This window comes from Paenalcaligenes sp. DL 463 (assembly GCF_057475185.1).
Window position 1 is genome coordinate 1 of record NZ_JBYBKX010000003.1, and the last position, 55943, is coordinate 55943.

Annotated in this window: 57 protein-coding genes (1 of these 57 running past the window's edge); 27 read left to right on the forward strand and 30 right to left on the reverse strand. The window is 51.5% G+C overall.

The genetic code is table 11. The annotated features are described in order from the left end of the window. Nucleotides 1-182: hypothetical protein (locus AC2UZI_RS11530; protein WP_486944021.1), on the forward strand; the 182-nt coding region annotated here is incomplete at its 5' end. 67 nt (nucleotides 183-249) lie between these two features. Here the strand turns inward: AC2UZI_RS11530 and galE are convergent. Together galE and AC2UZI_RS11540 are read right to left on the reverse strand one after the other, a co-directional pair. Next, the gene (gene galE / locus AC2UZI_RS11535; RefSeq protein WP_486944022.1) at nucleotides 250-1269 is read right to left on the reverse strand and encodes a UDP-glucose 4-epimerase GalE; all 1020 of its coding nucleotides are present in this window, start codon (nucleotides 1267-1269) and stop codon (nucleotides 250-252) included. Beyond that, nucleotides 1266-1787, reverse strand: a complete 522-nt coding sequence (locus AC2UZI_RS11540) for a gamma carbonic anhydrase family protein (protein WP_486944271.1) — start codon at nucleotides 1785-1787, stop codon at nucleotides 1266-1268. Before AC2UZI_RS11540 ends, galE begins: the two co-directional genes overlap by 4 nt. Nucleotides 1788-2024: 237 nt before the next feature. Between AC2UZI_RS11540 and rsmB the strand changes: the two genes are divergently transcribed. From rsmB to AC2UZI_RS11560, 4 genes are all read left to right on the forward strand, one after another. Further along, the gene (rsmB, locus tag AC2UZI_RS11545) at nucleotides 2025-3374 is read left to right on the forward strand and encodes a 16S rRNA (cytosine(967)-C(5))-methyltransferase RsmB (RefSeq protein WP_486944023.1); all 1350 of its coding nucleotides are present in this window, start codon (nucleotides 2025-2027) and stop codon (nucleotides 3372-3374) included. Nucleotides 3375-3388: 14 nt separating this feature from the next. Further along, nucleotides 3389-4093, forward strand: coding sequence for a DUF4390 domain-containing protein (locus AC2UZI_RS11550; RefSeq protein WP_486944024.1), 705 nt, complete (start codon nucleotides 3389-3391; stop codon nucleotides 4091-4093). A gap of 170 nt (nucleotides 4094-4263) precedes the next feature. Continuing rightward, nucleotides 4264-6570 (forward strand): sensor histidine kinase, encoded by a 2307-nt coding sequence (locus tag AC2UZI_RS11555; RefSeq protein WP_486944272.1) that lies wholly within the window; start codon nucleotides 4264-4266, stop codon nucleotides 6568-6570. A gap of 21 nt (nucleotides 6571-6591) precedes the next feature. After that, entirely contained in the window at nucleotides 6592-7317 is a 726-nt protein-coding gene (locus tag AC2UZI_RS11560; protein ID WP_486944025.1) for a response regulator, read from the forward strand. A gap of 69 nt (nucleotides 7318-7386) precedes the next feature. Here AC2UZI_RS11560 and rfbB read toward each other — a convergent pair whose 3' ends face one another. After that, nucleotides 7387-8394: a dTDP-glucose 4,6-dehydratase gene (gene rfbB / locus AC2UZI_RS11565; protein ID WP_486944026.1), complete on the reverse strand. Its 1008-nt coding sequence runs from the start codon at nucleotides 8392-8394 to the stop codon at nucleotides 7387-7389. Nucleotides 8395-8409: 15 nt separating this feature from the next. Then, nucleotides 8410-9321: a methyltransferase domain-containing protein gene (locus tag AC2UZI_RS11570; RefSeq protein WP_486944027.1), complete on the reverse strand. Its 912-nt coding sequence runs from the start codon at nucleotides 9319-9321 to the stop codon at nucleotides 8410-8412. Nucleotides 9322-9384: 63 nt separating this feature from the next. On the opposite strand from AC2UZI_RS11570, the gene AC2UZI_RS11575 reads away from it, so the two are divergent. The 3 genes from AC2UZI_RS11575 to AC2UZI_RS11585 are packed head-to-tail and all read left to right on the forward strand — an operon-like array spanning nucleotide 9385 to nucleotide 11537. Further along, on the forward strand, nucleotides 9385-10161 hold the full coding sequence (locus AC2UZI_RS11575) for a phosphoribosyltransferase family protein (RefSeq protein ID WP_486944028.1): 777 nt from the start codon (nucleotides 9385-9387) through the stop codon (nucleotides 10159-10161). A 9-nt stretch (nucleotides 10162-10170) separates the two neighbouring features. Further along, the gene (locus AC2UZI_RS11580) at nucleotides 10171-10641 is read left to right on the forward strand and encodes a tRNA (cytidine(34)-2'-O)-methyltransferase (RefSeq protein ID WP_486944029.1); all 471 of its coding nucleotides are present in this window, start codon (nucleotides 10171-10173) and stop codon (nucleotides 10639-10641) included. Between the two features lie 20 nt (nucleotides 10642-10661). Further along, nucleotides 10662-11537: an MOSC domain-containing protein gene (locus AC2UZI_RS11585; RefSeq protein WP_486944030.1), complete on the forward strand. Its 876-nt coding sequence runs from the start codon at nucleotides 10662-10664 to the stop codon at nucleotides 11535-11537. Here AC2UZI_RS11585 and AC2UZI_RS11590 read toward each other — a convergent pair. From AC2UZI_RS11590 to AC2UZI_RS11605, 4 genes are read right to left on the reverse strand one after another with little or no spacing between them, the layout of a single operon-like run. Next, nucleotides 11534-12586, reverse strand: a complete 1053-nt coding sequence (locus tag AC2UZI_RS11590; protein ID WP_486944031.1) for an NAD(P)H-dependent glycerol-3-phosphate dehydrogenase — start codon at nucleotides 12584-12586, stop codon at nucleotides 11534-11536. The two genes, AC2UZI_RS11585 and AC2UZI_RS11590, sit on opposite strands and share 4 nt — an antisense overlap. 3 nt (nucleotides 12587-12589) lie before the next feature. Further along, on the reverse strand, nucleotides 12590-13099 hold the full coding sequence (gene secB, locus AC2UZI_RS11595) for a protein-export chaperone SecB (protein WP_486944032.1): 510 nt from the start codon (nucleotides 13097-13099) through the stop codon (nucleotides 12590-12592). A 45-nt stretch (nucleotides 13100-13144) separates the two neighbouring features. Then, the gene (gene grxC, locus AC2UZI_RS11600; protein WP_486944033.1) at nucleotides 13145-13402 is read right to left on the reverse strand and encodes a glutaredoxin 3; all 258 of its coding nucleotides are present in this window, start codon (nucleotides 13400-13402) and stop codon (nucleotides 13145-13147) included. 27 nt (nucleotides 13403-13429) lie between these two features. Beyond that, a complete protein-coding gene (locus tag AC2UZI_RS11605) occupies nucleotides 13430-13840 on the reverse strand; it encodes a rhodanese-like domain-containing protein (protein WP_486944034.1) in 411 nt (136 codons plus the stop codon). 89 nt (nucleotides 13841-13929) lie between these two features. Here AC2UZI_RS11605 and gpmA point away from each other — a divergent pair, with 89 nt between their 5' ends. Together gpmA and AC2UZI_RS11615 are read left to right on the forward strand one after the other, a co-directional pair. Beyond that, on the forward strand, nucleotides 13930-14679 hold the full coding sequence (gpmA, locus tag AC2UZI_RS11610; protein WP_486944035.1) for a 2,3-diphosphoglycerate-dependent phosphoglycerate mutase: 750 nt from the start codon (nucleotides 13930-13932) through the stop codon (nucleotides 14677-14679). Nucleotide 14680: 1 nt separating this feature from the next. Continuing rightward, nucleotides 14681-16186, forward strand: a complete 1506-nt coding sequence (locus AC2UZI_RS11615) for a murein hydrolase activator EnvC family protein (protein ID WP_486944036.1) — start codon at nucleotides 14681-14683, stop codon at nucleotides 16184-16186. Here the strand turns inward: AC2UZI_RS11615 and AC2UZI_RS11620 are convergent. Then, nucleotides 16176-17090, reverse strand: coding sequence for a LysR family transcriptional regulator (locus tag AC2UZI_RS11620; RefSeq protein WP_486944037.1), 915 nt, complete (start codon nucleotides 17088-17090; stop codon nucleotides 16176-16178). The genes AC2UZI_RS11615 and AC2UZI_RS11620 overlap by 11 nt on opposite strands. Before the next feature lie 173 nt (nucleotides 17091-17263). On the opposite strand from AC2UZI_RS11620, the gene AC2UZI_RS11625 reads away from it, so the two are divergent. The 3 genes from AC2UZI_RS11625 (at nucleotide 17264) to AC2UZI_RS11635 (ending at nucleotide 20359) form a co-directional block, all read left to right on the forward strand. Beyond that, entirely contained in the window at nucleotides 17264-17773 is a 510-nt protein-coding gene (locus AC2UZI_RS11625; protein ID WP_486944038.1) for a nucleoside deaminase, read from the forward strand. A gap of 307 nt (nucleotides 17774-18080) precedes the next feature. Further along, on the forward strand, nucleotides 18081-19592 hold the full coding sequence (locus tag AC2UZI_RS11630) for a S41 family peptidase (RefSeq protein WP_486944039.1): 1512 nt from the start codon (nucleotides 18081-18083) through the stop codon (nucleotides 19590-19592). Between the two features lie 14 nt (nucleotides 19593-19606). Next, the gene (locus tag AC2UZI_RS11635) at nucleotides 19607-20359 is read left to right on the forward strand and encodes a HesA/MoeB/ThiF family protein (protein WP_486944040.1); all 753 of its coding nucleotides are present in this window, start codon (nucleotides 19607-19609) and stop codon (nucleotides 20357-20359) included. On the opposite strand, the gene AC2UZI_RS11640 is transcribed toward AC2UZI_RS11635, so the two are convergent. The 6 genes from AC2UZI_RS11640 to AC2UZI_RS11665 all read right to left on the reverse strand — a co-directional run bounded on the left by AC2UZI_RS11640 (nucleotide 20356) and on the right by AC2UZI_RS11665 (nucleotide 24512). Beyond that, nucleotides 20356-21102 carry a pyrimidine 5'-nucleotidase gene (locus tag AC2UZI_RS11640; protein ID WP_486944041.1) on the reverse strand — a complete coding sequence of 249 codons (747 nt, stop codon included), beginning with the start codon at nucleotides 21100-21102 and terminating at the stop codon, nucleotides 20356-20358. The two genes, AC2UZI_RS11635 and AC2UZI_RS11640, sit on opposite strands and share 4 nt — an antisense overlap. Further along, on the reverse strand, nucleotides 21103-22002 hold the full coding sequence (gene argB / locus AC2UZI_RS11645) for an acetylglutamate kinase (RefSeq protein ID WP_486944042.1): 900 nt from the start codon (nucleotides 22000-22002) through the stop codon (nucleotides 21103-21105). Nucleotides 22003-22083: 81 nt separating this feature from the next. Beyond that, nucleotides 22084-22566: a peroxiredoxin family protein gene (locus AC2UZI_RS11650; RefSeq protein WP_486944043.1), complete on the reverse strand. Its 483-nt coding sequence runs from the start codon at nucleotides 22564-22566 to the stop codon at nucleotides 22084-22086. Beyond that, nucleotides 22563-23276, reverse strand: coding sequence for a BON domain-containing protein (locus AC2UZI_RS11655; RefSeq protein WP_486944044.1), 714 nt, complete (start codon nucleotides 23274-23276; stop codon nucleotides 22563-22565). Before AC2UZI_RS11655 ends, AC2UZI_RS11650 begins: the two co-directional genes overlap by 4 nt. Next, complete coding sequence (locus tag AC2UZI_RS11660) at nucleotides 23273-23866, reverse strand: phosphoheptose isomerase (protein WP_486944045.1); 594 nt, start codon at nucleotides 23864-23866, stop codon at nucleotides 23273-23275. The genes AC2UZI_RS11655 and AC2UZI_RS11660 overlap by 4 nt, the downstream gene beginning before the upstream one ends. Before the next feature lie 166 nt (nucleotides 23867-24032). Continuing rightward, the gene (locus AC2UZI_RS11665; RefSeq protein WP_486944046.1) at nucleotides 24033-24512 is read right to left on the reverse strand and encodes a YraN family protein; all 480 of its coding nucleotides are present in this window, start codon (nucleotides 24510-24512) and stop codon (nucleotides 24033-24035) included. A 33-nt stretch (nucleotides 24513-24545) separates the two neighbouring features. Here AC2UZI_RS11665 and rsmI point away from each other — a divergent pair, with 33 nt between their 5' ends. After that, nucleotides 24546-25481: a 16S rRNA (cytidine(1402)-2'-O)-methyltransferase gene (gene rsmI, locus AC2UZI_RS11670; protein WP_486944047.1), complete on the forward strand. Its 936-nt coding sequence runs from the start codon at nucleotides 24546-24548 to the stop codon at nucleotides 25479-25481. 14 nt (nucleotides 25482-25495) lie between these two features. Here rsmI and AC2UZI_RS11675 read toward each other — a convergent pair whose 3' ends face one another. The 10 genes from AC2UZI_RS11675 to AC2UZI_RS11720 all read right to left on the reverse strand — a co-directional run bounded on the left by AC2UZI_RS11675 (nucleotide 25496) and on the right by AC2UZI_RS11720 (nucleotide 33082). Continuing rightward, nucleotides 25496-26521 (reverse strand): septal ring lytic transglycosylase RlpA family protein, encoded by a 1026-nt coding sequence (locus AC2UZI_RS11675; RefSeq protein WP_486944048.1) that lies wholly within the window; start codon nucleotides 26519-26521, stop codon nucleotides 25496-25498. Next, a complete protein-coding gene (gene rapZ / locus AC2UZI_RS11680; RefSeq protein WP_486944049.1) occupies nucleotides 26518-27393 on the reverse strand; it encodes an RNase adapter RapZ in 876 nt (291 codons plus the stop codon). Before rapZ ends, AC2UZI_RS11675 begins: the two co-directional genes overlap by 4 nt. A gap of 23 nt (nucleotides 27394-27416) precedes the next feature. Then, on the reverse strand, nucleotides 27417-28352 hold the full coding sequence (gene hprK / locus AC2UZI_RS11685; RefSeq protein ID WP_486944050.1) for an HPr(Ser) kinase/phosphatase: 936 nt from the start codon (nucleotides 28350-28352) through the stop codon (nucleotides 27417-27419). Then, on the reverse strand, nucleotides 28327-28815 hold the full coding sequence (locus AC2UZI_RS11690) for a PTS sugar transporter subunit IIA (protein ID WP_486944051.1): 489 nt from the start codon (nucleotides 28813-28815) through the stop codon (nucleotides 28327-28329). The genes hprK and AC2UZI_RS11690 overlap by 26 nt, the downstream gene beginning before the upstream one ends. 146 nt (nucleotides 28816-28961) lie before the next feature. Then, nucleotides 28962-29288: a ribosome hibernation-promoting factor, HPF/YfiA family gene (gene hpf / locus AC2UZI_RS11695; RefSeq protein WP_486944052.1), complete on the reverse strand. Its 327-nt coding sequence runs from the start codon at nucleotides 29286-29288 to the stop codon at nucleotides 28962-28964. A gap of 149 nt (nucleotides 29289-29437) precedes the next feature. Beyond that, a complete protein-coding gene (gene lptB / locus AC2UZI_RS11700) occupies nucleotides 29438-30214 on the reverse strand; it encodes an LPS export ABC transporter ATP-binding protein (protein ID WP_486944053.1) in 777 nt (258 codons plus the stop codon). A 36-nt stretch (nucleotides 30215-30250) separates the two neighbouring features. Next, the gene (lptA, locus tag AC2UZI_RS11705) at nucleotides 30251-30868 is read right to left on the reverse strand and encodes a lipopolysaccharide transport periplasmic protein LptA (RefSeq protein WP_486944054.1); all 618 of its coding nucleotides are present in this window, start codon (nucleotides 30866-30868) and stop codon (nucleotides 30251-30253) included. Between the two features lie 10 nt (nucleotides 30869-30878). Continuing rightward, entirely contained in the window at nucleotides 30879-31484 is a 606-nt protein-coding gene (gene lptC / locus AC2UZI_RS11710) for an LPS export ABC transporter periplasmic protein LptC (RefSeq protein WP_486944055.1), read from the reverse strand. A gap of 8 nt (nucleotides 31485-31492) precedes the next feature. After that, a complete protein-coding gene (locus AC2UZI_RS11715; RefSeq protein WP_486944056.1) occupies nucleotides 31493-32095 on the reverse strand; it encodes a KdsC family phosphatase in 603 nt (200 codons plus the stop codon). Next, nucleotides 32096-33082 carry a KpsF/GutQ family sugar-phosphate isomerase gene (locus tag AC2UZI_RS11720; protein ID WP_486944057.1) on the reverse strand — a complete coding sequence of 329 codons (987 nt, stop codon included), beginning with the start codon at nucleotides 33080-33082 and terminating at the stop codon, nucleotides 32096-32098. It lies immediately after the preceding gene. 168 nt (nucleotides 33083-33250) lie between these two features. Between AC2UZI_RS11720 and AC2UZI_RS11725 the strand changes: the two genes are divergently transcribed. From AC2UZI_RS11725 to AC2UZI_RS11755, 7 genes are all read left to right on the forward strand, one after another. Further along, entirely contained in the window at nucleotides 33251-33814 is a 564-nt protein-coding gene (locus AC2UZI_RS11725; RefSeq protein ID WP_486944058.1) for a GbsR/MarR family transcriptional regulator, read from the forward strand. Next, nucleotides 33811-35388, forward strand: a complete 1578-nt coding sequence (locus AC2UZI_RS11730; RefSeq protein ID WP_486944059.1) for a cytochrome ubiquinol oxidase subunit I — start codon at nucleotides 33811-33813, stop codon at nucleotides 35386-35388. The genes AC2UZI_RS11725 and AC2UZI_RS11730 overlap by 4 nt, the downstream gene beginning before the upstream one ends. A gap of 12 nt (nucleotides 35389-35400) precedes the next feature. Continuing rightward, on the forward strand, nucleotides 35401-36555 hold the full coding sequence (cydB, locus tag AC2UZI_RS11735; protein WP_486944060.1) for a cytochrome d ubiquinol oxidase subunit II: 1155 nt from the start codon (nucleotides 35401-35403) through the stop codon (nucleotides 36553-36555). 17 nt (nucleotides 36556-36572) lie between these two features. Further along, nucleotides 36573-36713 (forward strand): cytochrome bd-I oxidase subunit CydX, encoded by a 141-nt coding sequence (gene cydX, locus AC2UZI_RS11740; RefSeq protein WP_486944061.1) that lies wholly within the window; start codon nucleotides 36573-36575, stop codon nucleotides 36711-36713. Beyond that, nucleotides 36706-38502: a thiol reductant ABC exporter subunit CydD gene (cydD, locus tag AC2UZI_RS11745; protein WP_486944062.1), complete on the forward strand. Its 1797-nt coding sequence runs from the start codon at nucleotides 36706-36708 to the stop codon at nucleotides 38500-38502. Before cydX ends, cydD begins: the two co-directional genes overlap by 8 nt. Then, nucleotides 38499-40166 carry a thiol reductant ABC exporter subunit CydC gene (gene cydC / locus AC2UZI_RS11750; protein WP_486944063.1) on the forward strand — a complete coding sequence of 556 codons (1668 nt, stop codon included), beginning with the start codon at nucleotides 38499-38501 and terminating at the stop codon, nucleotides 40164-40166. The genes cydD and cydC overlap by 4 nt, the downstream gene beginning before the upstream one ends. 111 nt (nucleotides 40167-40277) lie before the next feature. Next, nucleotides 40278-40853, forward strand: coding sequence for an adenine phosphoribosyltransferase (locus AC2UZI_RS11755; protein ID WP_486944064.1), 576 nt, complete (start codon nucleotides 40278-40280; stop codon nucleotides 40851-40853). A gap of 80 nt (nucleotides 40854-40933) precedes the next feature. Here the strand turns inward: AC2UZI_RS11755 and pncB are convergent, their stop codons facing one another. The 3 genes from pncB to AC2UZI_RS11770 all read right to left on the reverse strand — a co-directional run bounded on the left by pncB (nucleotide 40934) and on the right by AC2UZI_RS11770 (nucleotide 46938). Continuing rightward, nucleotides 40934-42136, reverse strand: coding sequence for a nicotinate phosphoribosyltransferase (gene pncB, locus AC2UZI_RS11760; protein ID WP_486944065.1), 1203 nt, complete (start codon nucleotides 42134-42136; stop codon nucleotides 40934-40936). 131 nt (nucleotides 42137-42267) lie between these two features. Next, nucleotides 42268-46203: a DUF3683 domain-containing protein gene (locus tag AC2UZI_RS11765; RefSeq protein WP_486944066.1), complete on the reverse strand. Its 3936-nt coding sequence runs from the start codon at nucleotides 46201-46203 to the stop codon at nucleotides 42268-42270. Nucleotides 46204-46398: 195 nt separating this feature from the next. Next, the gene (locus AC2UZI_RS11770; protein WP_486944067.1) at nucleotides 46399-46938 is read right to left on the reverse strand and encodes a YqaA family protein; all 540 of its coding nucleotides are present in this window, start codon (nucleotides 46936-46938) and stop codon (nucleotides 46399-46401) included. 170 nt (nucleotides 46939-47108) lie between these two features. Between AC2UZI_RS11770 and ilvA the strand changes: the two genes are divergently transcribed. Then, nucleotides 47109-48617 carry a threonine ammonia-lyase, biosynthetic gene (gene ilvA, locus AC2UZI_RS11775; protein WP_486944068.1) on the forward strand — a complete coding sequence of 503 codons (1509 nt, stop codon included), beginning with the start codon at nucleotides 47109-47111 and terminating at the stop codon, nucleotides 48615-48617. Between the two features lie 27 nt (nucleotides 48618-48644). Here ilvA and phoR read toward each other — a convergent pair whose 3' ends face one another. Further along, complete coding sequence (gene phoR / locus AC2UZI_RS11780) at nucleotides 48645-49952, reverse strand: phosphate regulon sensor histidine kinase PhoR (RefSeq protein WP_486944069.1); 1308 nt, start codon at nucleotides 49950-49952, stop codon at nucleotides 48645-48647. Between the two features lie 5 nt (nucleotides 49953-49957). Further along, nucleotides 49958-50665, reverse strand: a complete 708-nt coding sequence (gene phoB, locus AC2UZI_RS11785) for a phosphate regulon transcriptional regulator PhoB (protein WP_486944070.1) — start codon at nucleotides 50663-50665, stop codon at nucleotides 49958-49960. 169 nt (nucleotides 50666-50834) lie between these two features. Between phoB and ubiE the strand changes: the two genes are divergently transcribed. The 5 genes from ubiE to AC2UZI_RS11810 all read left to right on the forward strand — a co-directional run. Further along, entirely contained in the window at nucleotides 50835-51608 is a 774-nt protein-coding gene (gene ubiE / locus AC2UZI_RS11790) for a bifunctional demethylmenaquinone methyltransferase/2-methoxy-6-polyprenyl-1,4-benzoquinol methylase UbiE (RefSeq protein WP_486944071.1), read from the forward strand. Between the two features lie 230 nt (nucleotides 51609-51838). After that, nucleotides 51839-52813, forward strand: a complete 975-nt coding sequence (locus tag AC2UZI_RS11795) for a Tim44 domain-containing protein (RefSeq protein ID WP_486944072.1) — start codon at nucleotides 51839-51841, stop codon at nucleotides 52811-52813. A gap of 146 nt (nucleotides 52814-52959) precedes the next feature. Further along, the gene (locus AC2UZI_RS11800; RefSeq protein ID WP_486944073.1) at nucleotides 52960-53616 is read left to right on the forward strand and encodes a ubiquinone biosynthesis accessory factor UbiJ; all 657 of its coding nucleotides are present in this window, start codon (nucleotides 52960-52962) and stop codon (nucleotides 53614-53616) included. Beyond that, nucleotides 53616-55172, forward strand: a complete 1557-nt coding sequence (ubiB, locus tag AC2UZI_RS11805; protein ID WP_486944074.1) for a ubiquinone biosynthesis regulatory protein kinase UbiB — start codon at nucleotides 53616-53618, stop codon at nucleotides 55170-55172. The genes AC2UZI_RS11800 and ubiB overlap by 1 nt, the downstream gene beginning before the upstream one ends. Before the next feature lie 218 nt (nucleotides 55173-55390). Next, on the forward strand, nucleotides 55391-55943 hold the 5' portion of the coding sequence (locus AC2UZI_RS11810; RefSeq protein WP_486944075.1) for a ferritin family protein. The gene runs 299 nt beyond the window's last position; 553 of the gene's 852 nt are visible here — the first part of the coding sequence; its start codon is at nucleotides 55391-55393; its stop codon lies beyond the right edge, outside the window.

A 55943-nucleotide genomic window follows, 5' to 3' on the forward strand; every position in this document is an offset into this window, starting at 1 on the left:
ACGTGTGTGAAAGTAGGTCATCGTCAGGCTCTTATACCGAAAAACCCCCGCTTGTGATCAAGTGGGGGTTTTTTTATGCCCGCTCGATACCGCCCCCTAACTCGGGCTCTGAGGCGTTTTTATCTGTCTTTGGTCTCTACCGTTTGCTTTGCCGTTTAGCTCAAAAAAGCCTGCTTTTATAATAAAGTAGGCCTTCGACTAATCGATAGTACGGGGTGCGCAAGATTAAGGGGGCTCGGTGGTCTTAGCTTAGGTTTCGCGTTTCGCGTGGTTTTGTTGCCAACGCCAGGCGTCATCACACATTTCTTGTATGCCTTTTTGTGCTTTCCAGCCTAAGGTTTGTTCGGCGAGCAGGGTGTCGGCCCAACAGGCGGCAATGTCGCCAGCGCGTCTTGGTGCAATCTTGTAGGCTACGGCCTTGCCGCTGCTGTGCTCGAAGGCTTTGACCATATCCAATACGGAATAGCCTTTACCGGTGCCTAGATTGACGGTAAGTAGCTCTGACGAGCTTTCTAAACAGTGTTTAAGGGCGACCACGTGGCCATCAACGAGATCTTGTACGTGTATGTAGTCTCGGACCCCTGTGCCGTCGGGCGTGTCGTAGTCGCTTCCAAATACCTGTAGAAATTCGCGGCTTCCCGTGGCCACTTGGGCAACATAAGGCATCAGGTTGTTAGGGATGCCTTGGGGGGCTTCGCCGATGAGTCCGCTACGGTGCGCGCCCACTGGATTGAAATAGCGTAACCGCGCGATACGCCAGTTATCTTCGCTTTGGTAGAGGTTGGCTAGAATTTCCTCGACCATGAGTTTGCTATGGCCATAGGGGTTCGTGCTTGATAAGGGGTGGTCTTCGGTTAACGGTAAAAACTGTGGGTCGCCGTAAACCGTGGCTGAGGATGAAAAAATAAACGTTCGCACGTTAGCGGCTTGCATGGCGCTAAGTAGCTCTACCGTACCGTGCACATTGTTGTCATAGTAGCGCAGCGGAAATTGTACCGATTCACCGACGGCTTTTAATCCAGCAAAGTGCATGACGGCGGTAATGGCGTATTCACTGAAAATTTGTTTTAGCAGCGCCGCATCACGAATGTCGCCTTCAATGAATGACGGGCGCTGTGTCGTAATTGAGGTGATGGCATCCAGAACGGTAATCGAACTATTGCTTAGGTTGTCGAGTATCAGTACGTGATAGCCAGCTTCTTGTAAGGCTACCGTAGCGTGGCTGCCGATGTAGCCGGTGCCACCGGTAACAAGTATGTATGGGGTCATAATTTAACTAATTCAGTTTTGTATTGGGTAGCGCGCTGTTGGTAGTTTGTGGCGTTGCGGTGCAAGTTAGCGACTTCGTCGTTGCTAAGGGTGCGTATGGCTTTAGCGGGAGAGCCAATAATTAAAGATCGTTCAGGGAAGGTTTTACCTTCGGTGACTAAAGCTCCTGCACCGACCAGGCTGTTTTTACCAATAACGGCACCATTGAGAATAACGGCTTGTATGCCAATTAACGAGCCTTCTTCGACCGTGCAGCCATGCAGCATAGCCTGATGTCCAATCGTGACATTTTTACCCACATTAAGCGGATAGCCGGGGTCGGTGTGTAAAATAGCCCCTTCTTGGACGTTGGCACCTTCGGCGATGTGGATCAGTTCGTTATCGCCGCGCAGCACGGCACAGGGCCAAACGCTGGTGTGGGCATCCAGTTGTACCTTAGCAATCACGACGGCTTCGTCGGCGATGTAGGCGCTTTCATGGACCGTAGGGCTGATGTTATTAAGTTGATATTGTGTCATGGCGTAAGAAGAAAGTTTATTGGCCTTAAATCGTAGCATCAGAGTGTACAAAATATGTGGTGTCTGGGCCGAACCGATGTTGTGGTGCGGTGTGCCTATTCGGAACATTCTGTTTTATCTCTGGTCTATAGGTCGGTATGCGTTGAGTTAGTAGGCATATTAAGCGTTAATCCGTGCCTGCTGGTTAAAAGGTGCTACAGTTTCCCCCATCGTTGTTAACTTATTTATGACAGTCTCGTGACTTCTTCTTCCCCTACTTTAGCTCCTTCTCTTTCCGATAGCTTATTGGCCAGCTCACGCCATATTCAGGGCGTGTTATCGGGTAAGTCGCTGACTGAGTGCTTGTCGTTTACGCCCGATACGCTACGGGCATCTTCTCAAGCCATTAGTTTCTATGCCTTACGTCGCTTGGGCTTTGCGCGCCAATTGCGCCAGATCATGGTGCCCCGTAAGCCGCAAAGTGCGTGGTTAGAAGCTTTGCTTTTGGTGTCTTTGGTATTGGTGGACAGTGCCGCACAAGCGCAAGACGATCCCGATGCGTTTATAGATCGGCCGGATGTCCCTGTTTATTCCGTCCATACGGTGGTGGACCAAGTGGTGAGTGCGGCGGGCTCTCAACCCGAATTGCGAGCCTACAAAGCCCTGCTAAATGGCACGCTAAGGCGTTTCTTGCGCGAGCGCGAGACTTTGTTGGGGGCTGCTTTGGTCACGCAGGAAGCGCAATGGAATCATCCCCAGTGGTGGATACGTCGTCTAAAAAAAGCGTATCCTAAGCAGTATGAAGAGATTCTTGCCGTATCGAACGAGCCTGGGCCGTTAACGCTTCGCGTCAATGTACGCCGTTGCAGTGTGCAGCGTTTATTAGCGTTGTTAGATCAAGCCGGTGTGCGCGCGTGGTCGCCGGGTGGGGCTGCTGTGATTCTTGAACAAGCTCAGCCAGTAACCCGTTTGCCGGGCTTTGATGAGGGCTGGTGGTCTGTACAAGACTATTCCGCGCAACAAGCGTGTTATTTGCTTCCTATCGCTGATGGTATGCGTGTGTTAGATGCCTGCGCCGCCCCAGGGGGGAAAACGGCTCATTTGCTTGAGCAAGCCGATGTGTCATTGTTGGCGCTGGATTCCGATGCGCAGCGTTTAAGTCGTGTGGGAGATACCCTTGGGCGCTTAGGGCTGCTGTCTGATAATGTGGAATTAAAAGCCGCTGATGCGGCTAAGCTTGATGCCTGGTGGGACGGGAAGCCCTTTGACGCGATTCTTGCTGATGTGCCGTGTACCGCCTCGGGTATTGTGCGTCGTCATCCTGATATCCGTTGGTTACGTCGCGAGTCTGATATCGAGGCGACTGCCGCATTACAGCAAGAAATTACGGATGCGTTGTGGCGTACACTCAAACCGGGTGGGCACTTGTTATATGTGACGTGTTCGATCTTCCCGCAAGAAGGCGTGGTACAGGCCGATGCCTTTCAGTATCGGAATCCCGATGCTAAGCGGTTGGTTGCACCGGGGCAAATTCTTCCCAAAGCCAATCGTTTCGGCCAAGATTCAGGGGACGGGTTCTTTTATGCCTTATTTCGTAAAGCCTCATAAGTCGTTATTCGCTGATGTGTCGTGATTATTTTGTTGGTAAGCAAATCGCTGTTTTACTCCTTTTCTTAGCATCGCTGATGGTAGGGGGGCAGGTGCATGCCCAAGGATTGAGGGTCCAAATTACTGATGAGGGTGGGCTGCTATCAGATACGGCTGCTATTTATGCAGCGGCAGAACCTACTGATTCAGCCATCACCTTCGATGATCCCTCATCGTTTGATGACATTACTGAACGGGTCCAGCATGTCGAGCCTGTGGTGCGCGACGGCAAGCTGTATATTGATGCCGATATTGATTTTGAATTAAGCCCAGAATTAGAAGAGGCGGCCTACAAAGGCGTTCCGCTGCATTTTACGGCTGATGTGGAAATCACACGGGGTCGGTGGTGGTGGTTTGATGAAGTGGTCGTCAAAGAAAGTCAGACGTGGCGCTTAATGTATAACGCGCTAACACGGCAGTGGCGGGTTGGCGTGGGCGAGTTGTTAATACCTGAGTCCAGCCTTAATGATGCCTTAGCTCCTTTGCGACAAGTTCGAGGTTGGGCTGTGGCCTATGCGGCTGATTTTTCCAATAATGAAGACTACTCGGGACGCATCCGTTTGCGATTGAATACCTCACTATTGGCGCGACCTTTTCAAGTGGATGCCATTAATAGCCGTGCTTGGACGTTAGCGACGCCGTGGCGAGATTTTCAGTTTTCGATACAGCGAGAGCCGTAGTCGGGTTGTCATGGCCTTTCAATTACAATATGGCATCTTTTTAGGCTTTCAAGTCAGCGGGTAAGTGTAGGAAGTCGCTGAGCATTTGGGTCTTATCGTCTGCGGAGACACGTTTATAAATAATGAGAAAGACCGGTTTTCTCAACTTTCGTCGCCGTTTACCTGCGTTAATTCGTTGGTCGTTACGCGTGGCTCTTATTATCGCCTCTGTCAGTGCGCTGGCGCTTTTGGGCTTGTTGGTATGGTCCACGGCTAACGCTTCGCGCTATGCGCAGCAGTACGACATCCTGTTATTGCTCAATGGGGTGTTAGCGGTAGCGTTAATGTCGTGGGTGCTGTTGTTAAGTGCTCGCTTAGTGCGCCAGATTCGTCGTCGCCAATTTGGGGCGCGGATGACCGCCCGTTTTGCGCTGTATTTCACGTTAATCGGCATACTGCCTGGCACATTAATCTATGTGCTGTCCGTGCAGTTTATGTCTAAATCCATCGAGTCGTGGTTTAACGTTCGCGTTGATTCTGCGCTTGAGTCAGGTTTAAATTTGGGCCGTGCTGCACTGGATTCACAATTAACTGATTTAAAACAGCGTAGTCAGGGGTTGGTAAGGTCGTTGGATAATGCGGAGGGCGAGCCCGGTGCGTTACTAAATAGCTTACGTGAGCGTGCTGGGGCCAGTGATGTCATGATTTTCACCAGCGCGGGGCGCCTAATTGCGTTTTCTTCGTCGCGCTTTGATGTGACCTTGCCCGCCATGCCTCCGCAGAATGTGATGAATCATTTACGGGTGGCGCGAGAGTACGCTGCAGCCGAGATCGATGACGATGCGATGCCAAGCTTGCCGGAAAATACCGGTTTGCGTTTACGAGTGGTTTTGCCGCTAAGTGCTGCTGATACTTATCTAGGCCAGTTTGGTCAAAGTAGCGAGAAGCGTTGGCTACAAGTGATGCAAGCCGTGCCTGAGAACTTGGCGCGTCATGCGAATCAGGTGCAACAGGGCTTTAGGGATTACCAAGAGCTGGCGTTATCAAGGGTGGGCCTGCGTAAGTTGTATGGTATTACCTTGACCTTAGCGTTGATTCTGGCGGTTTTTGCCGCCATGGCGGCGGCGATTGCTATTTCTAGTCGTCTGGTTAGGCCTTTGTTGGCCTTGGCAGCCGGCACGCAGGCCGTGGGCGTGGGTGATTACCGACCCATTCCTGAGCCTGCTGCAGAAGATGAGGTGGGGCAGTTAACACGTTCGTTTAACACCATGACACGCCAGCTTGATGAGGCGCGTCGGATGGTAGAGAAAAATAGTCAGCAGCTTGAACGCACGAACGTCTACTTAGAGTCCATTTTAAGTAGTTTGTCGTCGGGGGTGCTGGTGTTTGACGATGCTTTCCGGCTAACACTCTTTAATCAAGCCTCGCAGCGAATTTTGCATTTGGACTTACGCAGTGTTAAGGGTCGGCCATTGGAAACCCTTAACGAAGCGGTCGATTTCTCACGTTATGTTCGCAACGCTTTTTCAGCGCATTCGGCGGTGGGCTCTGAGCGTCAATTTTGGCAGCAACAGTTCGAGCTTAACTTTGGTAGTGAGCACGATATGCAAGCGACGACCATTACGTTGTTGGCGCGGGGCACCGAACTACACATTGATGAAAGTTCAAATGGCTACTTGGTGGTTTTTGACGATATTAGCGATATTATCTCCGCTAACCGTTTGGTAGCTTGGGGCGAAGTGGCGCGGCGGTTGGCCCATGAAATTAAGAATCCGTTAACACCGATACAACTGTCAGCCGAGCGCTTGGCCATTAAGTTGGCTGATAAGCTTGAGGGGGCTGATGCAGCCATGCTGCTACGTTCGACCAATACCATCGTGAATCAGGTTGGTTCGTTGAAGCAGATGGTAGACGATTTCCGTGAATATGCCCGCACGCCGCCTGCGCAAATGCATCCTTTAGATTTAAATGCATTAATATCAGAGGTATTGCTGTTATATGGCTGGGATCCTGTTGATGGAGTGGTGCGAGACGTTGATACTAGCGTAAAATTGCGTGTCAATCTTGATCCGAGTCTGCCCTTGGTTGAAGGGGATTCTACGCAGCTGCGGCAAATTATTCATAATTTGCTTTCTAACGCGACAGATGCCGCCACACAAGGGCAAGACCTAACCGACGCCTGTATCGATGTGCAAACTATTAGTATGATCAAAGACGCAGAAGAGGGGATACATGCGGTACGATTGGTGGTGTCGGATAACGGTCCTGGTTTTGAAGAGCAGTTGTTGTCTCGGGTTTTTGAGCCTTACGTCACAACGAAATCAACGGGAACAGGGCTAGGCCTTGCTATAGTAAAGAAGATAATAGAGGAACACGGCGGGAAAATTGACGTTTCTAATCGTCGTGAGGGGGGCGCACGCATTTCCATCCTCTTAACGCGCCTGGCAAAAAACAGTATTTCGCTGGATAAATCTGCCGAAGGCAACGATAATGCGTAAAAAAGCATGTAGGGACGGTTTATGGCCAGAATTCTGGTAGTTGATGATGAAATTGGTATCCGTGAACTCTTGTCCGAAATTTTATACGACGAGGGGCATACGGTAGAAATAGCAGAGAACGCCGCACAGGCTCGCGCCGCACGTTTGCGTTCGCGTCCAGATTTGGTTTTGCTTGATATCTGGATGCCCGATACGGATGGCGTAAGTCTGCTTAAAGAGTGGGCATCGCAAGGGCTGCTTGATATGCCGGTTGTGATGATGAGTGGGCATGCCACGGTTGATACTGCGTTGGAGGCCACACGTATTGGTGCTGTGGATTTCCTTGAAAAGCCCATTACCATGCAAAAGCTATTGCAAACGGTGGCTTCTGGCTTAGAACGTACTGTGGTACCTGCTAAAACTGCCGAGACGGTGGGTGCAGCTCGTGCGGGTGGTGCGGTAGCGAGCCCAGCGGCAGGCGGTTCTGCGGGTGCCGCCACAGCACAGCAAGTGGCGGGTTTGGTGTCGCCGGCCGAACAAGATAACTCGTACCTAGGAAGTATCTCGCTTGACTTACCATTACGCGAGGCCCGTGACGAGTTTGAGCGCATTTATTTTGAATACCACTTGGCTCGCGAAAACTACAGCATGACACGTGTGTCCGAACGTACAGGCTTAGAGCGTACTCACTTGTACAGAAAGCTGAAGCAGCTTGGTATTGATGCTTCAGCACGTCGTCGTAACAGCAATAATCAAAACAACAGTTAGCAGGCTCGAAGGCTAAGCTCCCATCCGCCGTACTTCCTGTACAGGCGGATGTTCTTGTTTAAAAGCGAGTTATTGGCTGAATTGGACGCAGTAATGTTCGACGGTTTGTTCCAAGCCGTCGTCGAAATCAATGACCGGTTGCCAGCCTAGTTCTTGTGTCATTTTGGCGGCATCAATGGCGTATTTACGATCATGGCCTAGTCGATCGCTAACATGTTGAATAAGCGACAGGTACGAGTTGCCATCCGGCCGTGGACGAAGCCGGTCTAAATGCTCACAGACTTTGTTCATGATCGTATGGTTACTGTGCCAGTTTGCGGCACTAATGTTGTAACTTTCGCCAATGCGGCCTTGAGTCAAAATAGTGACTACGGCGCTTACGTGGTCGTCGACGTGCAACCAGTCTCGCTTATGCGTGCCGTCACCGTATAACGGAATGGGCTGATGTGATAAGGCGCGTGCGACAACGACTGGTATTAACTTCTCAGGGTACTGATATGGCCCGTAGTTATTGCTGCATGCTGAGATCAGAATGGGTAACTGATAGGTGCGGTGCCAAGCTCGTACCAGATGGTCGGCACTGGCCTTGCTTGCGGCATAAGGGGAGCTGGGGCGGTAGGCGGCGTTTTCAGTGAAACGTTGCGCGCTATCCAGCGCTACGTCCCCAAAAACCTCATCGGTAGAAACATGGTGGAAACGAAATTGCTGTGCCCGCGTCGCAGGAAGTTGTTGGTAATACTCCCGCGCGGCCTCAAGCAGTGTGAACGTGCCCACGATGTTACTTTGGATAAAAGCTGCAGGGCTTTCAATTGAGTTATCCACATGTGTTTCGGCAGCCAGATGAACTACCGCATCTGGCTGATGTTGCTTAAAAAGGGCGCGTAGGCGCTGTGCGTCACAAATGTTGGCGTGTTCGAATTGATAGTTCGGGTGCGGGTTGACGCGAGCGAGTGCTTTCGGGTTGGCGGCGTAAGTTAAGGCGTCCACACAAACCACGTGATGCGTCGTGTGGTCAATAAGATGGCGTATGAGCGCCGAGCCAATAAAGCCCGCGCCGCCAGTAACGAGTATCTTCATAAAGCGCCTAATACGTTAAGAGGCGGGTTTGCGTGTGATCGATGAGATAGGGATGCTAACTTCACCCGTGCGTTGATTACGCGTCATGTTGGCACGCCAAGCGTGTCCGTAGGCAACTTCTAGCGTTAAGTGCAGTGTTCCGTCGAGGTGGCGCTGAGCGTTTAACGCATCTACTAAGCGTTGGTACCACGCTTTGCTGACAAGGCCTGCACGGCGAGCGGAGTGGGCGTTGCCCCCCAATGCGCTGACTTCTTCTAGCAGTTGTTCGGGCGTTTTATAAGTAAGCGTGATGGTCTCTTGGTCCATGACAGGATCGGTAAAACCGTGTTGTAGCAGTTGGTCGCCGTAATCGTGCATGTCGACAAAGCTCAGGGTTTGAGTTTGGCTGTTGGCGTTGTTGAGAGCTTCACGTAGCTCAATCATTGAGCCTGGGCCCAACGTAGAGAAAATGATCATGCCATTGGCACGCAATAAGCGCCGCCACTCGGTAAAAACCAGATGCGGGTCGGGGTGCCAATGAAGCGCCATATTTGACCAAATAAGGTTTTGGCTTTCCGCTTGCAGTCCGGTGTCGGCCATATCGGCCTGTACAAAGGTGGCTGGCGTTTGAGGGCGGTTACGTAGGCGGTCCCAGAGGCTGGGTTTTTTGCCGTAGCGTTCTTCAGCCACTTGCAGCAGCGCAGGGCTATGGTCTACGCCGGTATAGTCCATGTCGGGATAGCGCGAGCGCAAGGGGTCATGCCCGTGACCTGAGCCGCATCCTGCATCCAATACATGTTGAGCATCAATACGAATGTAGCTAAGGCGCGAGAGCATTCGCTGTGCGATTTCGCCATAGAGGAACTGGGCGTTGTCTAAGGGTGCGCGTCGATTGAATTGCTGAATGACATGCTGATTATTGATGGGTAGAGAGGGAATATGTGACATAGAGGCGCGGTGAATAAACGTTGAGGCGCTTAAACGAGGTTAGATTGTCGCTTTAGTGTTTTCTTGACTGTACTGACTATTATGGCGCATCGGATACCGCTACGCGAACTTTTGGCCCGCTTACCTCGTTTTGAGCTATCTTTTACTAGTGTATGCCCTTTGTGCAGTGTGGCGGCGGATAACGGTGCGCTATGTAGGGACTGCCTTAGCGAGCTGACCCAGCAACGGCGACAAGGTCTACGTTGCCATTGTTGTGCTTTACAGCTGACGGCTCAGGGGCAATGTTTGGATTGTGCAGCGCGTAAGCCAGCTTATGAGCGTGTCTATGCGGCTTTTGATTTTTTAGCCCCTGCGGATTTATTGTTGCATCAGTACAAAAGCCAGCGCAGGCTGTCGTTGGTGCGAGTTTTAAGCAAGGCATTACATGCGGAAATTCGTCATCAAGAAAGCCCGCTTGCTCGTGATTTATGGGTATTGAGCGTGCCTTCTCGTCGTAGCGCCTTGCAAAAGCGTGGTTTTAATCCAGCTGGCGAGTTAGCCAGAGACTTGGCCAAACGCTTGGGTAGGCCGTATAAAGCGGGGCATTTATATGGCGAGCAGCAAGCGACGACGCAAGCGCAGAAGCATCGTAGTCGTCAGTCTCGGCTAGCGGCTGGCTTCGAGGGGTGGGCGTGTAAACCCATTCATGCGGGTACACACGTATTAGTGGTTGACGATGTACTCACCACTGGCAGTACACTTCATCACGCGTCTTTATTGTGTCGTGCAGCAGGGGCCGCCTCGGTTCAGGTGGCGGTGGCGGCTCGCACACCTTGGCGAGAGTTGTCTATCACTGCCTAGTAGGTTTTTATGTTCCACATTGTTTTAGTTTCTCCAGAGATTCCCCCCAATACCGGAAATGTCATCCGTTTAGCTGCCAATACCGGTGCTTCGCTGCATTTGGTTAAACCGTTGGGCTTTAGGCTTGAGGACAGCAAATTAAAGCGGGCTGGGTTGGATTATCATGAATGGGCAAGGGTGTCCCAGCACGATGATCTGCCAACGGCTTTGGCAGCGATTGGGGCCCCTAAAGAGCGTTGTTTTGCGTTTACTACCAAAGGCAGTCGTCCGCTGGGCAGTACGCCCTTGTTGCCTGGGGATGTTTTTGTGTTTGGACGCGAGACGGCGGGTTTGATGCCCGAACAGATTGCCCTATTTGATACGGCGCAGCGCGTACGCTTACCGATGATGCCCGAGCAGCGTAGTTTAAACTTATCGAATGCGGTGGCCGTGACGGTGTTTGAAGCGTGGCGCCAAGCGGGCTACCAGGGTTCGGTTTAATTACGTTTCGGAGTCGTAGCGTGCAAGTTGAGATTACTGATCTGTATGTGTATCCCATTAAATCCTGTGCGGGTTTGCGTTTGCAAAGCAGCACGATTAGCGCGCGTGGGTTAGCGTGGGACAGAGAATGGATGATCACGGATAGTGAAGGCAATATGGCGACTCAGCGCACTTTGCCTCAGATGGCGTTGATCACCCCTAGCGTTACCGAGACCCACCTTCATTTGACCGCACCGGGCATGGCGCCGTTTCGGATCAGTCTGGACGCTGCGGTTTCCAGACCGATGGCGTTGACGGTTTGGCAGAGTCGGGTTTGGGGTTATGACGAGGGCGATGCGGTGGGGGCGTGGTTAACGATGTTCTTGAATACCGAGGGCGAGTCGTATCGCTTATGGCGTACACATCCGCAGTCGCATCGTCGGATTGATCAGGCTTGGCTAAGTGATTGGAAGAGACGAAACCAAGGCATTAGCCCGATGCTTAGCGAAACTGAGTTTGCGTTTGCCGATGGCTTTCCCTTTCTGATTTGTAATGCGGCCTCGCTGGATGATTTGAATGCTCGCATTCAAGAGCAGGGCGACGAGCCCATTAGCATCGACCGCTTTAGGCCAAATATTGTGATCTCGGGTTTAGAGGCCTACGCCGAAGATAATTTGCTGACGCTCAGCGCTGATGAGCACCGCTTTGCGAGGCTTAAGCACTGCACGCGTTGCAAGCTTCCGAATGTGAACCCCGCAACCGCTGAGGTAGGCCCACAGCCGTGGAATACGCTGTTGGCGTATCGACGCTTTCCTAAAGGATTGTTATTTGGCATTAATGCGGGCCTAAGTGCCTTAGGCGCCGATGACACGATTCAGGTGGGGCAGGCGTTAGCCGTGACGTTTGAGTCGGATTAGGCTTGTTCGCTTCTGGACTCTCGGCCTAATAGGTCGATAACAGCTTGTTTGGGCGTTAAGCCTTCAAGTAAAACTTGATAAACGGCTTCGGTAATGGGGGCGTTAATGCGATGCTCTTGTGCAATGGCTCGTGCTGCACGGGCGCAACGTACGCCTTCTGCAGTTAATCCGCTTGCCATAATGCTCTCAATGCTTTCCCCTTGGCCAATGGCAAGGCCCACGCGTCGATTACGGGAAAGGTCTCCCGTTGCGGTCAGGACGAGATCGCCTAGTCCCGTTAAGCCCATGAAGGTTTCTGCTCGGCCCCCTAGGGCAAGACCGATGCGTTGTATCTCGGCTAAGCCTCGGGTTATCAGCGCGGCACGGGCATTGGTGCCTAGACCTAAACCATCGCTGATGCCGCAGGCGATGGCAATAATATTTTTCAGTGCGCCGCCCACCTCAACGCCAATGACGTCATCGCTTGCATAAATACGGGCTTGTGTGCCGTGCATGACGTCAACGCAAGCAGCGGGTAGAGCGGGGTTGTTGCTAGCCACGGTCAACGCGACCGGCAAGCCTTGGGCAACTTCGAGTGCAAAAGAAGGGCCTGAGAGTACACCGTGGCTAAGCCAGGGCCGGGGCTCGAAATGGGATTGCGTAATGGCACTGGGTAGAGCGCCTGTTTTGGCATCAAAGCCTTTGCAGATATGCACTACATATAACGGATGGTTCCGATGAGCCGGTAAGAGCTGGGCAAGCGCCTGACAGGTTTGCGCCAAAGCAGCCACGGGTACACCCAGGATAATGAGTGCCGGGCTGCTGTCGTTGCCACACGCATGTTGAACGGCCTCGCGCATCGAGGACGTGGCAGTTAGGGCCGTGGGTAGCGCGATGCCCTGTAAGTAGCGTTCTAGGGTGTGATGCTGGTTGATCTCGTCGACAACGGCAGGATCACGGGCCCACAGGGTTGTGGAGGCGCGGGCACAGCACAGTGCAGCGAGCGCCGTTCCGTAACTACCCGCGCCTAGAACGCTAACGCGTGGCAAATGAGAGGCGGATTCAGTCATGCCTTATTGGATTGGCTGATTCTCTGCTTCATCTGTGGCGGCTTTTTGCGCTTCAGCCAAACGCTGTTCGTACATCTGTTGGAAATTAACCTCGGTTAAATGTAGCGGAGGTAAGGAGGTACGTGTGATGGCATCAGCAATGGTCGCACGTAAGTAGGGGTACAGCATGGTTGGGCAAACAATACCGAGCAGGGGATCGAGCTGTTCTGCAGGAATGTTAGCGGCTTCAAAAATACCCGCTTGAGTGGCTTCGACCAAGTACAACACCTTGTCGTTAACACGAGTCGTGACGGTAGATGTGACGCTGGTTTCAAATACGCTTTCAGCTAAACGCTGAGCACTGACATTCAGTTCGACCTCAACGGCTGGGGCTTCTTGCTCTAAAAAGATTTGCGGCGCATTCGGCATTTCGATGGAAAGGTCTTTAACGTAGGTGCGCTGCATGCTGAAGCTAGGTTGTGGCTGCTCGGAGTTGGCTTGTGCGCCAGCGTTTTGTGAGTTTTGTTCGGCCATGAGGGCCTCCTGAAAAATAAATGAATATGACCAGAGCGCTAAACGCTACTCGGAGAGCAGTGGTAATAACTCGCCAGCACGATCCAGTGCTGCTAAGTCGTCGTAGCCCCCGACGTGAGTGTCACCAATATAAATTTGTGGCACGGTACGACGTCCGGTGCGTGTCATCATGAGTTCGCGTTGGCTTGGGTCGCGATCGATGAAGATTTTTTCGATCTCTTCCACGCCGCGTTGTTTTAACAGCATCTCGGCCCGTGTGCAAAATGGACACACGGTGGTGCTATACATAATAACTTTTGCCATGTAACAAAATACCTTAATTGACGAGGGTTACGACTTTTTCACGGGAAACCCTGCTTGCAACCAGCCTTGTAGGCCAGACTCTAAGCTGAAAATTTCCTCAAAGCCTAGTTTACGCAAACTTGCCACGGCTTTGGGGGCATTGCGGCCATGCTCGCAAACGACGACAATAGGTTTGTCTTTTGCGATAGATGCCGTTTTGCTCTCAAGATCAGCAAGGCTGATGTTTCGTGCTTGTGCAATATGACTGGCTTTGAACTGTTCTGACGAACGAATATCAATCAGTATAGCGTTGTCTTGGTTCATTTTTTGAACCACGTTGTCAGCGGGAATAGCTCGGCCAGGGCGGCCTTTTGTAAAGGCTGGCAACAACAACATGATGCCGGAAGCGATGGCAACGAATAGAATAAGAAAATTATTTTGACTAGATAAAAAGTCCACGATGAATCCTGAATAAAGCCTTAATGAGTGGGCGACGTCGGTTGATTATAAAATGGACAAAAGTTTTCAACCTAGAGGCTATTTTTACCATGTATAAACTCGTACTAATGCGTCATGGCGAAAGCCAATGGAATCGAGAGAATCGTTTCACTGGCTGGACTGACGTTGACCTTACCGAAACAGGCCGTGAACAAGCACGACAAGCCGGTGAGCTCTTGAAGTCTAAAGGCTTTGAATTTGACATTGCCTTTTCTTCGGTTCTAAAGCGCGCCATTCGCACGCTATGGATCGTCTTGGACACCATGGACGCAATGCACACACCTATCGGCATGAGTTGGCGTCTTAACGAGCGTCATTATGGCGCTTTACAGGGGCTAAATAAAGCCGAAACCACAGAAAAGTTCGGTGAAGAGCAAGTTCATATCTGGAGAAGGGCGTATTCTGAGGGCCCAGACCCTGTATCTGAAGACGATCCTCGCCATCCTCGCTTTGATGCTCGTTACCATCGCCTTAAGCCTGAGCAACTGCCAGCAACCGAGTGTTTAAAAACCACGGTAGAGCGAGTTGTCCCATTTTGGGAGGATTCGATTGCTCCGGCGATTCGTTCAGGCAGAAGCGTTCTGGTAACGGCTCATGGCAATAGCTTGCGTGCGTTAATTAAGCACATTGACACGATTTCTGAAGAAGATATCGTGAATCTTAACCTGCCTACAGGTCAACCATTGGTGTACGAGCTTGATGAAAACCTTAAGCCCATTCGCCATTATTATTTGGGTGATCAGGCAGAGATTGACGCGCAAGTAAAGGCCGTAGCTGATCAGGCGAAAGCAGGCCGATAGTATGCGTCGAGCGAGTCTGGCTTTTGTTTCATTACTCTTGATGAACGGTGCGTGGGCAGCGGATGCTGCCTTGCAGGACAAACAAGAGCAGGCTCGCCGCCAGCAGGCTGAGTTACGTGAACGTATACAAGGTTTACAAAAAACCATAGAGCGTACCGAGGCATCGCAAACGGATGCGTCGGTGGCTCTAAAAGAGTCGGAGGCGGCTATTTCCGCCAGTGACCGACGTCTAAACGAGTTAGAGCAACGATCCGAGCGTGTTACGAAACACCTCAACGAGTTGAATACCCAGATTCAAGATCAAGAGGCATTGCGTGAGCAACGCCAGACAGAACTTGCCGAGCAGTTGCGTGCCATGCATGCAAGTGGGCTGTCACCCTGGGCCGCTTTGTTGTCGGGCGATAATCCGCAGGCCGTACAGCGTGAGCTGGGCTATTTTTCATATGTGTCTAAAGCACAAGCCGAGCAGGTTCGCGCGCTACGCGCAGCGTTAGAGAAATTGGCGTCGTTACGTGCGAATGCCCAAGCCAGTCAGCAAGAGTTAGATCAGCTTAGCACCGCCGCTCAAGACCAACGGGCTGAGTTACAAAAGCAAAAAGAGCAGCGTGTAAAAGTGCTCGCGCAAGTCGAAGATGCGTTAAAGCAACAGCGTACTCAGGCCTCAAATTTAGCAAGTAATGACGATCGTTTGGCTCAGTTGATCTCAGGCCTTGATGTGGAAATTGCACGCCAAGCTGAATTAGCGAGACAGGCCGAGATTCGTCGACAAGCCGAAGAAAAACGTAGGGCCGAAGCGGCTCGTTTAGCTGAAAAGGAGCGGCAAGAACAAGAGGCACAGCGTGTGGCCGAGGCTCGCCGGGCGGCTGAGCAACAGCGCCAACAAGAGGCTGAACGTTTGGCTTCGCTTTCATCGTCGTCCGATCAAGATGAGGCGTTAGCTGCCGAGCGTGAAGAGGCGAGGCGCTTAGCCATTTTGGCGCACTCTCCGGCGGTTGAGGTTGACGAGCAACAGCCACGCTTCGTACCGATCGAGCCGCCTGAGGCCCCTCCCAGAAGTCAAACCACAGCACCCCAGTCAGCTCCCCAAGAGCCTCCACGATTAGCACCTGAAGGTGGGTTTACCGGCTTGCAGCGAGGCTTGGCCATGCCTGTACGTGGTCCGATTCAAGGACGCTTTGGGGCAGATCGACCTGAAGGCGGGAAGTGGCGGGGTATTGTGATCCGCGCCGGCGAAGGTTCAGCGGTCAGTAGTGTTGCCGATGGCAGGGTGGTGTATGCCGATTGGTTACGTGGTTTTGGTAATTTAATTATCGTGGATCATGGTAATGCTCACTTGACGGTGTATGGCTACAACCAAAGCTTATTAAAACAAGTGGGTGACGTGGTGCGGCAAGGCGATGCCATTGCACGAGTAGGGGCGACCGGAGGCCAAGTTGAACCCGGACTGTATTTTGAAATTCGCCTTAAAGGCGAGCCTACCAACCCTCAGGCTTGGCTTAAAGGGTAGTCGAGTTACCGTTTCGGTCGTGCTCGAATATTTTGCATTCAATTAAGCGGTTTTTCAGCCACTGTGTGCCGGGTGGGATAGGGTTGATTGTTGACCACAGCAAGTCAATGCCCGCTACCCAGTCGGTATGGGGATACGCCTCCAGCGCGAGCTCAACCAGTTCACCCCGTTCAATTTCAGGCTTTATCAGTTGGCGAGGTAATGTGGTCCAACCCAGCTTGGCTTTTACCAGCTCTACCAGCACCAAATAACTTTCGGCCTCCCACGTTTGATTGGCATCCAGATACTCGGTGGTTGGCAGTTGGTTTTTGTGCGCACTAAAGCTGAGTCGTCTGTGTTTTTTGAGTTCTAAGAAGCTAATTTCACGGCGGCTTGCCAGAGGGTGATCTCGGTGCACGACATGCGTTAGGATGAGTTTTCCAAGTTGGCTGAACTGGATGTGACGGGGGTAAGAGCTTTGCGCAAAAGTAATGGCTAAATCGATGTCACCTTCGATCAGCAGATCGGCAATACGACCTCTGTCGGGTGTGCGTATGGTGGTGTCGATGTGCGGGAACTGCTGGGCGAAATCGCTTAACGGTTCAATAACGGCGCCATACGGAATTTCAATGGCGATGGTCATTGATGTTTGATTAACGGCGGCAAGTCGTTGTGCATGACTGGCAAGTTCCGCATGTTGGTCAAGGGTGAGTTGCGCCGTTTTTAGTATCTGTATGCCGGCTTTAGTGAGGGTGGGCAGTTTCCCGTCGCGCTTGAATAGGGCAAAGCCTAAGTCGATTTCTAAGTTGGCAATGGCCATGCTAACCGACGATTGCGCCTTGCCCAAATGCCGAGCCGCCGCAGAAAATGAGCCGTGTTGAGCCACGGCACTAAACACCTCAAGTTGTTCAATCGTATAACGCATACTTGTCTTTGTTTGCTTAAGCTATGGGTTTTATCTGGAACCTATCGGTTTATCCTATAGGTTCTAACTTTATCCTATGTTAAACCTGCTGGATGATGCTACTCATGGATTGATGAATTTAAGGGCGGAATGCTTCGGCATCGCCCTGTTGCGTAAACGAAAGGTATCAAAGTATGAGTGTACAAAAGACAGATCAAACTGAGCAGTTGACCGAGCTAGATCGCAAAATGTTGCGTTTGGCCATTCAGTTGTCGGAAGAGTCAAAAACACGTGGTCGCCACCCTTTTGCGGCCGTTGTAGCTGATGAACAGGGCGTGGTAATCAGTACCGCAGGAAACAACTCAATGCCCCCGGAAGGCGATCCGACGCAGCACGCTGAGCTACGAGCCGTAGCCGATGCCGCCAAAAAACTAAGCCCTGAAGCCTTAGCGCGTTGCACACTGTACACCAGTGCTGAACCATGCTGTATGTGTTCGGGCGCTGTGTATTGGTGCAATATTGGTCGGGTGGTGTATGCCTTATCAGAACGAAAGCTGCTTGAGTTAACGGGGGCTCACCCTGAAAACCCTACGTTTTCGCTGCCCTGTAGAGAGGTGTTTGCCAAAGGCCAGCGTGACATTCAGGTGATTGGCCCCGTTCTCGAGGACGAAGCGGCAAAACCACACGTGGGTTTTTGGAGCTAAGTTACTGTTGCTGACGATAGCTCGCCTTGTTGGCGAGCTTTTTTGTTCTTGCCGTGCAAGCTGAGGGTAGCGTTGCGCGCTTGGATAAGGCCTCTTAAAAACCGGTTTCTCTGTGTGGTTTTTCAAGAAAAAGTGGGCTTAACATTGTGTGGCACCTAGGGTTACGCCTATGATGTGCAGACAAAGGTAAAAGATTAAGGTGATCACAGGGCAGATACACCATGTCTGGACTGTGCCCGTCTATAATGTAATGCAGTGCTGCTTCGCATTAAAGCGGCTGTTTTCTGACTTGATCTATAGGACTTACATGAGCACACGCAGGTTTCGCGGAATTGGTTTGGTTGGTCTGGGGGCGGTAGGGGGTGTACTCCTTAGTCTTGCTCTCACCGCAACAGCGCAGCGTGGTGAACCCTTGCCTCTGCGTGAACTACAGCAGTTTGCCAATGTATTCTCCGCCATCAAAAGTAGCTATGTCGAGCCGGTTTCAGACCAGTCTCTGGTGAACGATGCCATTAAAGGCATGTTTAACGAACTCGATCCACACTCTGCCTATTTAGATGCCGATGCATTTAAAGAGATGGAGAACATGACCCAGGGTGGGTTTGGTGGTTTGGGCATCGAGATTGGTAGTGAAGAAGGGCGTCCTAAAGTCATTTCCCCTATTGAAGACACGCCTGCAGCGAAAGCGGGCATTATGTCGGGCGACATCATTACGCACATTGACGGTGCTGCCACCAAAGACATGTCGTTAAACGACGCTATTAAATTAATGCGTGGCGAGCCTCAAACGTCGGTCGTCTTGACCATTTTACGTGCTGGCCGCGAGGCACCGCTTGAGGTCACCATTGTGCGTGATCACATTAAAGTGCAAAGTGTGCGCGGTAAAAATCTGGATAACGAGATCTTATATGTACGTATCTCGCAGTTTCAAGACCGCACGGCAGCCGACTTAATGCGTCAGCTGCAAAGCTTAAGTTCGGGCATCACTCCTCGTGGTGTGGTGCTTGATTTACGTAACGATCCAGGCGGTTTGCTGGAAAGCGCCATCGGCGTGACCTCTGCTTTTATCGAGCCCGGTAAACTCGTGGTCTCCACCAAAGGACGTATTCCTTCCTCTAACCGTGAATATTTCGCGAAGTCCATGACCTCGGTGTTAAGCGAGTTAAACGGTGACACTGCCGCACTGGCATCGATGAAGTGGGTGGCTGATGTCCCTCTCGTAGTATTGGTTAACGCGGGCTCGGCTTCGGCTTCTGAGATTGTGGCCGGTGCTCTACAAGATCATAAACGGGCCACCATTATGGGTAACCGAACCTTCGGTAAAGGCTCAGTACAAAGTGTGTTGCCGTTGGGTACAGACGCTGGAATTAAGTTAACGACGGCCTTGTATTACACGCCTGAAGGCCGCAGTATTCAGGTCACTGGTGTTGATCCCGATATCTTTGTTGATGATACGGCTCAAGGAAATATGTTCCGCATTCCTCGCGAAGCTGATTTACAGCGCCACATCCATAATGCAGAGCTTGAAGACGAAAGCGCTCAAACCCTTACTGACGAATACATCGACGAGCCGAAAATGTTCGAATTTGGTGGCGATGAGGATTTCCAACTTGCACAAGCCATTAACTTCCTTGAAGGTCGGCCGGTGAAGAAGTCGGATCCAAGTTTGGCTCAGGCCAATACGGATGAATCATCCGCAGATGCCGAGGCAACAAAAACAAACGGTGAGGCTCAAAAAAAAAGTCCAATAAATAGCGGTGCCGTTGAGCGCTACCGGATCACACCTGAAGGTTTGGTTCCTGTTAATGAACAGCCCTAAGGTGTGTTTACAACATGAATGATCAACACCTTATGCGCTATGCGCGCCACATATTACTTAACGAGTTCGGTATAGAGGCTCAAGAAAAAATTGTGGCGTCGCATGCGCTTATCGTAGGCGCGGGTGGATTGGGCTCGCCCGCGGCGTTCTATTTGGCTTCATCCGGGGTGGGCACACTAAGTATCGTGGATGACGACGTGGTCGAGTTAAGTAACTTACAGCGTCAAATACTGCACACCACAGATCGCGTGGGCATGCATAAGGCGGTTTCAGCCAAACACAGCCTTGAACAGCTTAACCCTACGGTAACCGTGCACCCTATCACTCAGCGCCTTGATGAAGCCGCTTTACGACCTTTGGTCGAAGCGGCTGATATCGTCTTGGATTGCACTGATAACTTTGCAACGCGTCATGCCATTAATCGTGTTTGCGTGGCACTTGCTAAGCCGTTGGTTTCTGGTGCGGGCATCCAGTTTTCAGGACAAATCAGCGTTTACGATTTACGCGACTCACAAGCGCCGTGCTATAGCTGTTTGTTCCCTGAGGCCGATGACGTGGAAGAGCTGCGTTGTGCAACTACCGGTGTGTTTGCGCCGGTTGTGGGCATTATTGGGTGTATGCAGGCGGCTGAGGCCTTAAAGGTACTGGGTGGGTTTGGAACCACCTTAACAGGACGTTTGCTTAGCTTTGATGCGCTGGATACCAACTGGCACACGGTGCGTTTCCGCAAAGACCCTGATTGCGAAGTGTGTTCCAGCCGTACTTAGTTATCCACAAGCGATAGCTGAGTATGATTTTGTGCCAATTCTTGAATGCTATCGACGCGCAAGTCGACGTAGGTGTTGCGGCCCCGATGAATAGCAGAGTACGGGGTTCCGGCATTAAAAATATGTACCGTCTGCATTCCCACTTGTTTTGCCACTTTAAGATTACGTAGGGTATCTTCCACCAGCACAAGGCGTTGTGCTGGAACGCCTAAAAACGCTACGATCTGTCGCATTAAAGCCAGCGATGGCTTGGGACGATAGCGGCCTTGACGGTACATATGATCAATAGCCCATATGCCATCAAAATAGCGTTGTATGTCGGCGTGAACCATGACTCGCGCGGCATAGTCATGGGGTGCATTGGTCAGTACTATTTTTCGTCCAGCTAAGCGTTTCAGGCTATGAGCCAAGCCCTTCTCAACGCTAAGTAGCGGGGCTACATTAAAATCGTGACTGCGATGCAGAAATTCGGCGGCACTGATATTGTGGTGTCGATGTAGACCAATAACCGTCGCCCCGTAGCGTTGCCAATATTTTAGTCGTAGCGCATTGGCTTCGTCGGGGCCTACGTGCAGCATCGCTTCAACGGCGGCTGCCATGCGAGTATCAATCGCCGAGAAAATGCCACACGAGGCATTATGCAGCGTATTGTCTAAATCGAATAGCCAGATGGTTTCTGGCTTCGATGCGCTTGAGTATGGTAGACGTTGCCCCCACGCATGACAGCGGCTAAGTCTGTGCATTTAGTGAGAGCTAATCATGGTGCCAACGCCACGGTCTGTCAGAATTTCGAGCAACAAGCTGTGAGCCACACGGCCGTCGATGACGTGTACGGAATTGACACCGTTACGCGCGGCTTCTAAAGCCGATGAGATTTTGGGAAGCATGCCGCCCGAGATGGTGCCATCGCTAAATAGTTCGTCGATGGTTTGAGCCGAAAGCTTACGCAATAACTCACCATTTTTATCGAGTACACCCGGTGTGTTGGTTAGCATGACGAGCTTTTCAGCACCTAGAACTTCGGCGATTTTTCCCGCCACCACATCGGCGTTAATATTGTAGGCACGCCCATCTTCGCCATAGCCAATGGAGGAGATAATAGGGATGAACTCGTCATCTTGTAAGGCTTTGACAACGGCGGGTTCAATGCGGGTGATGTCACCGACAAAACCAATATCCAGCATTTCGCCGGGTCGCTCTGCGTCGGGCAGTAACTTCTTTTTCACTTGAATAAGGCAGCCGTCTTTACCGGTTAAGCCCACTGCTTTACCGCCTGCTTCGTTGACCATCATGACGATGTCTTGCTGTACTTGTCCGCCTAGCACCCACTCGACGACTTCCATGGTTTCGGCGTCAGTAACGCGCATGCCCTGAATAAACGTACCCTCTTTGCCGACGCGGCGTAGTGCATCATTAATTTGCGGCCCACCACCATGTACGACGACCGGCTTTAGGCCGACGAGCTTAAGCAGCACGACATCGTGTGCAAAGCTGCGTTGTAGGGCTTCTTCGGTCATGGCGTTGCCACCGTATTTGATAACTACGGTTTTGCCATGAAAGCGTCGAATATAAGGTAGGGCTTCAGAGAGCACTTCGGCTTTAACAGTGGGTGAATAGGTGGTGGTCTCGTTAGAAGTCGTCATGGCGTCGTCAGGGTAGGTAGTGTTCAAACAAAACCCGGGGCTTTGAGGCACCCGGGGTCGGCTTTTGAGTAAGCGTGCTAGCTAGCCAGCAAGTGCTTTTTCTAGGGTATTAATAAACGTCTGTTTGTCGTAATTGCCCACATAGCGTCGCACGATATGGCCTTCTCTGTCGATGAGGTAGGCTGTGGGCGTTAAGCGCACGTCGTTAAAGGCTTTGGCGACGGAACCATCGGTATCCGGAGCCACCATGAACGGCAGTTTGCGTGATTCGGTAAAGTTACGCACATACGTAAGGGGGTCATGTTTCATGGCAACAGCAATGACCGATAAGCCTTTATCGGCATAATCAACATGATATTGCACGGTATCGGGCATTTGGGCAACGCAGGTTGTGCAATCGGTAGCCCAAAACTTCACGAACACCACGTTTCCTTTTAATGACTGCATGGTGACTTCGTCACCGTTAAGGCCAGTAAAACTAACGTCAGGTGCTTTGGAATCGTCGCCACAGGCGGCCAAAGCACCGAGTAAAACAACAAAAAGAAATTTTTTTAAGATCTTCATTGTACTGCCATGACTTCCGGGCCATCGTCGAGAGTAGACGTGCTTGTACTAGGCGATGAGCCAGAATTAGAGGGGCTTTGTGTTGTACCAATTTCGCGCGTGTCGATAAGGCTTTCGGGACTGACGTAATGGAATAATTTTACGACTTTGTTAATGCCTTTAACACTGGAGGCGGCTTTAGCAGCTCGTTCGCCTTCGGCTTCGGTGACGCGGCCTTGTAAGTACACCACACCACGCTCAGTGGTGATATTAATGGTACGTGTAGGAACATCTTTGGTGTTAACTAAGGTGCTCATTACTTTGGTGGAGAGCCAACGGTCGTTCGAGCGTACGCTGAACTCGGTGGGGGTGCCCACGCGCAAGTGATTAATGACGGTGTTGACCTTTTCCACTTGCGACACGCGCTGTTCGGCTTGTTGTTTCTCTTGTTCGGATGAGACATCGCCCGTTAGTAACACTTGGCCTGCATAGGAAGAGGCATTCATGCGACCTTGTTTTCCTTCCAGTAGTTGTCGGATTTCACTGCTGGCTTTGAGTTCGATGGCTTTGTCTTCGACCTGTTCGCCGGTGGTGCGGCGGTCGGTGGCGACCACAGCGGTAGTGGCGGCGCCGCCTACAACGGCCGCAGCACACCCACTAAGGATGGCGACAAGACAAACGATGCTAAGGGCTGCCACAGCGTTGCGACGTGGGAAAAGGGTAAAACTCATAGGGTGTCTCCGAGTAGCAGGGCATCAATGCCATCACACATTGCGTGTAGCAATACGATGTGTACTTCTTGTATGCGCATGGTGCGATCGTGCGGTACGCAAAGGTGAATATCGGTATCGGCTAGAACCTTAGTGATTTCTCCGCCACCTTTGCCGGTTAAGGCAATGACCACCATGTCTCGTTCGTGAGCGACGTTAATGGCGCGGATCACGTTGGCCGAGTTTCCACTTGTGGAGATAGCGACGAGTATGTCACCCGTTTGGCCTAAGGCGCTGATTTGACGCTCGAAAATAGCATCGTAGCCGTAGTCATTACCCACTGCCGTTAAAATTGACGTGTCGGTATTGAGTGCGATCCCGGCGAGGGGCAGGCGATCACGCTCGAAGCGGCCTACCAATTCGGCGATGAAATGCTGTGCATCGGCAGCTGAGCCGCCGTTACCGCATGCGAGTATTTTTCCGTTATTCGCCAGCGTAGCGAACAAAAGCTCTACTGCAGCGGTAAGGGGTTCGGCAAGCTCTCGCGAGCTTGCTTTTAGCGCATCGACAGAGTCGTCGAAGTGCGTAGTCATGTGGGCGATGAGATCCATAGTCTTGATTATCGCATGTTCAAATTAACAATGGTTAGCGCGAGCGCAATAAGCTTACCGAGTTTGGCATGGCAGCAGCAAAATAATCGCCGCATTCGTACGACCCGCTCGGTGTAGGAGAGTTCAATCATAAACTTGAGCTAGTGCGATGTACACCGCTATACACCTACGCACCAAAGGCATTCGTAATCCATTGTATGTTTTGCCCATCGATGGCCACCACATCAAAGCGATAAGGGGGCGTCTTCCCGTTGAAGTATCGTTTGGCTAGGCGGGGTAAAATAAGGTGTGCTGAGCCGATAATACGCCGTTGTTTAGCGCGGTCTACGCTGGCTAAGGCGCCACCGTAACGCGGGTCGGCCCTGTAACGGACTTCTACAAATATTACGCTTTGCTCATCGGTGGCAATAATATCGATTTCGCCCATGTGGGTGAGTACGTTGCGTTGTAGTATATGCAGTCCGCGATCAAGCAGGTGGTCGGCGGCTTGGTTTTCGTGTTTAAGGCCGACTTGTTGCGTCGGAGAAAGCCGTGGCTCGGCTTGCGAGTGTTTTTTTGGCGCCGTGCGCTGAGATCGTTTGCGCTTATTCAGCGCTTTGATTTGAGCCTCGCGTGCTAACTGATGGGGGCTAATAGGGGCCGACATCGTATTCCAATCTATCAACAGGAAATAAGCAGTATGAATGAGCTGAGTACAGAGCGACAGGGTGAGGCGACATGGAATCGTCTCACCGAGCGCGTAGGAGCCCAATCATGGCCTGCTTCAACGCTTTATGTGGTGGCCACGCCCATTGGTAATTTGTCTGATTTCAGCCTGCGTGCCTGGCAAACGCTATTACGTTGCGATGTGATCGCTGCAGAAGATACCCGCTCTACTCGCCCTTTGCTACAAGCGTGGGGGGTAGATACGCCCTTAATCGCCGCACACCGTCATAACGAGGCCAGTGCAGCCCAAGCGATTGTTCAACGATTAGAGCAAGGCGAACGGGTGGCGTTGGTGTCCGATGCGGGGGCGCCTGCGGTAAGTGATCCTGGAGCGCGGATTGTGAGGGCCGTGCGTGAGGCGGGCTTTAGAGTGGTGCCCTTACCCGGGGCGTCCGCTGTGATTGCCGCCTTGATGGCCACGGGCGTCACCACTGACGAGAATCCGGCTTTTGCGTTTGCAGGCTTTCTTCCGCCCAAACGCGCGGCGAGATTGAAATGGCTGCAGTCCTGGTCGCAGTTTAAAGGCCCGGTGCTGATGTTCGAGGGGCCTCACCGTTTAAAGGCGAGTGTGGCAGATTTGCTTGAGGTTTGTGGGCCCGAACGTCAAATTAGCATTGCCCGTGAGTTAAGTAAGCGTTTTGAGCAAGTACACACCTTGCGTTTGGCCGAGGCGCTTGATTGGTTAGAGGCTGATTCTCGACACAGTCAGGGTGAGTTTGTGTTGATTTTGCATGCAGCGCCCGTGCGTGAGTCAACGGTTGATCTCGATGAAATCGACGAGACTACGCAAGCGTGGATGCGTGTGTTGCTTGAAACGATGTCTGTAAAAGATGTGGCCAAGGTGGCGATGAAGGTGACCGGAATAGGTCGAGATGTGCTGTATAACTATGCCGTGCAGTTGAAGTCGTAGCTATCTCGCTGGGCTTAGCGTACGGCGACGCTAGCGGGAAGGCCGGTTTCTTGTTCTATTCTTAGCGCCGCGTTAATGGCTTCAGTGCGCGACTCGTATGGTCCGATTTGAACTCGGTATAGCTCATTCGCGGGCTCAATATGCGCATCACGGTATTCGATAGGGCGAATTTTTTGATTAATTTGTTCGGCTAAGGCGGTGGCGCTTTGCGAGGCGCTAAATGCCCCGAACTGCAAATAAACGCGAGGGGTTCCGCTGCCTGAAATAGGGGTGAGTGTACCGGTAGCGGCAACCGTACTGGGCGTGGCAAGCTCTTCAGGCAAAATGCGTTGGCTTGCGGCGTCATTACTCCATGTGCTGGTGTCATTCATAACAGCGTCTAACTGTGTTTTAGCCAGTAGCTCAAGGGCGTCGGGCACCGCCTCTTCGGGGGTGCTTGCTACACTTGTGCTGTCTTGGAAGCGTCCACTACGTATGTCTTCGTGTGTGATGGCTTCAACGACGACCGTGCCACTGCCTGGCTCAATAAGGCCCAGTTTCGCGGCGGCGACATAGGATAAGTCAATGATACGAGCCCGATGGAAAGGGCCGCGGTCATTAATGCGCACGATTACCGATTGGCCGGTGTTGGGACGGGTGACTTTGGCGTAACTGGGCAAGGGCAGTGTGGGGTGAGCTGCCGTCATGGCGTACATGTCGTAAGTTTCGCCGTTGGCGGTTTTACGTCCATGGAACTTTTTTCCATACCACGATGCGGCACCGGTTTGCCGGAAGGGCTGCTCGTTGGTGTGGGGTACATACCGTTGTCCCAAAACGGTGTAGGGGCGCATGTTCGCCGCGGCATGTTGTTCGATTTTTGGGGTGGCATTTGGGATCGCATGCAAGTTGCCGGGAGGGCTGCTGCCGGGGCCATCGTCTTTATAGTAGCCGCCTGCGCTAGAGGCTGTTCCGCTTGGCTTTGGGCCAGTGCAGCCTGCAACGAAGGCAATCATAATAGCGAATAACGCTAGCCATAGCCCTCGGTGGTGTGATGTCATCATAATGGCATATCCACGGGTGGTTGGTTGCGGTGACGAATCAGTAACGGCGAGTGCTTAGCGAAGCGCAGCGCTAGCTGTTCTACCACATAGACCGAACGGTGTTGGCCCCCTGTGCAGCCAATGGCAATGGTTAGGTAGTTTCGTGTGTCTTGCATGTAAACCGGTAGCCAGCGATTAATGAAGCCAGCAATGTCATCAATCATGGTTTCCACACTGCCAAAACGAGATAGCCACTTAGCGACGGCTTCGTCGCGTCCGGTGAGGTGGCGTAAGTCGGCATCGTAATGCGGATTGGGTAGGCAGCGTACATCAAACATAATATCGGCGTCCCCCGGTACCCCTCGTTTATAGGCGAACGACTCGAAGGTTAATACCACCGGAGCACGGTCAGCCTGCACCAAATCACGTACCCAAGCGCGTAACTGGCCGGGAGTGAGGTCAGACGTATCAATTACATGCTCTTGCTCGCGCAGTGGGGCCAGCATGTCGCGCTCGGTATCGATGCAGGTTTGCAGCGAGGGAGACTCTCCGCCAAGGCGTAAACGATCAGTAAGCGGGTGACGACGTCTGGATTCTGAATAACGTTGACGTAAGGTGTGATCGTTAGCGTCTAGGAAAATTACCCTTACCGCAATACCGCTATCGCGGACTTGTGCGATGGCTTGGGGCAGGGTGTTGAGCTCTCCGGGGGCACGTACGTCGATGGCAATGGCCACGCGTTCGATGCCAGTTTCAATAGAGCGATTAACAAAATCGGGCAGAAACTGTACTGGTAAATTATCGACGCAGGTATAACCCGTGTCTTCCAATAAGCGAAGTGCTACGGATTTTCCTGAACCCGAGATGCCTGTGATAAGTACAACTTTAAGCATGATGACTGTGCTGTCGTTTGATTTTAATCTTTGGTCGGATGGCTGTTTTCCATGATGGCTAAGGCTTGACGCTCGATGAAGTCACCCATGGTGTCGATGCCGCGAATACTAAGAATGGTGTTGCGCACAGCGGCTTCAACTAAAACCGCTAGGTTTCGTCCCGCCGCCACTTGCAGCATAACCTGTAATATGTCCACGCCCAAAATCGACTCGGTTTGATCCTGTACGGGCAGGCGTTCAAAATTTTCGGGATTCACACGGACCAAATGAACGATGAGTTTTAAGTTCATTTTGCGACGCACCGAGGTTTCACCAAAAATCGTGCGTATATCAAGTAGGCCTAAGCCGCGTACTTCAAGTAGGTTTTGCAATAAAGGAGGGCATTGGCCTTCAATTACGTTTGGTGCGGTACGCGCAACTTCAACGGCGTCATCGGCAACCAGACCATGACCGCGTGAGATCAACTCTAAGGCGAGCTCACTTTTGCCCAAGCCCGATTCGCCGGTAATTAGCACCCCTAAACCAAGCACATCAAGAAACACACCGTGCAAAATCGTTTTAGGGGCAAGACGCCTTGACAGGTAGATACGCAGAATGTCGATTAACACAGCGGTATCAAGGGGCGTTGAGAGCAACGGAATTTGACGAGTCTCGCAAAATGCAATGAGATCATCTGGCGCTTCGGTGCCATCGGACATAATGATGGCTGGGACTCCCCCTTGTGCAAGCTCGTCAAGGTGTGTCTGTCGACGCTTGGCCTCGAAACGCGTGTAATACGAGAGTTCTTCCGGCCCGAAAATTTGAATGCGCCGAGGGTGTATGAGGTTAAGGTGACCGATTAAATCGGCCGACGCCATACCGGAGTCAAGGGTAACGTGGGTAGCGGCTTGCTCGCCAGCTAGCCACGTAAAAGAAATTCGATGTGCGTTATCGCTAACTAGCTCTTGTATCGTTAACATCGTTTTTGTCCTCGGCCGTTGCAGTTAACAGATTATGCACTACGGCTGGGTCAGTTTCGGTGTTAAGAGCATGCCGAAGGTTGGGGTCAGACATGAGACGGGCGATTTCCGCGAGTAAATCAAGGTGGACTTGAGTGGCGTTCTCGGGCACCAGCAATACAAAAAGCAGGCTGGCGGTACGGCCATCGCAGGCATCAAAACGCACGGGTTCTTCTAGGCGAATGAACGCCGCCACGGGCTCTTTAAGGTCTTTAATGCGCCCATGGGGGACAGCGACCTCGTGGCCGAGAGCGGTAGAGCCTAAGCGTTCTCGTGAGAATAGACTTTGAAATACAACCGTACGCGCAATACCATGGTTGTTTTCAAAGAGTAAGCCTGCTTGCTCAAAAGCCCGTTTTTTACTGGTTGCGGCCAGGTCAAGTACCACGTTGGTGGAGGGCAAAATACGCGACAATAGATTCATAGTAGCTATTATAAAACGAATGCACGGTGCTGAATATGCCCCATTGCACACGAAACCAGACAATTAATAAAGCCCCGCTTAAAAACGGGGCTACTGACGTTGTCTAGTGTAGCAGTAGTCGCTTAGACAAATCTGCATCTGGGCAGTTAGAGAGTGGCTTCTTCCATACGTTTGTGTGGAGTATGAGCATGGTTATAGGCTTTGGACTTGGTCTTTACGATTTGGCGCTCGACCTTATCTGACAAGACATCGATAGCGGCATACATGGATTCTTCGGTGGCTGCGCTATGAATATCTTTGCCCGCTACACGTAGTGTGATTTCTGCGGTGTGATTAACGCGCTCGACCGAAAGTATGACCTGACTGCTAATAACGCTATCAAAGTGCTTTGTGATACGGCCTATTTTATTTTCGACATAGTCGCGAAGTGCCGCGGTAATTTCTATATTACGACCGGTGATGCTCAGGTTCATAAGGACTCTCCTGTGAAAACAAGATGCGCTGCTGTGCGCAAAAGTTAACGGTGCAAAACGTTTACGCCCTCCTTAGAATTCCTACACATCCAGTATACCTAAGCTGACAAATTTTAAAATGATGTAGCTCAATATATTTTTACTTACGCCTACATTTTGAAGTTTTTCCCTAGATACACCTGGCGCACCGCCTCGTTATTAATGATCTCGTTGGGATGGCCGCTAGTGAGAACTTTGCCATCACTGATGATGTAGGCGCGATCACAGATACCAAGGGTTTCGCGTACGTTATGGTCGGTAATAAGTACCCCAATATTGCGCGATTTTAAGAACTGCACAATGCGTTGGATCTCAATGACGGCAATGGGGTCTACACCTGCGAAAGGCTCGTCTAATAAGATAAATCGAGGCTGCGTCGCTAAGGCGCGTGCAATTTCGACGCGACGACGCTCCCCGCCGGACAGCGATAAGGCGGTGCTGTTTCGGATATGGTCGATTTGCAGTTCGTCAATTAGCTGTTCGAGGTGCTGGTTGATTAGCGTAGCGCCAAAGCGCTTGCCGTTCTCATCAAACTGCAGTTCAAGTACGGCCCGAATGTTTTGTTCGACGGTGAGACGCCTGAATACTGAGGCGTCTTGTGGCAAATAGGAAAGGCCAAGGTGGGCACGTTTATGCATGGGCAAGCCGGCAATTGGCGTGCCATCGATTTCGATACGGCCCGAGTCGGCGTGCACGATGCCCACGATCATGTAGAAACTGGTGGTTTTCCCTGCGCCGTTAGGGCCCAATAGGCCCACCACTTCACCGCTTTCAACGGCGATGGAGACATCTTTAACAACGGTTCGTTTGCCGTAGGTTTTACTCAGCCCTACCGCTCGGAGGCTGCCGGATTGGGTACGGTTAAGAGAGTGGACATTTGTGCTCATTGCGGGCGCTTTTGGTTGGGCTGTGGGGGCGGTTTATTACGATTTGTCTTGGCATTCCGCAAGAGCGGCATCGGCTTTGGCACGGGGGCGAGCAACAGATCGAACCCGTTGGTTATCGGCGGCTGACTGAGCGCCACCGAACGCCTCATAGGTCTCGGTGTCTTGGTGGTACACCACGCGATCCCCTCGAATGTTGTCAAAGGGCTTGCCACAGACGTAGCGCGTAACAATGGCTTGGCCAATCATGATGAGCTCGTCCGTTTTGCTGTTGTATTCGGCTCTGAGGCCTTCGGCTTTAATGACTTCGTGTTTCTCGGGCTTTTCTTGACGCACGCGTACACGGTCGGTGGTGGTGACGGTTGCGGTCCCATACTGAAAGCCTTCGTCGTCTTCGCGCATGGTGAGGCGATCAGAATGTAGAACCATCAGGCCGCGCGTCATGATCACGTTGCCCACGAAAACACTTTCTCGTTTTACGTCGTCATAATGCAGCGTGTCAGAGAGAATGAGTGTGTCGGGTTCGGCTTCAGCATCGGTGGATTGCGCAAACAGAGTGGTGCTGCAAAGCACTAAACTCACGGTAGCGACAAGTACGGACCAGCTCGAACCAAAGCGTCGTGTCGGTAGTGTTAAGAAAGTGGGCGCTAGTTTCATGGCGGTGTGTTCAGTTAGAAGGCTGATTTCGACGTTCTTGTCGGTCTTGGCCTGAAATTTTAACGTCTGAGGCTGAGAAAACCTCAAGTTGGCGGCTGCTGTTATCGTAACGCATGCCGGTGCCGCGCATGGTCGAGTTACCGTTTACAACCGTGGCAGGAATATCGGTGTAAACCACATCCTCGTCGGGCAAAATGATAAGGGTTTCGCTGGTGACATCAAGGGCTTTACGCTCGGCATCGGGCAGACGGTGTACGTGTGCGTTGCCTTGCATGGTGATGCGAGCCCCATCTTGATCCATGATGGCGGTGTCGGATGTCGCAATAGTGATGGGCGAGTTGGCTCGGTTTCCGATGGCACGGGCGGTGGTGATTTCGTACGAGTCATCGTCAGGAAAGTGCAGCATGTGATCGCCCTCTAGGCGATTGATGGCCACCCCCTCTTCGTTGCTACGAACCAAGGTGAAGTGTTGGGCCCAGGAGTCGGGTTCGTGTGTGACTCGTCGTACGGGATCCACTTCGATGGCGCGCTGCGTATAGTCGGCCGCCCACCAGGTACCCGCTACGAGAATCAGCAGCAATAAAATCGAGACGAAAGTGGGCAGCCGTTCACGCATACCTAACCTTATTGAATTACCGCGGTGGTACTTAAGGGTTTAGCGTTTAACAACGCGCCCAGTTTGCCTTGGCTAGCGAGGATGATGTCACAGCATTCGCGCACAGCACCCATTCCCCCTTGTTTGCTGGCAACCCAATGACTAAGGTGAGCGATGTAACTGGGGGCGTCCGGCACGCTGGCGGCAAAGCCCACGCGCTGCATGGCCGCAATATCAATAATATCGTCGCCCATGTATCCAATTTCGGAAAAATCCAAGCCCAAGCGCTGAGCCAGGTCTTGTAGCACGTCAATTTTGTTGCGCACGCCTTGGTGGACTTCGGCAATGCCAAGTTCGGCAGCGCGGCGTGCCACGATTGGCCCTTCTCGGCCCGTGATTAAGGCAACACGTATGCCGCTTTCATCAAGTAAGCGCAGCCCATAACCGTCAAGGGCGTGAAAGGCTTTGACCGCTTCGCCTTGTTCGCCATACCACAGGCGTCCGTCGGTAAGTACACCGTCTACGTCAAAAACCATAAGGCGAAGTTGGCGTAAGCGCTGTTGTAAGTCGGGGCTAATTTTAGCAAGCAGCAGGGCTTCGGCTGGGTGTTGCGGAATAAGAGTTTCAGTCATTTATAGTACCTTTGCCGCCAGTAGGTCGTGCATGTGTAGCGCGCCTTGTAAGCGGCCATCTTCGCCCAAAACAAGCATTTGGTTGATGCGGTTGGCATCCATTGTGCTGGCTGCCTCGATAGCGAGAGCTTGCGCAGGAATGTGTCTGGGGTTGTGGGTCATGCCTTCGTGGACCTGAATGTGGCGGATGTCCCCGTGTCGGCGAATCAGTCGGCGTAAGTCGCCATCAGTAAAAATGCCGATGGGGTGTTGTTTTTCGTTAGTGACGATGGTCATACCCATCCCTTTTGCTGACATCTCGGCAAGGGCTTCGGGTACGAGCGTGTGTTGATCGACAATGGGTAAGGCGTCGCCTTTACGCATGATGTCGCGCACGTAGGTTAAGAGTTGTCGGCCTAATGCTCCACCGGGGTGAGAGCGTGCAAAATCTTCTTGACTAAAGCCTCTGGCTTCGAGGCAGGCGACGGCTAGGGCATCGCCAAGAACTAAGGCCGCTGTCGTGCTGGCAGTGGGCGCCAGATTAAGTGGACAGGCTTCGTATTCGACCTGAGCGTCCAGATGTAAATCGGCGTTTTTTGCGAGCTCTGAGTCGGGGTGGCCGGTGACGGCAATCAGTCGTGCTCCCATGCGCTTTATGACCGTTAAAACGGTCATAAGTTCTTGAGCCTTACCCGAGTAAGAGATGGCGATCACCACATCTTGACCTGTAATCATACCCAAATCACCGTGTAGCGCTTCAGCGGCATGCACAAAAAAAGCGGGCGTGCCTGTGGAGGCAAGTGTGGCCGCTATTTTTCGGGCCACATGCCCCGACTTACCGATGCCCGTTACCACGACTCGTCCTTGACAGTGCAAAAGCATGTCTACGGCGTCGACGAAATGGTGGTCGAGTCGGTCTTTTAGGGCCGTAAGCGCGTTGATTTCGATGCTAAATGTTTGCTTAGCCGAAGCGATAACGTCGGTGTGAGTATGAGCTTGGGTTTTCATGGGTAGATTGTAATCGGGATCACTTATTTTAGCTGCTCTTTGATTTTTTTCAGTCACAAAGCGTAGCCGCGCTGCGCCGGTGCGTAACTTGCCTTGGATAGGGGAACGTATTACTATTCCCAGTTACTGTAATTTCAGTAATTACTGAAACTTCAAAAAAAACTTATTATGAATCTCGACCCGCAAACTGAGCGTTTTGTGTTGCATTTCGGAGAGATGGGCGGACGGTGGGGCGTTAACCGCACCGTGGGGCAAATCTATGCCTTGTTGTTTTTGTCGCCTACTGCATTGAATGCCGAGCACATCGCTGACACCCTCAAAATCTCCCGTTCTAACGTCAGCATGAGCTTGAAAGAGTTGCAGTCGTGGCGCCTTGTGCAAATGGTGCATAAAGTGGGTGACAGGCGCGAGTATTTCGAATCGCCTAAAGATGTATGGGAAATCTTTAGCATCTTGGTCGAAGAAAAGCGTAAACGGGAAATTGATCCAACGCTAAGCTTATTGCGTAGTATTCTGATGGAACAACCTAAGAACGAGCAAGAGGCGTTCGAGCAACAACGTATTGGTGACATGCTTGAGCTTATCGAGTTAGCCACTGGCTGGTTCGATGAGATTCATCATTTACCCCCAGAGACCTTACAAAGCCTGATGAAGCTAGGTTCTAAGGTGCAGAAAGTGTTGGGTTTGGCGGGTAAGGTTCGTAAAAGCGCTGGATCGGGAGCCAAAACATGATTGATTTCGATGTGGTTACGCTTTCTCGTTTGCAGTTTGCTGCAACGGCGATGTTTCACTTCTTATTTGTTCCCCTCACGATGGGGCTGGCGTTGTTGCTAGCCATTATGGAAAGTGTGTACGTCATGACGGGCCGCGCGATTTGGCGGCGCATGACCATGTTTTGGGGCAAGTTATTCGGTATTAACTTTGCACTTGGGGTAGCAACAGGTGTGGTAATGGAGTTCCAGTTTGGTATGAACTGGGCGTATTACAGCCATTATGTGGGCGATATTTTTGGGGCCCCCCTTGCTATTGAAGGCTTAATGGCCTTTTTCCTTGAAGCCACTTTCGTCGGCTTATTTTTCTTCGGTTGGGATCGACTTTCGAAAATCGGGCACTTGATTGTGACGTGGCTAGTCGCCTTAGGGGCTAACTTTTCAGCCTTATGGATTCTGATTGCGAATGGGTGGATGCAAAACCCCGTGGGCGCCACCTTTAATCCTCAAACCATGCGTATGGAGCTTACTGACTTCGCGGCCGTTATTTTTAATCCGGTAGCGCAAGCTAAGTTTGTACACACCGTTAGCGCGGGTTACGTTTTGGGTGCGGTTTTTGTTTTGGGTGTCAGCGCGTGGTATGTGCTGCGAGGTAGGCATTACGAAATCGCACGTCGCTCTATGGTGGTTGCCGCCAGCTTCGGTTTGGCGTCAGCGCTGTCTGTGGTGGTGTTAGGTGATGAAAGCGGATACCTCACGACCGAGCATCAGCAAATGAAAATCGCCACTATTGAGGCGATGTGGGAAACCGAACCTGCCCCCGCCAGCTTTAATGCCTTCGCCATTCCTAGCCAAGAAGGGCGGTCTAACAGCTTTGCTGTCGAAATACCGTGGGTGATGGGGCTGATCGGTACGCGTTCGCTAAGTACGCCCATGTTGGGCATCAACGATTTGGTCGAGCACGCTAAGGTGCGCATTCGTAACGGCTTGGTGGCGTATGAGTCATTGCAAAAGGTAAGGGCGGATGAAAACGATCAGGAAGCCCGAGCTGTGTTTGACGAGCACTGGCAAGATCTGGGTTACGCGTTATTGCTGAAGCGGCATCTCAGCGATATCGGGCAAGCGACGGATGCACAAATTGATCAAGCGGCGTGGGACACGGTTCCGCAAGTAACCCCCTTGTTCTGGACCTTCAGGATCATGGTGGGGCTAGGCGTCTATTTTATTGCTTTCTTTATTATTGCTTTCTTTCTTGCATCAACCGACCGTATTACGCGTTCACCGCGCTTCTTGAAAACGGCCGTATGGACCATACCGTTGCCATGGATCGCCATTGAGTGTGGCTGGTTTGTGGCCGAGTACGGGCGCCAGCCATGGATTATTGAAGGCGTCTTACCCACGTACTATGCGGCCTCAGGGTTAAGTATCAGTGATTTGGTGATTAGCTTATCGATCTTCTTTGCGCTCTATGCGGCACTTGCCGTGGTCGGCGTCAAAGTAATGTTGCATGCCATTCGTTCAGGCCCTGACGATGAGGCACAGGACGATGCGGATGCCTTATCGACTCACACACCACGTGTATTACCTGCGGAATAAGGGAGAAAAATAATGGACGCTTTTATTCTTCTCGATTACGACACGCTAAGGGTGATCTGGTGGTTACTGCTTGGTGTGTTACTGGCTGCTTTTGCTGTCATGGATGGTGCGGATTTAGGCATTGCGATGCTTTTACCGGCGGTCACTAAGAATGACGCTGAGCGACGGGTGCTTTTTAACGTGATTGGCCCAGTATGGGAAGGTAACCAGGTTTGGTTAATTCTCGGTGGTGGGGTGATTTTTGCGGCGTGGCCGTTGTTGTATGCCATGGCATTTTCAGGCTTTTATTTAGCCATGATGTTGTTGCTGGTCGCGTTGATATTACGTCCCGTTGCCATTAAGTATCGCAGCAAAATGACCTCGACTGTGTGGCGTACACGGTGGGACGCAATCTGGTGTGGTACGGGCGTGGTAGCTGCTTTGGTTTTTGGGGTGGCCGTGGCGAATATCATGATCGGAACCCCGTTTGGTTTCGAGAGCGCGACGATGCGCCCGATGTATCAGGGTGGGTTCTTCGCGTTATTTACGCCTTTTACGCTGTTAGTCGGTGTGATTTCCATTTTGATGATGGCCTTTCAAGGTGCTGTGGTCTTGTCAGGGAAAACAGAGGGCTCGATTTCACAACTGGCTAAACGCTGGGCGACCTACACCGGTTTGGCGTGTGTGGCCTTGTTTATCGTGGCGGGCTGGTTCATTGCGACCACAGTCCCTGGGTATTCAGTAGAGACGGCGGCCTTGGCGCACGCTTACTCTAACCCCTTGGCCAAAGTGGTAACGGTAAGTCCAGGAGGGTGGATGGCTAACTACACAACCTACCCATGGATGTGGATAGCGCCTCTGATGGGCGTGGTGGGGGCCTTGATAGCAATTGCGATCGTCCGTATGAAGAAAGGTGTGTTTGCCTTATTCTTTTCCTCGCTGTCGGTGATGGGCATTGTCTTTACCTTTGGGTTTTCTACTTTTCCTTTTTTAATGCCCTCATCGCTAGAGCCTAGTTCTAGCCTTACTATTTATGATGCATCAGCCAGTCATTTTTCGTTGTGGATCATGTTGCTGATTTCATGCTTTTTCTTGCCTCTGATTGTGATGTATACCTCTTGGGTTTATCGGGTGATGCGCGGCAAGGTCACCCCAGAGTCTATCGATGACGCTCCCCATTCTTATTAATTAAGCGAGGTGTAACGATGTGGTATTTTTCGTGGATATTAGGGCTGGGCTTAGCGTGTGCTTTTTCTATCCTCAATGCGATGTGGTTCGAGTTGCGAGTGGTACGAGCCCAAGAAGAGGGAGCGCAACGAAGAGCGGCAACGGCTGCGAATGACTAAACTCACCACCCGTTTGAAGCCCGAGTCTGCCCCGTTAGGCGAGGCATGGTTACGTCGGACCTGGCGAGTGGCACCGGTACGTACTGTGTGGGCATTACTCGCGCCGTTGATAACGGGTTTGTTATTTATTCCTCAAGCCTGGTGGCTAGCTCGTGTTTTGCAGCAAGCCATTGTCGATAAGGTATCGGTTGCGGCGTTATGGCCTTCAGTGTTGTTTATTGCGGGCTTACTGATACTACGCGCCATTATCTCGTGGTCGGGCGAGCGCAGCGCCAGTGCGGCTTCTGAGGCCATTAAACACCGACTGCGTAACGCCTTATTGCATGAGCTATTACATCGTGGGCCTGCTTGGACGCAACGTCATCCGTCGGGTGAACTGGCGACAGCCGTGATGGACCATGTCGAGGCGCTAGATGGTTACTTACAGCGTTACATGGCAGCGGCAGTGGCCGCCGTGTTCTTACCGCTAATCTTGTCCGTAGCTGTATTTGGTGTGGACTGGGTGGTTGCGGTGTTACTGCTGTGTACGGCACCCCTTATTCCACTGTTCATGGCCTTGGTGGGTTGGGGCGCCGAGTCAGCAAATCAGAAGCATCAGCAAACACTGCAACGTTTATCCGGGATTTTTGGTGATCGGATTAAAGGTTTGTTTACCTTAACGCTATTTGGGCAAACGGCTGCGGAAGTGGACGCGGTACGACGGGCCAGTGTTAACTTGGGCCAAACCACCATGAAGGTGTTGCGCATCGCTTTTCTGTCGTCTGCGGTGCTAGAGCTGTTTGCCGCGTTGGGTGTGGCGGGCGTAGCGGTTTACATCGGGCTTAGTTATTTGGGCATGCTGGGGCCAAGCTTCAGTGGTTTTAGCTTACAACATGGCTTGTTTTGTTTGTTCATCGCGCCAGAGGTCTACCAGCCTTTGCGGCAGTTGGCTGCTAGTTATCATGATCGAGCCCAAGCGAAGTCCGCGGCTCACGAGCTTGAGCAATTGTTTGTCAGCTTGCCTTCTCTCGCGGCAAAAGAGGGGGGCGTCGCTTCAGAGTCCACAACGTGGCCGATTACCCAGCGCATCGACCTTCAGGCCCCCGATTCCACTGATTTTAAACGCACGGGGCTGATGCCTTTGGTTTTAACGGCAACGAATTTAAGCCTAAGTGTGCCGGGCAGCTTTGACGCCTTACTTGAAAGTTGCTCCATTCGCTTACGCCGTGGTGACTCCGTTGCCGTTGTGGGTGCCAGCGGTAGCGGTAAAACGACCTTTCTTGAAAGTTTGATCGGGTTACGGCCACGCACCAGTGGTGAAATTGTCCTTTATACGCGTAATGAAACAGCGTCTGCCGACGGCATGGATCACCTTAGCGAGGTGTGTATGGTTGGTTCTACGCCGTTTATTGCCTTGGGCACGGTGGCAGAGGCCCTGCGTCTAGCCTCGCCGAAGGCGACCGATCAGCAATTGTGGCGCGCGCTGGAAGCGGTGCAGCTGGCAGAGGTGTTGCGTTCAAATGCTCAGGGTTTACAAACGAGGGTGGGCAATCGGGGCTTTGGTTTTTCTGGCGGACAAATTCATCGTTTGGCGCTAGCTCGATTATTCTTATCCGATGCTTCGCTGATTCTACTTGATGAGCCCACCGCCCATTTAGATAGTCAGACCCGTGATGCCGTGTTGGATGCGATTGATGCGTTTTGCGCTAATCGAGCCTTAGTGATCGCCACGCATGACCCTGTTGTAGCGGCTCGCATGTCCTCAAGGTGGTATCTCGAAGAGGGGATATTGCATGGGGTGAAGCCATGAAATTATGGTGGCAACTTTGTGCGTCGTGGTTTCGAGAGCATAAGGCTCGTAGCGCCGCGGCATTGTTTGCAGCGCTGAGCACCGTGTTTGCGGGGGTGGGTTTACTGACCGTGGCCGGTTGGTTCTTAACAGGAGCTTTTTTAAGTGGCTCGTTGATCCTGTTTAATTTATTTGTTCCGTCAGCATTGGTACGTGGATTATCAATGTGGCGCATTGTCTCGCGCTATCTTGAACGTATCACGGGCCATACCGTGACCTTAGACCTGCAAGCGGAAATACGGGCCCAAACGTTTGAACAGTTATCGCAGTTACCGGCCGCGGAACTGGCACGATACCGTGATGGTGATTTGGTGGCACGCCTGATTAACGACGTAGAGCGATTGGATTCGGTCTTTTTGTTATTGATTGTGCCCGCATTTACCGCCTTAACGGGTGGCGTTTTGTATTCGATTTTTGTGGGCTCACACGTACCTTGGGCGGGAATCGCTGTACTGGCCTGCGTGTTGATTGGTGTGGTGGCGGCCCCTTATTGGGTGGCAAGGCGTAGCGCGCGCCTTGGTCTGGATGTCACCGATAAGGTATCGCAACTGCGAGCCTTACTGCACGACGCGATGGTTGCACACGTTGATATTGTGGTGTTTAACGGTTTTAGGTCGTTGCAGCATAGCTTTGAAGCGCAAAGTGCAGAGTTGTCTGCGCAGCGCACGCGTATGGCGGCAATGGCAAGCCTAGGCAATTTGACTCAACAAGTGGGGATGGGCTTGTTGCTTATTACGATGGTACTAACCGGATTGCATACGTATCACGAGTACGAGCTAAGCGCTGCCATTTGGGTGGGGTTATTGCTGGGGGCGTTAGGGCTTTTTGAAGTGATGGCGCCTTTAATGCGAGGGGCCTCTAGTTTAGGTGTGGCCAGCTCGGCTGCCGCACGCCTGCAAACCTTGCGTGCGAACGTTTCTGATGAAAAGCACGACACGCAAGAGCGAGCTTTGCCGACAACAGGCGCCTTGTGCTTGGACGGGCTTTCGGTGGGTTACGAGCATAATGCGGCGCTGTTGTCGAATATCAACCTAAGCGTTGCTCAGGGCGAACGGGTGTTAATCCGAGGGCTGAGCGGAGCGGGTAAATCCACATTACTGCATACCATCATGGGCGTGACCCCCAGCTTAGCGGGACAGATACGTTATGGCGACGTAGACCTTGATGATATCAGCACAGCGCAGCGCTTTCGGCAGTTTACGCTGATGTCACAACATTCGACGGTGTTTATGGGAAGCTTGCGCCATAACTTGTTGCTGGCTAAGCCAGATGCGACGGATGCAGAGCTATGGTCTGCGCTTGAGCGCGTCCGTTTGGACGAGTTCGTCAATCGTTTGGCATCGGGTTTAGATAGTTGGGTGGGTGAGGGGGGCAACACCTTATCCACAGGGCAAAAACGGCGATTATGCTTGGCCCGTATTTTGTTAACGTCGGCCTCGCTTTGGGTGTTGGACGAGCCGCTTAGTGGTTTAGATGAGGCGACAGCCTACGCGCTACTGCGTGATTTATTGCAATTTGCCGAGAAGCGTACCATTATCATGGTGAGTCATGAGCCGGTGCCGTCTGGCTTGTTTCATCGTGAAATGCAAATCATCGGTGAGCAGCTTTACGATATACCCGCGTAACGTTCTTTTTAAGGCACGATCATCACTATTCGCAGTGAGATTGTGTACACTTTCATGCGTGCCGATGGTGCATTGTGCGCCGTGGTTATTTTTGTGGTTATTTGAGTCAACATGCATACCGATCCCGCCGAATACATTCGTCAGACGATTCGCAGCGTACCTGACTGGCCTAAGGCTGGTGTCACGTTCCGTGATATCACTCCGGTTCTTCAAGACCCTCAGGCTTTTCGTGTACTTATCGATTTATTCGTTTATCGTTACATGCGTCAACGCCTAGACTTGGTTGCAGGGGTTGATGCGCGTGGCTTTATTGTAGGTTCTGTCTTGGCCTACGAACTGAATTTGGGCTTTGTGCCTGTGCGTAAGAAAGGCAAATTGCCGTTTCAAACCGTGGCTGAGGAATATTCCTTAGAGTATGGAAATGCAACGGTAGAAATGCATACCGATTCAGTGCGTCCTGGGCAACGAGTACTGTTGATCGACGACTTGATTGCTACAGGTGGCACCATGGTAGCTGCCTCAAGACTATTACAACGTCTCGGGGCCAATGTCATCGAGGCGGCTGCTATTATTGACTTGCCTGACTTGGGCGGATCCAAAGCGGTTACGGAAACTGGGTTACCGGTTTATACCGTATGCGAGTTTGGGCAATCATTGCCGGCTCCACACGAGCTTCCTGGTCAATAAGCCAGCCATTAAAAAACCCTTTCATATAAAGAAAGGGTTTTTTTGTGGACACTGCCTTTAGCTGTTCCAGCACAGCCCGCTTAGTGGTAATGGTCAAATACCTGACGCAAATACGCTAAGAAAGTGTCATCGTTGCATTGGGTTTTGCCCGGCGAATCTGAAAGTTTAGCGGTGGTAGCACCGTTGCAACTGACCAGCTTCATGACAATATTAAGCGTTTGTATGCCCATGTCGTTGGTTAAGCTGGTGCCAATGCCGAAGCCCACTTGTATGCGGCTGCCAAAGTATCGATACAGCTTGATTGCTGTATCGATATCTAAGCCATCAGAGAACACCAGCCGTTTTGCTCTGGGGTCAATGCGTAGGCTTTTATAGTGATTAATGGCTAACTCACCCCACTCGTATGGGTCGCCAGAGTCATGGCGTAAGCCATCAAAAAGCTTGGCGAAATAAAGATCGAAATCGCGTAAAAATGCTTTCATGCCGATGGTGTCAGTTAAGGCGATGCCCAGATCCCCACGGTACTCTTGTACCCAGTCCTCTAGTGCTGCTTTTTGAAAGTCACGTAAGCGTACAGCGCCGAAGGCTTGAAAAGACTGAAAATACTCATGGGCCATGGTGCCGATGGGTACGAGATTGTGTTTGCGGGCCAGATACACGTTTGAAGTGCCTTTGAAATAGGCTGGCACGTCACTGGCTAAGCGAGCAATAACCTCGTCGTGCCACGCCGCAGAGTAGCGACGACGTAAGCCGAAATCAGATAGGTCAAAGCCAAAGTGCTCTTGGGGTTGTGTGGCGAAGTTTTGTAAGCGTTCAATTTTTGCCGTTAACCGTTGTCGCCCTTCGTTCAGAAGCGTGGTGGCATCGAACTGTCTGAAATAGAGTTCATTAACAATCGCCAACACGAAAATTTCAAATCCCATTACATGGACCTGGGGGCCCTCGGTAATGATGCGCAGTTCAGGGCCATCCGTTTCGACGGTAATGAAACGTCGCTGATAGCGAAATAGCGATAAATAGTCAACGAAGTCAGACTTGATATAACGAAGGCCGGCAAGGTAATCCAATTCATCTTGCGTGAAACGTAGACTGCACAGATGATCAAGCTGGCGCTCGATTTCGGGAGCCAGTTCAGCCAGTGGGAATGAGGGTTCGTTACGGCATAAAAACTCGTATCGCGCCTGTGCCGCTGGGTGCCGATGCAGCATGGCTTGCCACATGGTGAACTTATAGAGATCGGTCTCAAGCAGGGAGTGAATAACAGGAATAAAAGGTTGGCTCATTATTGTCGCTGTGTTTGTTACGCTGATTCGTCTCTTGATAGTCTACTCGCATTCTGTGCTACGAGACGCGGGAGCAAAAAGAACAACACCCCAGAAACGATGAAGCTCTGGGGTGTTGTTCTTCGTTGGACTTAGACTAAAACGCGCTCAATGCCGCCATTGTTTGCGGTTTTCACGTAATCAGCCATCCAGTTTTCACCCAAAATATGTTTGGCCATTTCCACGACGATGTAGTCAGATTTCACTCCGGTATCACCTTCGTAACGGGTTAAGCCTTGTAAGCAAGAAGGGCATGACGTTAGCATTTTGACTTCGCCTTTAAAGCCATCAGAAGCAATGCTTTCCTGATTCTTCAGCAGCTCTTCTTGCTTACGGAAACGTATTTGCGTAGAGATATCGGGGCGAGAAACTGCTAATGTTCCCGACTCGCCACAACAACGATCACTTTTTATGGACTCGTTACCCACCAGCGCTTTGACCGTTTTCATGGGGTCTTGCAGTTTCATGGGGGTGTGGCAGGGGTCGTGATACATGTAGCGCACGCCTTCTACGCCGTCTAGCTTGATGCCTTTTTCAAGTAAATATTCGTGGATGTCGATTAAGCGACATCCGGGGAATATTTTTTCAAACTCGTACATCGCAAGCTGGTCATAACAGGTGCCACAACTGACCACTACCGTTTTGATATCTAAATAGTTCAGGGTGGTGGCCATGCGGTGAAACAGCACACGGTTATCGGTAATCATTTGATCCGCTTTGTCTTTTTGCCCACTTCCTCGTTGTGGATAGCCGCAGCATAAGTAGCCTGGGGGCAAGACCGTTTGTACGCCGGCATGCCACAGCATGGCTTGCGTAGCTAGCCCAACCTGAGAGAACAAACGCTCAGAGCCGCAACCTGGAAAGTAAAACACAGCCTCACTGTCAGGGCTGGTGTTGTCTGGGTTACGGATGATGGGTACGTAATCGGGATCTTCAATATCCAGTAGTTTACGCACGGGCTGCTTAGGTAAGCCACCCGGCATTTTCTTGTTGATGAAATGTATGACTTGCTCGCGAATCGGGGCTTTGCCTACGCTAGCGGGTGGCGCGGCGGTCTGTTTGCGCGCTGGTGCCGCTAAGACATCATGAGCAATACGCTGCGCTTTATAGCCTACGTCTAAGACTTTACGCGTGGTATTAATCACTCGTGGGTCTTTGGCATTCAAAAAGAACATGGCGGTTGCGGCGCCTGGGTTCTTTGACTTTTTACCCATGCGGTTTAATAACGCGCGCATTTCCATCGATACATCACCAAAGTCAATGTCGACAGGGCAAGGGTTAAAGCACTTATGACAAAGCGTGCAGTGATCGGCCACATCTTCAAATTCAGACCAGTGCTGCAAACTGACACCGCGTCGGGTTTGTTCTTCGTAAAGAAACGCTTCCACAAGTAATGAGGTGGCAAGAATCTTATTGCGGGGTGAGTACAGCAGGTTGGCTCTGGGAACGTGGGTCGCGCAAACCGGTTTGCATTTACCACAACGTAGGCAATCTTTGATGGCGTGCGAAATAGAGCCGATTTCGCTACGTTGCATAATAAGCGATTCGTGCCCTAATAAGTTAAAGCTGGGCGTCCAAGCCTGACTTAGGTCAGCGCCGGGCATGAGTTTGCCCGCATTGAAGTGATTATCAGGGTCGATGCGGCGCTTGTAGTCTTGGAAGGGCTGTAGCTCTTCTTGCGTTAAGTACTGATACTTAGTCAGCCCAATACCGTGCTCGCCCGAAATAACACCATCAAGGCTACGCGCAATATCCATGATGCGACTAACGGTTTCGTTAGCTTCTTGAAGCATGCCGTAATCGTCGGAGTTCACGGGGATATTGGTGTGGACATTGCCATCACCCGCGTGCATGTGCAGCGCAACAAAGACACGGCTTTTTAATACGCGGTCGTGTATAGATTGAAGCTCAGCTAAAACTGCGGCACAGTCGGCCCCTGGGAAATGCTCTTCCAGTTTGGCTCGTACTTCTGTCTTCCAGGAAATACGCAGCGTGTGGTCTTGAAGAACATCAATGACTTTGAGTTCTGGCTGCGTAGTAAGGTGTTCGCGCATCGCATCGCCAAACGAAGCGAGGCCGATACGTTCAAGGTGGGGCAGACTGGTATCAATGCGCGAATCAAGGTTGGCTAATAACCAGCTCCAGCGCTCGCGAACCGACGCTAAGGTAGCGATGGCTTCGTGGCGGCGCTCTTCAAGTATTTCTTCACGAGTGTGCTCGGCGTCGTCGTGATCGATGGTTTTACCCACCGGTAGATCGCCACTGAGAAATTGCTCTAGCTCGTCAAGTAAACGCAGTTTATTGCGCGTAGATAGTTCAATATTAATGCGTTCGATGTGGTCAGTGTATTCGCCCATACGGTCTAAGGGGATCACCACGTCTTCGTTGATTTTGAACGCATTCGTGTGTCGAGCAATGGCAGCGGTTCGTGCGCGATCAAGCCAAAAGCGTTTACGCGCTTCGGCACTGACGGCCACAAAGCCTTCGCCATGACGTGTGTTGGCAATACGTACGACTTCGCTGGCGGCGAGGGCGACAGCATCAGCGTCGTCGCCAACAATATCACCAATTAACACCATTTTAGGTAAGCCATTACGTTTGCTTTTGGTGGCGTATCCCACGGCGCGTAAGTATCGCTCGTCAAGGTGTTCGAGCCCAGCCAATAGCGCCCCGTTGGCGCGTCCGGTGGTATCCAGATAGTTTTTGACTTCAACAATCGAGGGTACCGCTAAGCGCGCACTGCCAAAGAACTCAAGACAAACCGTGCGGGTGTGCGCCGACATGCGGTGCAAAATCCAGCGTGCGGCGGTAATTAAGCCATCACAGCCTTCTTTCTGTACACCGGGTAGGCCGGATAAAAACTTATCAGTGACGTCCTTGCCCAGACCTTCTTTGCGGAATTTTTTACCTTCGATAGCTAAGGTTTCGTGGCGCAGCAGTTTTGCACCGGGTTCGAAATTACCGTCGTACCAATGCAAATCAAAAAGGGCTTCGTCCACTTCGTGGATTTTGCCAAGATTATGGTTAAGACGGGTGACTTCTAACCAGTTTCCATCGGGATCCACCATGCGCCACCAGGCGAGGTTATCAAGCGCCGTGCCCCAAAGAACGGCCTTTTTACCACCGGCGTTCATGGCGACATTCCCCCCAATGCACGAGGCATCCGCTGAGGTTGGGTCTACGGCGAATACGCGTCCGGCCGCGTCAGCCGCATCGGCGACGCGGCGTGTGACAACGCCGGCACCACTTAAAATCGTGTGTACGGGCTGGTCTACCCCAGGAAGCTGTATCGCTTCGACTTCGCCCAAGGCGTCCAGCTTTTCTGTGTTGATGACGACAGACTGGGCGGTGAGGGGAATGGCTCCCCCTGTGTAGCCCGTACCACCTCCTCGGGGGATGATGCTTAGCTTTAGCTCAATACAGGCTCGCACCAGCGCTGCCATCTCATTTTCGCTATCGGGTGTCAGGACGACAAACGGGTATTCGACTCGCCAATCGGTTGCGTCCGTAACATGAGAGACACGAGACAAGCCATCAAACTTAATGTTGTCTTTCGCCGTAATTTGCAAGAGTCGCTTGGTCGTGCGTTGGCGTAAGGTGCGCGTATTATTGAATTCGTTCTCAAACGCGTCGACCGCGCCTTTGGCGGCGAGTAAAAGTTGAATGACTTTTTGGTCACGTTCGGGAAGGTCGCTGTCGCGACGATTATCGATCTCGCTTAAGCGGTGACGTAACGCGTCGATAAGCTGGTGTTGACGCTTGGGGTTGTTCAGTAAGTCGTCTTCGAGGTACGGATTACGTCGGATGACCCAAATATCGCCCAAGACTTCAAAGAGCATTCGTGCGGAACGACCTGTGCGGCGATGAGAGCGTAGCTCTGACAGTATCGACCAAGCCTCTGGCCCAAGTAACCTCAAAATAATTTCACGATCTGAGTAAGAGGTGTAGTTATAAGGAATCTCGCGTAAGCGCGTAGAAACAGAGGGCATACGAGAGGCGAGGTACTGGCTGGCGACTGGGGCGTTCATAGGGTCAGGCTAAGGCCACTGAAATAGGAAGTGGAAATAAAGCGTAATTAACCTACTAGTTTAATTCATTCAGTGAGAACAGGCGTGCTTACACGTGTGCCATGTAGGTTGTTTATGGTTAATTGGTGGAAACGACCCGTTTTCGTTGTTTCTAAACAGGCCTTGTTTTGTGTTCAATGACGGTGACACCCTCGTTTAGGTGAAGTAGGGAAAGCTCCATAATAGTAAAGCGGTCATTGTGGCGTAGCGCGCAAACTTTCCGATTGCCATGTACACAATGCATGGTCCTAATGGCAAACGCAGCCAACCTGCTACTGTGCACAAGGGGTCGCCGACGATGGGCAGCCAGGAAAAGAGCAGTGCAGAGGGCCCCATCTTATGTAGCCACTTTTGCACGAACTGGTGCCAGCGTCCGGTGGAGTTCTTGTATTTAGGGGCATTGCCTTTTATGCCATCAGGGTGAGTTTCACGCCATTTTTGATAGGCACGTTGTGCGCCCGAGCCCATCCAGTAACTGACAATTCCACCCAGCGTATTTCCGGTGGTTGCCACCAATAAAGCGGGCCACAACATGTGGGGTGAGACGCTAACGTAGGCGAAAACAGCCGGCTCTGAACCCAGCGGCAACAATGTTGCCGAGACAAAGCTAACCGTAAACACAGCGGTCAGGCCGACCTCAGGTAACGCCAAAGCCTGTAAGACCCAAAGAATGGTGTTGTTAAGCCATGCTTCCATAGAAAAAGAGGCGAAAGCGCCTTAAAAAATAATTAACTGTCCGAATTGGATGCGGCGCTGTGTTTAGGACTGAGCGTACGCGTTAACGCGGGTAGACTGTGGTATTCTTTTTTCTTTACTTGTTTTTACCCTTATTGTGTAACCGCTATCGGTTGCCCTGATCTCATTTTATGTCCAACGACTATCTTAAACGCATTCTGACCTCCAAGGTCTACGATGTGGTGCGTGAAACAGCGCTAGAATTTGCTCCCTTGACTTCAGCTCGATTAAATAATCGAATTCTGCTTAAGCGCGAAGATCAGTTGGACGTGTTTAGCTTCAAGTTGCGCGGGGCGTACAATCGCATGGCGCACCTTAGTCCTACCGAGTTAAAACGTGGCGTTATTGCCGCTTCTGCTGGTAATCATGCGCAAGGTGTGGCGTATTCGGCAAAACGCTTAGGGACTCGTGCCGTCATTGTGATGCCAGAAACCACCCCGCAAGTGAAAATTGATGGGGTATTGCGCCACGGTGGTGAGGTGGTGTTGTTTGGGGAAAGCTTCTCCGATGCCTATGACCATGCTGTAGAGCTAGAAAAAAAAGAAAAGCTTACCTTTGTGCATCCCTTTGATGACCCTGATGTGATCGCTGGGCAAGGCACCATTGGTATGGAGATTCTTCATCAACACCCTGGGCCTATTGACGCCGTCTTCGTTCCTATTGGTGGAGGAGGTCTGATTGCCGGCGTAGCGGCCTACATTAAGCAATTACGGCCTGAAATTAAAATTATCGGCGTGCAGACTGAAGATTCTGACGCCATGGCTCGTAGCGTTAAAGCTAATCGTCGCTTAAACCTAAGCGATGTAGGACTGTTCTCTGATGGTACCGCCGTTAAACAGGTAGGAAGTGAAACCTTCAAGTTGGCTCGTGAATACGTCGATGATTACGTATTGGTGAATACGGACGCCATTTGCGCAGCCATTAAAGACGTGTTTCAAGACACTCGTAGTGTTTTAGAGCCTGCAGGCGCCTTGGCTATGGCTGGTGCTAAGCATTACGCTCAACAGCATAAGTTGAAAAATAAGACCTTAATTGCCATTACCTCTGGCGCCAACATGAACTTCAACCGTTTGCGTTTTGTGGCCGAGCGGGCAGAAGTGGGTTTGGCTCGTGAAGCCGTCTTGGCAATTAGCCTGCCCGAGCAGCGGGGCAGTTTTTTACGCTTGATCGAAGCGCTAGGCGATCGCTCTGTGACCGAATTTAATTACCGTATTGCTGATGGCGATCAGGCCCATGTGTTTTTAGGGCTGGCGATTCAGTCTGAAACCGAAATTACAAAGCTTGAAACGCACTTTGTGCGTAAAGGCTTCGCGACGTTGAATTTAACGGATAACGAACTAGCGAAAACGCATCTACGTTATATGGTGGGGGGGCACTCCCCCTTAGCCAAGCACGAACGCTTGTACCGCTTCGAATTTCCTGAGCGGCCAGGCGCGTTACGTCGATTCTTAAGCAGCATGAACCCAGAGTGGAATATCAGCCTTTTCCACTACCGTAACCAAGGTGACGATTACGGACGTATTTTGGTGGGGCTGCAGGTTCCGCCTGAAGATCGCAGCGCGTTCAAAAGCTTTCTTGAGGGTTTGGGTTACCCCTACTGGGATGAAAGCGCAAATCCGGCCTATAAGCTGTTTTTATAGGCAGAGCGAACTAGCGAACACCCCGCCTTAAGGGGTGTCGGCGTCAATCGTCCGCACTCGCAATGGTGCGAAGCGCAAGCTAAACAAGCTACCTGAGCCAAAGCGGCTTTGGATGTTTAGCTCGGCATTATGGCGAACGGCAACGTGGCGCGTAATCGCCAACCCTAAGCCAGTACCGCCTGTTGCCCGAGATCGGCCTTTATCTGCTCGGTAAAAGCGCTCAGTTAAACGAGGAATATCTTGAGGGGCAATACCGATGCCCGTGTCTTCTACCGAGTACGAAGCGCCACCGTCTTCGGTGGCATACCAACTTACGGTGATGGTGCCGTCTTTTGGGGTGTAGCGGATGGCGTTGGTTAACAAATTAGAGACGGCAGACGTTAGCTCGGTTTCTGAACCCACAATGCAAAGGGTGGGATCAACGTTTTGTATAAACTCGTGCTGACCGTCTGACAGAACTTGGGCCTGGTCCAGAGCTTGGCTAATAATTTGACTCATGCGTACGGGGCGGCCCTCGGTGGGCGGAGAGGACTCCAGCGTAGAGAGCGTCAACAAGTCAGCCACAATGGCTTGCATGTGTTGCGCCTGCTCAAGCATCATTTGCTCGTAACGTTCGCGCTGTTCGGTGCTAAGGCTCTCGGGTGGCAATTCGCGTAGTGTTTCTAAGAAGCCCAGCAGCACAGTAAGTGGTGTACGTAGCTCATGTGAAACGTTGGCTACGAAGTCTTTACGGGTGGTTTCCAGTTTTTCTACCTGAGTGACATCGCGCGTTACTAATAAGAACTGTCCAAAACCGTAAGGCGTTAGTTGGAGTAGCAGCGAGCGCTCTACGCCTTCCTTCTCCAGATGCAGTAATAAGGGGGTTTCCCATTCGCGGTCATGCGCGTAGCTTGCGAATTCAGGCGAGCGCACAATATTGAAAATACTGAGATGGCGGTCGGTGGCGAGATTCAAGCCAATGTGTTCGCATGCTGTTTTATTACACCATTGCAGCTCCATTGCCCCATTGAGTGTGATGGCGCCATCGGGCAAGGCTTCCGCTGCCATCATAATGGCATCGACATGACTGTCTAAGGTACTGATTTCCTCACGGTTGGCTTTAAGTTTGCGATAGATCGGTGCAAGGATTTCGTCCCAAGGGCCAACAGAAGGAGGAGGCGGTGCTTCCAGATTGCGTACCCAGCGCCGGATTTGCTGCAACTGCATGCCACTAACAATAATCATTGTCAGTAGACCAAAGGCAAAGATTGACCAACCCACCTTAGGGCCTAGCCACCAACCAAAACCTAAGCCCAAGAGGGCCCACGCTACAACTGAGCTCAGTGTTTTATTCATGTTATCTATGTGTTGGGGCGCTCGGGCAATACAGCAGCGAAGCGATATCCTGCACCGCGAATGGTTTCAATATGCGCATCGTGACCGCTAGGCTCTAGGGCCTTACGCAGACGACGAATATGGACGTCTACGGTGCGTTCTTCGACAAAGACGTGATCACCCCAAACTTGGTCAAGCAGTTGAGTACGGGAGAATACGCGCTCGGTGTGAGTCATAAAGAAATGCAGTAACCGAAACTCGGTGGGCCCTATGGTTAACGAAGTGTTGTTACCGCTGACCCGATGTGTGGCAGGGTCAAGTTGCAGCGTACCAATTTGTATCACATCGTCGGTCAGTTGGGGAGCGCGACGACGCAGTACGGCTTTAATTCGTGCCAAGAGTTCTTTGGGTGAGAAAGGCTTGGTGATGTAATCATCAGCCCCTGCTTCTAATCCCTCGACTTTATCTAATTCGGCACCTTTTGCGGTGAGCATAATAACAGGCACTTGACTCGTGCGCTCGTCGGCGCGTAGTTTTCGAGCCAATGTAATGCCCGATGCACCAGGTAGCATCCAGTCGAGTAAAATGAGATCGGGCAGTTCAGCGCGGATGAGCGTTTGCGCTTGCTCCGCATCCGAAGCGCGCAATACCTTATGGCCAGCAAAGGACAAATTAACGGCAATGAGCTCTTGGATCGCTGGTTCGTCTTCAATAACTAAGATGGTGGTGGACATGCGTATTTAAACCGTAAAAATCGCCAGATAAGGCAGTACTTAAGTAAGGATAAAGCCCATCATATGGCGTTAATGTTTCAGGTTTGTGAAATATTTATGTTATTACCTTAACGCTTTCTTAAATCAGGCGTACCGGAAGACGCTGAAATTGCGGTACGATGACGCTACTATGGAAAAAAAGCATAATCCCTCCTCTGCACAGTCCCCCGAAACCACGACGCATTTTGGTTTCCAAACGGTGCGCGAAAACGAAAAAGCAGCGCGTGTAGCCGATGTTTTTCATTCGGTGGCAACGAAATACGATGTCATGAATGACCTGATGTCTGCTGGCTTACACCGCATCTGGAAGTCCTTCACCATAGGCCGTGCCGATGTACGCCCTGGAATGAAGGTGCTTGATATTGCGGGCGGTACTGGCGATTTAGCCAAAGCGTTTGCGCGTAAAGCGGGGGCCGCTGGTGAAGTGTGGCTGACTGACATTAACAGTTCAATGCTAGGAGTAGGGCGAGACCGCCTGCTTGACCGCGGTATTGTAACGCCCGTGTCGGTCTGCGATGCCGAGCAATTACCCTTTCCAGATGCTTATTTTGATCGCGTTACCGTCGCCTTTGGTCTGCGTAACATGACGCATAAAGATAAGGCATTAGCGGAAATGAACCGCGTTTTAAAGCCCGGTGGCAAATTATTGGTGCTGGAATTCTCGCGCGTTGCTAAGCCTTTGGAAGGCGCGTACGACTGGTACTCATTTAATATACTGCCCAAAATTGGCAAATTAGTCGCCAATGACGAAGACAGCTATCGCTATTTGGCCGAGTCCATACGCATGCATCCCGACCAAGAAAGCCTTGCTGAGTTGATGCGTACAGTGGGTTTTGAACGCGTAAAGTATTTCAACCTTAGCGCGGGTATTGCTGCGTTACACGAAGGTATTAAGCTTGGCTAAATGTAGGTCGAAAGTCGTTCTTTCTTGCTACATCCATTCGTTGCGAACTTAACGTCCTGCACCGTTAACGGGCGAATGCAGCGACGGCACAACAATAAAAGGTAGTAATAAACAGGCGGATTGTGCTAATGTTCAGCTTTCCGTAAGCTTTTCTTAAGTGCTGGTTATTTCAGCACTTAAGAGTACGATAATTGTGTGAACGGTGAATTCGCACAGCAGGAGTCAAACGAATGATCTCTACACGACTTTCCCGATTCATGGCTAGCGCTATGATCGTCATTATGACCACAGGCTTGATGGCAGTCTCTTTTGACGCCGAAGCTCGCCGCATGGGCGGTGGCAAAAGCTTTGGTCGCCAATCTTCTAATGTGATGCAACAGCGTCAAGCGGTTACGCCGCCGGCAGCAACCACTGCACCTCGTGCAGCAGCGCCTGCTGCGGCGAGCCGTGCGGGTGCAACGGCTCAGCGTTCGGGTATGTCCCGCTTTCTTGGACCGATCGCGGGTATTGCCGCTGGTCTAGGTATTGCCGCTTTGCTATCTAGCATGGGCTTGGGTGGCGCATTGCTCGAGTTCTTATCCAGTGCAATCTTGATTGCAGCGGTCGTGTTTGGTGTGTTGTTCTTGGTACGCCGTTTGCGTGCTGGTGCAGCCCGCCCAGCGACACAGAGTGCTGGCAGTGCACGTTCAAATAACCACTTGCGCGAAGCGAATCCTGCTTCTCAGCAGCGTCCCGAGTGGCCTTCAAACTCGGGTCAGTCAGCGGCAGATGCGGCGGCGGTAGCGCCGGTGGCTCCAGCCCCCGAGCCTGTGGACACTAGTTGGTTTATTCCCGCTGATTTCGATACCCCTACGTTCCTAGCCAACGCTAAAGAACAATTTATTGAAATCCAAGCCTTGTGGGACAAAGGCGACCCTGTTGCCTTACAAGAGTACCTTACCGACGATCTGTTAAAAGAAGCGACGCCGCAAATTCTCGAGCGTGAAGGCGAAAACTTTACCGAAGTCGTATTGCTTAACGCTGAATTGCTCGGTATTGAGAAAGTGGCTGATGGTTATCTCGCTAGCGTTCGCTACTCTGGCATGTTGCGCGAAGAGCGTGATGCTGATGCGTTTCGCTTCGAAGAGGTTTGGAACCTTTATAAGCAAGACAACGCTGGTTGGTTGGTGGCGGGCATTCAACAAATGCCGAATGCTGACAACTAAGAAGCCGTTTAGCTTAAGCTCGTAAACTGAACGCCGTATTCCACTTGTGGTTACGGCGTTCAGTCTGTATATATATTCAAGACTAAAGACTCCCTGAGCAGAGCTCACAGGGTAAACTAGGGCTTTACTCAAAAGCTTGTGGGTTTATGGTGTCTACCGCTACCTTATTAACGATGGTTCCCCCCTTTTTGCAGCCGACTTCAGTCTGTTTGCGCATTGCCAATGTATTGTTGGGTCGTGATGCATGGGTTCGAGAACGTTTAGCAGCGTTTTCCGGGCGTACGGTTCGCCTCGTTGTGGGGCCTTTCTCTGCACAAGCATCCATTTCTGCAGTGGGCGAGTTAATACCAACGGCCAGCGAGGTGATGCCGGATGTCACATTGACATTGCCATCAGACAAACTATCCGTCGTACCTCAGTTGCTGCGCGAGGGTGACCCGGCGGCCATTGCTAATTTAATGCATGTGGAAGGTGATGCCGGTTTGGCGGCGCTGGTCTCCGAGGTAGCGCAGTCCGTTAATGTCGATGTCGAAGCCGATTTGGCCCGCTTTGTGGGCGATATTGCTGCGGTACGTATTGTGAGTGGCGCTAAGGGTTTTGTTAAAGCCAGCCAGCGCTCGGCGACGCATTTATCGGCCAATTTGGGCGAATATTTAGGTGAAGAAAGCGAATGGCTGGTAAGCCGTGGTCGTTATTCATTGTGGGAAAACCAAATGCAGTCGTTGACGGCCGCCCTTACACGTGTTGAGTCCTCGGTAGCGCGTTTCGAGCAACAGGCAAAAACTCATGGAAAAGGGCGCTGATGTTAAGTTTGTGTCGCTTTTTCCATATTGTTTACGTCGCGTTCAAGTTTAGGCTCGATGAGTTAGTGCTGTCTGGAATACAGCACCCCTATGCATTCCGGTTATTGCGAATCGTACGGTTGGGCCGCACTCCTCGATTAACGCGCGGCGAACGGTTACGTCTTGCGCTCGAGTCCTTAGGCCCTGTTTTTGTGAAGTTTGGGCAGGTGTTATCCACCCGTCGTGACCTAATTCCGGCAGATGTCGCCGATCAATTGGCGTTACTGCAAGATCGGGTGCCGCCTTTTGACTCGGTTATTTCAGCAAAAACAATCGAGCTTGCGTTAGGTGCCTCACCGCATGTGCTTTTTAAGCACTTCGAAGTTGATCCTGTGGCCTCAGCATCGATTGCACAAGTGCATTTTGCGGTGCTTCACGATGGCCGAGAAGTTGCGGTAAAAGTGTTGCGCCCTGGCATGCGTGAGATCATCGATAAAGATTTAAGACTGATGCGGGCGATGGCTGGCATGGTCGAAAAAATGGCGGCTGATGGTCGGCGTTTGCGTCCTCTTGAAGTGGTTGCCGAGTTCGAGAAGTATTTACACGACGAGCTGGATTTAATCCGAGAAGCGTCTAATTGCAGTCAATTACGTCGTAATTTCTCTGAAAATGCAGAACGTAGCGAACTATTAATGGTTCCAGAGGTCTACTGGGACTATTGCGCGACAAATGTCTTTACAATGGAGCGCATGCGTGGCATTTCGGTCAATCAGGTTGAGCAGCTTAAAGAGGCTGGTATAGACCTTAAAGAGATGGCACGAAAAGGGGTAGAGATCTTCTTTACTCAGGTTTTTTCAGATGGTTTTTTCCACGCTGATATGCACCCCGGCAATATACGCGTGTCCGATGCGCCTGATACGTTCGGACGGTACATTGCCCTAGATTTCGGTATTGTGGGTTCGCTTTCGGAATTCGATAAAAACTATTTGGCTCAGAATTTTCTGGCGTTCTTTCAACGAGATTACCGTCGGGTTGCTCAGCTTCATATCGAGTCTGGCTGGGTGCCACCCACCACGCGAGAAGAAGAGTTAGAGGGTGCGGTGCGTGCTGTGTGCGAGCCTTATTTTGATAGGCCTCTGTCACAAATTTCCTTAGGGCAAGTTTTACTGCGGCTGTTTCAAACTTCAAGACGCTTTAATGTAGAGATTCAGCCCCAGTTGGTATTGTTGCAAAAAACGTTGTTAAACGTAGAAGGGATGGGACGTGACCTCGATCCCGATCTTGATTTGTGGGATACGGCAAAGCCGTATCTTGAGAGGTGGATGCATCAGCGTGTAGGGCCTGCGGGTTTTGCGCAACGCATGCGTCTTGAGGCGGGTCAGTGGGCGCAAGTGTTGCCTCAATTACCACGTTTGGTTTTTGATCGCTTAAGCCTTCCTGATCGCGCTGCGTTAGTCGCCGTTGAGCTTGCGCAATTGCGCAAGGCCCAAGAGCAAAGTAATCGTTTGCTGCAGGTGATCTGTGCGGTATTAGCTGTGGCAGTTGCCGTCGCCATCTGGGCGATTATGCGGCATTAATACAGCACAAATGTGGTTTCATGTTAAGTCTGGAGAAGGCTGACATAATTCTGATAACTAAAGGTTCTACTATTGTGTAAGTCGCGCTTGCACAAATCCCGCCAAGCCATGTCGTGTGACCATCCTTTGTGGCGTACCTTGGTAATTGGGGCTTTGAATCTTAACGATAGTTGCTAGGTAGCAAAGTTTAACTATCGCCCTATCCTTAAGGATTGCTAATGTTATACCCCGAGTTGTTTAAGTCCATGGAAGCAGTACGTTGGAACATGTCGCATGACATTCCATGGGACGACTTTGACGGTTCTAAGCTAACCGACGAGCAGGCTTACACCATCAAAATGAATGCCATCACCGAGTGGGCTGCGTTGCCCGCTACGGAAATGTTCTTACGCGATAACCGCGACGATAGCGATTTCTGCGCCTTTATGTCGGTGTGGTTCTTTGAAGAGCAAAAGCACTCGTTGGTACTGATCGAGTACTTAAGACGCTTCCGTCCGGAGCTAGTGCCCACTGAAGAAGAGTTGCACAACGTGCGCTTTGAGTTTGACCCTGCGCCCGCAATGGAAACGTTGATGCTGCATTTTTGTGGTGAGATCCGCTTAAATCACTGGTACCGACGCGCCGCCGACTGGCATACCGAACCTGTTATTCAGGCGATCTACAAAATTGTGGCGCAAGACGAAGCGCGTCATGCTGGGGCTTACTTGCGCTATATGCGTCGTGCTATTCGTCAGGACCAGAATAACGTGGGCCTAGAGGCGCGTGCTGCTT

Excerpts from the sequence above, each read along its gene's own strand:
- ubiB (WP_486944074.1), top strand. The coding sequence starts at position 53,616 with ATGTTAAGTTTGTGTCGCTTTTTCCATATTGTTTACGTCGCGTTCAAG.
- lptC (WP_486944055.1), bottom strand. The coding sequence starts at position 31,484 with ATGCGTGAACGGCTGCCCACTTTCGTCTCGATTTTATTGCTGCTGATT.
- phoR (WP_486944069.1), bottom strand. The coding sequence starts at position 49,952 with ATGAATAAAACACTGAGCTCAGTTGTAGCGTGGGCCCTCTTGGGCTTA.
- lptB (WP_486944053.1), bottom strand. The coding sequence starts at position 30,214 with ATGAGCACAAATGTCCACTCTCTTAACCGTACCCAATCCGGCAGCCTC.
- ilvA (WP_486944068.1), top strand. The coding sequence starts at position 47,109 with ATGTCCAACGACTATCTTAAACGCATTCTGACCTCCAAGGTCTACGAT.
- hpf (WP_486944052.1), bottom strand. The coding sequence starts at position 29,288 with ATGAACCTGAGCATCACCGGTCGTAATATAGAAATTACCGCGGCACTT.
- AC2UZI_RS11655 (WP_486944044.1), bottom strand. The coding sequence starts at position 23,276 with ATGAGTTTTACCCTTTTCCCACGTCGCAACGCTGTGGCAGCCCTTAGC.
- AC2UZI_RS11570 (WP_486944027.1), bottom strand. The coding sequence starts at position 9,321 with ATGTCACATATTCCCTCTCTACCCATCAATAATCAGCATGTCATTCAG.
- AC2UZI_RS11630 (WP_486944039.1), top strand. The coding sequence starts at position 18,081 with ATGAGCACACGCAGGTTTCGCGGAATTGGTTTGGTTGGTCTGGGGGCG.
- hprK (WP_486944050.1), bottom strand. The coding sequence starts at position 28,352 with ATGTTAACGATACAAGAGCTAGTTAGCGATAACGCACATCGAATTTCT.
- AC2UZI_RS11635 (WP_486944040.1), top strand. The coding sequence starts at position 19,607 with ATGAATGATCAACACCTTATGCGCTATGCGCGCCACATATTACTTAAC.
- AC2UZI_RS11615 (WP_486944036.1), top strand. The coding sequence starts at position 14,681 with ATGCGTCGAGCGAGTCTGGCTTTTGTTTCATTACTCTTGATGAACGGT.
- AC2UZI_RS11725 (WP_486944058.1), top strand. The coding sequence starts at position 33,251 with ATGAATCTCGACCCGCAAACTGAGCGTTTTGTGTTGCATTTCGGAGAG.
- AC2UZI_RS11625 (WP_486944038.1), top strand. The coding sequence starts at position 17,264 with ATGAGTGTACAAAAGACAGATCAAACTGAGCAGTTGACCGAGCTAGAT.
- AC2UZI_RS11795 (WP_486944072.1), top strand. The coding sequence starts at position 51,839 with ATGATCTCTACACGACTTTCCCGATTCATGGCTAGCGCTATGATCGTC.
- AC2UZI_RS11715 (WP_486944056.1), bottom strand. The coding sequence starts at position 32,095 with ATGACTGAAACTCTTATTCCGCAACACCCAGCCGAAGCCCTGCTGCTT.
- cydB (WP_486944060.1), top strand. The coding sequence starts at position 35,401 with ATGGACGCTTTTATTCTTCTCGATTACGACACGCTAAGGGTGATCTGG.
- AC2UZI_RS11660 (WP_486944045.1), bottom strand. The coding sequence starts at position 23,866 with ATGGATCTCATCGCCCACATGACTACGCACTTCGACGACTCTGTCGAT.
- AC2UZI_RS11650 (WP_486944043.1), bottom strand. The coding sequence starts at position 22,566 with ATGAAGATCTTAAAAAAATTTCTTTTTGTTGTTTTACTCGGTGCTTTG.
- AC2UZI_RS11665 (WP_486944046.1), bottom strand. The coding sequence starts at position 24,512 with ATGTCGGCCCCTATTAGCCCCCATCAGTTAGCACGCGAGGCTCAAATC.
- ubiE (WP_486944071.1), top strand. The coding sequence starts at position 50,835 with ATGGAAAAAAAGCATAATCCCTCCTCTGCACAGTCCCCCGAAACCACG.
- secB (WP_486944032.1), bottom strand. The coding sequence starts at position 13,099 with ATGGCCGAACAAAACTCACAAAACGCTGGCGCACAAGCCAACTCCGAG.
- grxC (WP_486944033.1), bottom strand. The coding sequence starts at position 13,402 with ATGGCAAAAGTTATTATGTATAGCACCACCGTGTGTCCATTTTGCACA.
- cydC (WP_486944063.1), top strand. The coding sequence starts at position 38,499 with ATGAAATTATGGTGGCAACTTTGTGCGTCGTGGTTTCGAGAGCATAAG.
- cydD (WP_486944062.1), top strand. The coding sequence starts at position 36,706 with ATGACTAAACTCACCACCCGTTTGAAGCCCGAGTCTGCCCCGTTAGGC.
- AC2UZI_RS11720 (WP_486944057.1), bottom strand. The coding sequence starts at position 33,082 with ATGAAAACCCAAGCTCATACTCACACCGACGTTATCGCTTCGGCTAAG.
- AC2UZI_RS11690 (WP_486944051.1), bottom strand. The coding sequence starts at position 28,815 with ATGAATCTATTGTCGCGTATTTTGCCCTCCACCAACGTGGTACTTGAC.
- gpmA (WP_486944035.1), top strand. The coding sequence starts at position 13,930 with ATGTATAAACTCGTACTAATGCGTCATGGCGAAAGCCAATGGAATCGA.
- AC2UZI_RS11755 (WP_486944064.1), top strand. The coding sequence starts at position 40,278 with ATGCATACCGATCCCGCCGAATACATTCGTCAGACGATTCGCAGCGTA.
- rfbB (WP_486944026.1), bottom strand. The coding sequence starts at position 8,394 with ATGAAGATACTCGTTACTGGCGGCGCGGGCTTTATTGGCTCGGCGCTC.
- AC2UZI_RS11560 (WP_486944025.1), top strand. The coding sequence starts at position 6,592 with ATGGCCAGAATTCTGGTAGTTGATGATGAAATTGGTATCCGTGAACTC.
- argB (WP_486944042.1), bottom strand. The coding sequence starts at position 22,002 with ATGACGACTTCTAACGAGACCACCACCTATTCACCCACTGTTAAAGCC.
- cydX (WP_486944061.1), top strand. The coding sequence starts at position 36,573 with ATGTGGTATTTTTCGTGGATATTAGGGCTGGGCTTAGCGTGTGCTTTT.
- AC2UZI_RS11640 (WP_486944041.1), bottom strand. The coding sequence starts at position 21,102 with ATGCACAGACTTAGCCGCTGTCATGCGTGGGGGCAACGTCTACCATAC.
- rapZ (WP_486944049.1), bottom strand. The coding sequence starts at position 27,393 with ATGCTTAAAGTTGTACTTATCACAGGCATCTCGGGTTCAGGAAAATCC.
- AC2UZI_RS11675 (WP_486944048.1), bottom strand. The coding sequence starts at position 26,521 with ATGATGACATCACACCACCGAGGGCTATGGCTAGCGTTATTCGCTATT.
- AC2UZI_RS11580 (WP_486944029.1), top strand. The coding sequence starts at position 10,171 with ATGTTCCACATTGTTTTAGTTTCTCCAGAGATTCCCCCCAATACCGGA.
- AC2UZI_RS11540 (WP_486944271.1), bottom strand. The coding sequence starts at position 1,787 with ATGACACAATATCAACTTAATAACATCAGCCCTACGGTCCATGAAAGC.
- phoB (WP_486944070.1), bottom strand. The coding sequence starts at position 50,665 with ATGTCCACCACCATCTTAGTTATTGAAGACGAACCAGCGATCCAAGAG.
- AC2UZI_RS11620 (WP_486944037.1), bottom strand. The coding sequence starts at position 17,090 with ATGCGTTATACGATTGAACAACTTGAGGTGTTTAGTGCCGTGGCTCAA.
- pncB (WP_486944065.1), bottom strand. The coding sequence starts at position 42,136 with ATGAGCCAACCTTTTATTCCTGTTATTCACTCCCTGCTTGAGACCGAT.
- lptA (WP_486944054.1), bottom strand. The coding sequence starts at position 30,868 with ATGAAACTAGCGCCCACTTTCTTAACACTACCGACACGACGCTTTGGT.
- AC2UZI_RS11800 (WP_486944073.1), top strand. The coding sequence starts at position 52,960 with ATGGTGTCTACCGCTACCTTATTAACGATGGTTCCCCCCTTTTTGCAG.
- AC2UZI_RS11730 (WP_486944059.1), top strand. The coding sequence starts at position 33,811 with ATGATTGATTTCGATGTGGTTACGCTTTCTCGTTTGCAGTTTGCTGCA.
- AC2UZI_RS11590 (WP_486944031.1), bottom strand. The coding sequence starts at position 12,586 with ATGACTGAATCCGCCTCTCATTTGCCACGCGTTAGCGTTCTAGGCGCG.
- AC2UZI_RS11550 (WP_486944024.1), top strand. The coding sequence starts at position 3,389 with ATGTGTCGTGATTATTTTGTTGGTAAGCAAATCGCTGTTTTACTCCTT.
- rsmI (WP_486944047.1), top strand. The coding sequence starts at position 24,546 with ATGAATGAGCTGAGTACAGAGCGACAGGGTGAGGCGACATGGAATCGT.
- AC2UZI_RS11765 (WP_486944066.1), bottom strand. The coding sequence starts at position 46,203 with ATGAACGCCCCAGTCGCCAGCCAGTACCTCGCCTCTCGTATGCCCTCT.
- galE (WP_486944022.1), bottom strand. The coding sequence starts at position 1,269 with ATGACCCCATACATACTTGTTACCGGTGGCACCGGCTACATCGGCAGC.
- AC2UZI_RS11770 (WP_486944067.1), bottom strand. The coding sequence starts at position 46,938 with ATGGAAGCATGGCTTAACAACACCATTCTTTGGGTCTTACAGGCTTTG.